We start from the raw sequence: 57,671 nt of genomic DNA on the forward strand, positions 1-57,671 counted from the left end.
GACAATATCGAACAGCTACGACTTTCCTATGAATTGGCCACCATCAAGCTTGATGTAACACTGGAGCTGGCGCTTGATGAGCTGGTGCCGGGACCTGAGGACCAGTCGCTGTTGATGGCGCTGTTTACCGAGCTGGAATTCAAGACCTGGGTCAATGAGCTGAATAAAGCGGGCGTTGAAGTATCTGCCAGTGATCTGGCGGCCGTGCAGGAAGAGCTGGGCAGTACCCCGACGCCCGACAATGACAACGGGCTGGACGATGTTGAGCTTGAAACCGATGAACAGAACTATGAACTGATCAACGATGAGGCGAGTCTGAAGCGTTGTATCGATGCCATCAAAGCCGCAAAACAGACCGCGGTGGGTTTGCTCGCCACCGATGAGCATTACATGCTGGCGCAGGTAATCGGGCTGGCATTCAGTTGGCAGCCCGGACAGGCAGTTTATATCCCGCTGGCTCACGACAGTCTTGATGCGCCGTCAACACTGGATCGCCGTGCGACATTAACACTGCTCAAGCCCATTCTGGAGGATCCGCTGGTACGCAAGGTCGCACACGACACCAAGCGCATGAGTCATATACTGCAGAATCACGACATTCAGGTTGGGCGTTGGCACTTCGACACCCACCTCGCCTCCTATGTCATCAACTCCGTTGCGAGCAATCACAGCATAGAAGATGTGAGCGCTTACTATCTTCACAGGCGACTGGAATCCAGGGAGTCGCTGACAGGCAGTGGTCGCAATAAACTGATGCTGAGTCAGTCTGATCCAGCCGCGGCCATGGCCTGGCTGGCGCCTCAGACCGACGCTGTGCTGCGTTTAAGCCACCTGCTTAATGTTCAACTAAAAAAAACCGGTGAACTTGACGGGCTCTATGGTTATTACGAGCTGGCGCTGGCGCCGGTACTGCAACGCATGGAGCGTCACGGCATCGCTGTCGATCCGGAACTGCTGCACAAACAGTCACAGACCCTGACAAGCCGGCTGGGAGAAATCGAAGAATCGGTTTATGCCCTGGCCGGTGAGACCTTCAATCTGGGATCGCCCAAGCAGCTTCAGGTTATTCTTTACGAAAAAATGCAGCTGCCTGTGCTGAAGAAAACGCCGAAGGGGCAACCGTCGACAGCCGAGCCCATATTGCAGGAACTGGCGCTGGAATATGAGCTGCCCAGCATGATCATGGAGCATCGTGGCCTGAGCAAACTCAAATCCACCTACACCGACAAGCTGCCGGCACAGCTCAATCGCACGACTCAGCGCATCCACTCCTCATTCCAACAGGCGGTGGCAGCCACCGGCCGTTTGTCGTCAACAGAACCCAACCTGCAGAACATCCCCATTCGCAGCGTCGAAGGGCGAAAGATCCGCCAGGCCTTTGTTGCGGCTAGTGGTTATAAGCTGGTAGCAGCAGATTACTCACAGGTTGAGCTGAGAATCATGGCGCATCTGTCGCAGGACAATGGATTGCTCAGTGCCTTTGCCAACGCTCAGGATGTGCACAAAGCGACGGCGGCGGAGGTGTTTGGGGTGGCGCTTGAGGACGTGTCCGGCGAACAGCGTCGCCGCGCCAAAGCCATCAATTTTGGTCTGATCTACGGTATGTCAGCATTTGGGCTGGCCAAGCAACTCGGTATTGAGCGTCACGATGCCCAGCACTACGTCGACCGTTATTTCGAAAAGTATCCGGGGGTACTGGAATACATGGAGCGCACGCGCGAACTGGCAGAGTCGCAAGGCTACATTGAAACGCTGTTCGGACGTCGGCTGTATCTGCCCGACATCAAGGCAGGCAACGGCATGCTGCGTAAAGCGGCGCAGCGCACCGCGATCAATGCGCCGATGCAGGGCACCGCTGCGGACATCATCAAACAGGCCATGGTTGATATCGACCATTGGCTGGGCACCGGCGTACTGGATGCGCGGCTGATATTGCAGGTGCACGATGAGCTGGTGTTTGAAGTTGCCGAAGCCGATGTTGATCTTCTCAGTGACGGAGTTCGTTTCCGCATGGCCACCGCAGCGGCGCTGGATGTGCCCTTAGTTGTCGACGTCGGCGTCGGGGACAGCTGGGGCGAGGCTCACTGAAGGCTGCTCGCCCAGCCAGCCATCAAGGCGCTGGGCGAGGATATCAACGCCGTGGCGCTTGAGCGATGAAAACGCCTGCGCGCTGGCATCAGGCATGTCTTCCAGCGCCTGACGCGCTTTGCCCAGCGCCTCCTGCACGCCGCCACGCTTGAGTTTGTCAGCCTTGGTCAGCAGGATGTGCAACGGCAGCTGACGTTTGCGTGCCCAATCGATCATCATCAGGTCAAAGTCCTTGAACACGTGCCGGATGTCTGTCACCAGCACCAGGCCACTGAGCGCATCGCGCTTGTTCAGATACTGTTCAAGATGCACCTGCCAGTCGTTCTTTACCGACAGCGGCACTTTGGCGTAACCGTAGCCGGGCAGATCGACCAGATAGCGGCTCTCATCAACGGCAAAATAATTGATCAACTGGGTACGCCCCGGCGTTTTACTGGTTCGTGCCAGCTGGCCATTGCGTGTCAGGGTGTTGATAGCGCTGGATTTGCCAGCATTGGAGCGACCGGCAAAGGCTACCTCGCTGAGGCTGTCGGGCGGACAATCGCGCAGTTTGGCGGCGCTGATGACAAATTTGGCGGCTTGATAGTTCATGGGCGGCATTCTACCGGAGCGTGATAGCGATAAGCCAGCACTTATGCAGTCGCTCAGGCTTGCGTTACAACGCCGCAAGTCGTGACTATTGCGGGATTTCCGACGAGGATCCGGGGAATTGGGCAGGCTGGTTGCGGGTGACTAATGTGGTCGCCAGCGCCTACACATCGCGGGCAGCTGTGGTATACTCCTCGGTCGCTGCGGTCTGTCAAAACTGACGCGCGTGCATGCTAAACGTTTTCAAAACCGTTCAGGAACTACTCAGGAACTACGATTATCCATGAAAAGACTATTTATCTCCCTGGCGACAATTCTCATGGCAGTTACCAGCGTAGCTGCGACTGCCCAAGGTGATGCTGCTGCAGGTGAAGGCAAGGTGAATGTCTGCGCCGCGTGTCACGGTGCCGACGGTAACAGTGAACTTGGCAGTAACCCGAAACTGGCGGGCCAGGGTGAGCGCTACCTGCTCAAGCAATTGCGTGACATCAAGTCAGGTGCCCGGGAAGTGGCCTTGATGACGGGCCTGCTCGACAACATGAATGATCAGGACCTGATGGATATATCTGCATTTTATGCAGATCAGGAAACCACGCTGGAAGGCGCTGATCCCGAACTGGTCCCCCTCGGTGAGCAGATTTACCGCGCCGGCATTTCAGATCTCGGCGTTGCCGCCTGTTCTGCCTGCCATTCGCCGACCGGCAGTGGTGTAGCACAGGCAGGTTTCCCGGCACTGAGTGGTCAGCATGCCCAGTATATTGAAGAGCAAATGAAAGCATTTCGCTCTGGTGCCCGCGACAATGACGGCGATGCCGCGCCCATGCGCATTGTCGCCGAGCGCCTGACTGACGCTGAAATCGAAGCGCTGGCCAGCTACGTTTCCGGCCTGAACTGATTCCGGATTAGTGACGGGTCTGGACGCCGTTCAGCAATTATTCAGCCGCCGGGCGGTCTACTGACTAGCACAATCAATTGGCACAATACGCAATGTGGAGTAACAACATGATCAAGCAAGTAGTCAAACTGGGCGCCGCAGCGCTGTTGAGCGCCCTGGCCGTTTCTGCCTGGGCGCAGCCATCGCTGTATGTAGCGGGCACGCACTATGAGGAATTGCCGGCGCCGGTCCGCACCAATGATGCCGACAGGATCGAAGTGCTTGAAGTGTTCTGGTATGGCTGCGGTCACTGCTTCCGGTTTCAGCCGCTGGTTGACGACTGGGCCGCCAATGCCCCTGATGACGTTGACTATCAGCGCTACCCGGCGATCTGGAATGAACTGATGAAAGTTCACGCACAGGCGTACTACACCGCAGAGGCCCTTGATGCCGTTGAAGCCGTTCATGAGCCGATATTCAATGCCATCAACCTGCAGGGTAACCGCTTGCAGAACGAGCAACAGCTGGCCACCCTGTTCACGGACCATGGTGTTGACGAAGACGCATTCTCCCGTGCATTCAATTCCTTTCCGGTACGAACCAAAGTGAATCAGGCTGAAAGCCGGATGCAGGACTACCAGATCCGTAGCACACCCAACGTCATCGTTAATGGCAAGTATCTGGTAACCACCAATGAGGCGGTACGTACGCAACAGGATATGCTGTCGATCGTCGACTTCCTGGTTGCGCAGGAACGCGCCGCGCTTTGACGCAGTGCCGGCCGTCTTGCTGCGGTCAATAATAAGGCGCTGAAACAAGCGTCAGGGTACGGGCCTATGGTTCACCGGAAGCAGGAAGGCGAAGAAGCGCTGCGCTGGAAACGGAAGTTCCTGGACGCACTGGAAGAGCATGAGCAGCGCGAAAAATCATTCAGCAACCGGATACGCTTGTTACGTCGGGGTCTGCTCGGGGTAAGTCTGGCAGGTGATGGCAACGACCCTGTGCTGGACAAGCAGCTCACACAATTGCGCAGTTCGCTGCGCAATGATGATCGTGAAACCGGCCTGGAAATCCTGCTGGAACAAATCGAAAAATCCATTATCCGACTGGACACGGAAAAGAATGCCAGCACCTGGGCTTTGCAGCAGGCATTCGAGAGCAGTATCAAAGAGCTTGAGCAAGTCCCACTGCCCGCCTCCTCGCGCCGGCAAATAAAAAAATTCAATCGCGGCCTGTCCTCGCGGCTGGAAGACCCACAGCAACACGCCGGTTTGATTCGCCAGTTCATCGAGCTGCTCAGCGAATCAGTGCAGACTCTCAAAACCCAGGAACAGCAGGCCACCCAGCAGGGCCCGGCCCAAACCAGCACTGACAATGCAGCCAATACCTCGAGCACCGGCCTTTGGCAACGCCTGTTTGGTCGCCCCGATACCGCACCCTCAGCTAAACAAGAGCCCTCAGCGCATGGAGAGCCCTCAGCGAATAGAGAGCCCTCAGCGCGACAAGAGCCATCAGCCGATAAAGAGCCCTCAGCGCGACAAGAGCCTTCAGCGCATGGAGAGCCCTCAGCCAATAAAGAGCCCTCAGCGGACACAGCGCCGCCCCTCGTCACCGAAACAGATGTTATCTCCGGCGAGCTCATGGATCGCGATGATGCTCCCTCCGCCCCCAGGTCTCATGATCACAGATCGTCACCGCTGCAGCAGGAACCCGCGTCATACGCAGAATCGTATACCGAGGTCGCCGACGAAAGCGATGCGGTAAACGACACCAGGTTGAGTGGCCGCGCCACCGATCTGCAGGACAGCGCGGTGCGCGAGCAACAGGCCAGACTCGAGCCTGATGACGAAGCAGGCATAGAGGGCGAGCTGATCCGTGACCGATCCGGCCTCGCCGAACCCGCTTTCTCTTTTATCGCGGGTCATGTCGAACCTTTACTGCTCAGAATTCTCGAATCCATCAATATTACGGGTGAATCCGTTGAGCTGGCGGATAGCATCCGGCGTCACATTCTCAAGGGTCTGAACTGGTACGATTTTGTTGCGGTACTGGAAGAAATTCTTCAGATCCTGCGTAGCGCAGCCGATGACCAGCGTATTGATTTCCAGGATTTCCTGGCGGAGGTCAATGAGAGTCTGGCGCAGGTACAGTCCTTTGTTGATAGTTCGCGCCAGTATGCTGATCAAAGTGCAGCTACCGATGCGGCGCTTGATGCAAAAATGCGAGAGCAGATCAGCGGCATCAGCAACGCTGTAGCCGATGCGGGCGTTGATCTGGATTCATTAAAAGTCAGTGTACAGTCTCAAATCGGCAGCATTATCAGCTCATTGGACAACTTCAAATCCCAGCGCCAACAGCAAAGCAATGATATGAGTCAGGAGATGGGCGCGCTGATCGAGCGCATCAGTGCACTTGAAACCGAATCCCGGGAATTGCGTCAGCACCTGTCTCAACAACAGGAAAAAGCACAAACGGATACCTTGACCGACCTGCCCAACCGCGAAGCCTATAACCACAGACTTGACACTATCCTCGGTGAATGGCGTGAAGGTGCCAGCCACGAAAGGCGGGACGACGATCGAGCATTGTGCCTGGCCGTCGCCGATGTCGACAGTTTCAAGCATATCAATGATACCTATGGCCATCTCGCCGGTGATAAAGTACTTAAAATTATCAGTAAGGAAATGTTATCCAGATTGCGCGAAAAAGACTTTATTGCCCGCTACGGCGGCGAAGAGTTTGTTATCATCATGCCGGATACACGGCCCGCGGACGCGGAGCACGCGTTGAACAAGGTTCGTGAGGCGATTGCCAAGATCCCCTTTCATTTCAAGGAACAGCAGTTACGAATCACCGTCTCGTTTGGTGTCACCGATGCCCTTCATGATGACTTCCCGGAGACACTGTTCGAGCGCGCTGATCGCGCACTTTATCAGGCCAAGAAGGATGGACGTAATCTGGTGCGGCGCCACCGCCATGAGGATTGAGGCTCGGCATGTGCACGATACAAACTTTTTTAAGGTGGCAAACGTCACAGGAAGCTCACGCAGTCAGAAGCGACAGTAGCGACAAGAAACAATAACAGGGATTACACCATGGGTTTGAGCGACATCGGCGAACAGGTCGGCCAATGGCTGGCCACGGCAGGGCGTTCGCTGAACACGACCGATCCGGGCGTCGCTCTGCTGCGCCGCACTAACACCGTGCTGATGGTATTTGACGATAACCTGTACCACCTGGACAGCGGGCGTAGCTGCAGAATCCCTGACAGTGCCGTCGGCACCCGTGATGAGAGCAGTGGCGGGAGTATTGACGGAAGATCTGACAATGGTGCAGCTGACGCATCGTCACTGGCCATGCGTCTGGCCACTGCTGCGGCAAGCCTGCTGGCAGATGGCGGTGACGGCGAGCACATATCCGGGATTTCCGCGACAAACAGTACAGCCAGCAGCTTCACACAAAATACCCTGTTGTTATTGCCACCGGCAGATTTTCTGGCAACACCTGTCAATCTGCCCGGTGTTGCTGCTGCTGCCATTCGCCCGGCATTGCGGCTGCAGGCTGACAGTCTGGTGCCGGGTTACGATGATGCCCTCAGCGTGGCAGTCAGCACCATCGACGCAGGCAGTAAAACGGCCGACGACGCCCAGTCCCAAACCCAATCCCAAACCCAGGCCCACATGGCGTTCTGGCTACCAACGGCAACGCTCAATGCATTGCATCGGGCATTCGCTGATCAATCACTGTTTCTTACTGCGGTTATGCCGCGCACCATGTTGATTGCCGGTCAGCAGGACATGGTGATGATCGACGACCAGGATGCCCGCAACCAATCAGTATTGCTGTTTCGCGATGGGGTATGCCAGCAGTGCCTGCAGACCAGCAAGACGGATCTGGCGATTCCGGCTTTCCACGATCAGTGGCAGGCTGAAACGGCAGTGCTGACCGCATCAGCGCCCGAGGCCATGACGTTGCACAGCGCGGACGATTATCGACAGGCCATGGGGGCGCAACAACTTCGCAGCAATGCGCTGCCGACAACAGCAACCGCTTACGCCATCGTGCCAGATGCCGCCCTGGCCGCACGTCATCAGTTCGACAAGGGCAAACGTTTGTGGCGGGTGGCGGCCGTGATTGCCGCCCTCACCGTGCTCAGCTCTATCCCGTTTCTGATCCAGACGTTGCAGCTACGTAGCCTGAACAATACTCTGGCTGAACAACAACAACGCACGGCGCCGGCGCGTGCCGACCAGCAGGCGGTACGTGACTTCGAATCACGCTGGGGAGTATTGACCGAGTACCCTGCCCAGGATGTGCCTGCGATGTTGCTGGCCCTGCAAGCCGAAGTGAGCCCCAATGTGCTGACCTCGCTGGAACTGGAGGAAGGTTATATCAGCATTGAAGGCGAGAGTAACGATCCGCAGGGGCTGTTGCAGCAACTGGAACAGAACCCGATGTTCACAGAAGTGGACTTTGCCCGTGCCACCAATAACAACCGATTCTACATTGACCTGCGCCTGACCACGGTCAATTTTCCTGCCTATCAGGAATGGTATTTCCCGGAGGAACAATAATGTTGTCGGGGCTGCGTTCACTGACACCACGGGAAAAAAATATTCTGCGCCTGGCCCTGGTGTTGGCATTGATCATTGCGCTGTCTAACGGTTTGCCGGTGGTGCGAGATGTTTACAGCGAGCGGGCACAAGCCATTGAAAGCCTGCGCCTGGAAATAGATCGAGAGCAGCGGCTGTTGAACGATACTGACTTGTGGCAACAGCGTCGCCAGGAAATCGATCAGCAATTGCAGAATCTGGAAGCGCGATTGTTTACCGGTAATGCCAATACGACAGGGTCTCTGCCGACAGTACCGGTGCTGGCTGCCAACATCCAGCGCCTGGTCAGGCAGATCGCACAGGACACCGGTATCACCATCACCTCCACCAGCCTGGCTGAGTCGATGGAGGCCGACGGCTGGTTGCTGGTTGAGCAGACACTTGCTTTCAATCTGGATAACCAGAGCAACACGCTGGATTTTCTCGCTCGACTGGACGCATCCGAACCCTGGCTGGCCGTGAATTATTTCAGCATGAGCAGAGGGCGAAACATGTTCAGTGGTGAAATTACCGTTGTCGGTTTCAGTCGCGAAACCCAACCCAACACGGCGGGAGACTGAGTCATGTCCAATATCATCAGTCTGCCGATCTTTACCCAGTTGCTCGAACCCGCGGGCATTGCGCCAGCGCAGGATTTTGTCAACAGCCATGAACTCGTCTGCGAGACTCTGCCGGATAGCCAGTTACGCGCGCGCATCCGATTCGTCATGCACAATGCCGGCCCCGGCAATAACGAGATAAACGTACGTTTTCGACCGGCTGGCACTGATGAAGTCAGGCGGTTGACCAAACACTGGCGGGCAGAATTGTCACCGACAATTGATGCTGACGGCACCGACGATGTGTTTGTTTCCGGTTTTGAAGACGATGAGGAACTTAAAGACCTTGCTTCTGAAGCGCCCATTATCCGACTGGTCAATCACCTGTTTGCGCGTGCCCTGGATCTGAATGCCAGCGACATACACTTTGAGCCCAATGAAGAACATCTGGATGTGCGCTGTCGTGTTGATGGCATCATGCACCGAATCGAAAGACTGCCGGTACGAATCACAACGGCCGTGGCATCGCGTCTGAAACTGATGGCGCGCATGGACATCGGTGAAAAGCGATTGCCACAGGATGGTCGTATAGACTTCCGCACCGGCGGCAAACAACTGGACATGCGAGTATCGACATTGCCTGGCGTGCACGGGGAGTCCATTGTGTTGCGAATCCTGGATCGCGGCGATACCGCAGTCAGTCTGCAGCAACTGGGCATGCCGGATAATATTTTGGGCAGCTATCAAAGTCTGATCAACCAGCCTCACGGTATGATTCTGATTACCGGCCCTACCGGCAGCGGTAAAACCACCACCCTGTACGCGACGCTGGAAAAAATAAACAGCCAGAAAAGCAAAATCATTACCGTTGAAGATCCCGTGGAATACCAGCTGGAAGGCATTACCCAGATTCAGGCCAATGCCGCAATCGGATTGTCTTTCGCTGCGGGGCTGCGCTCGATCGTGCGGCAGGACCCCGACGTTATCATGGTCGGGGAAATCCGTGACCATGAAACTGCCGAGATCGCCATTGAGTCGGCGCTGACCGGGCACCTGGTTTTCTCTACCCTGCACACCAACGATGCCGCTGGTGCCATCACCCGGTTACAGGACATGGGGGTTGAAGGTTATCTGATCAGTTCCAGCATGTTGTGTGTTCAGGCGCAGCGTCTGGTGCGTCGCATCTGTACCGACTGTGGCGAGCCACACACGATTACCCCTGACGAAGAGCAGGTACTGCAGATTCGCGCGCAGGACTATCCTCAGGTGCGTCGCGGCAAGGGTTGTGATCGTTGTGGTGAAACCGGTTACCGGGGCCGGATTGGTCTGTATGAACTGCTGGTCATGTCGGATGCGATTCGTCACAAAATTGCCAGCGGCGCGGATGCCAACATCATCCGCAGCCAGGCGATCAGGGAAGGCATGAAAACGTTGCGCGAGGATGCACTGGAAAAACTCGCAGCGGGCCTCACTACGCCGGAAGAAGTGGTGCGCGTGACTCGGGCCGGAGCAGCGTCATGAGTCTGGCTCAGTTCAACTATCAGGCCTATGATGTCAGCGGCAAGATTCAGCGCGGGCACATTTCTGCAGATTCGGAACGTGAAGTTGTTAAACTGCTGAAGAACCGGCAACTGATTCCGGTGAAAATCAGTCCGGCCAGTCAGAGCGAAAAACGGGTACGCACCGGTAAAAAAATCAGGCCGCGCGATCTGCTCGATTTCACCACCGGCCTGCGCACTCTGGTGGACGCCCGGGTGCCATTGGACAAGGCGCTGCGTTTGCTGGAAGGAATCACCGAGTCCAGCGCGATGCGGGAACTGGTTGTGACCATGCGCCGGGATGTCAAAGAAGGCAAGAGTCTGGCAGAAGCCATGGAAACCCGGCCGGACGTATTCTCACGTATGTATATCAATATCGTCCGTGCTGGCGAGGAAGGCGGCATTCTGCACCAATTGCTGCCAGACCTGGCTGAGTTTCTGGAAACCAGTGCCAACAATCGACAGGCCATTGTCTCTGCCATGGTTTACCCGATTGTGTTGTTGGTTACCGGTGTCATCTCCGTGTTTCTGTTGCTGGTGTTTGTGATTCCACAGTTCGCCATCATGTTTCAGGATGCCGGCACCGATGTGCCTGCGTCCGCGGCTTTTCTGCTTGCCCTGAGCGAAGGCGTTCAGCAATACGGCTACCTGTTTGTGCTGATGATTGCGGGGCTGGTGTTCTGGTGGCGATGGCAGGACCGGCAGGCCGCGACTAAACTGCGCAAAGATGCATTTTTGTTACGCACGCCACTGCTCGGCCAGTTGCTGTTATATCGCGACTGTGCCGTTTTTGCCCGCACGCTGGGTGCGTTGCTGGGCGCAGGCATACCCTTGATCCGGGCGCTGAGAGTTGCGCGTGAAGTGGTCAGCAATACCGAATTGGTGCGTTTGCTGGCGCGCGTTGAGGAAGATGTACGAGGGGGCGCCGGACTTGGCGTGTCACTGGAAAAAGCCGGAGTATTTCCGACGCTGTTGCATCAGCTGGTCGCGGTCGGTGAAGAATCCGGTCGCACCGGCAGCATCTTGCTGAAAACGGCAGAGACTTTCGACCAGAGCGTAAAGAATCAGATGGCCAGCCTGGTATCTGCCTTGCAGCCCGGGCTCATCCTGCTGCTGGGCATTGCCGTGGGCGGTATCACCATTACCATGTTGTCGGCCGTGTTCAGCATGAACGCGGTACAATTTTAATGCCAGAAAAGTATCGTCGACAAAACAGTGTCGACCTTTACGGGGAGTACGGAACGTGAAAGGAAACATCAGGCCAATCGCCTTGCTCGGGTTTGCAGTCGCGCTGTCATCCTGCGCGTCCATGCAAACAGGTAGCGGCAGCCAGGCTGGTCGTAGTACGCCGCCCTCAAGTGTGGCGGAATCGACCGCTGTGCCATCGGCCACCCGACCTGCCTCTGAGGACATGTCTGCCCGCCAGATGGCCGAAGCCGCCGACAGCGCGGAGCGGCAGGCGTTGATTGCCGAGATCAATCGTGACGGTGTCCGGGTCAGTTCTGACGGCTACCGTGAAACGGTGCCGTCACCGATCGAGGCACCGGCTCAGGATGTCGTGGAACTGAATTATGAGCAGGCCGACCTGCGTGATGTGTTGACCGAGCTTGCCGATGCGCTTGACATTACCATGATCATTGATCCCACCATCTCGGATCTGGTCAGTATACGCACCGCTGCCAATCGACCACTGGCTTATGAAGATATCTGGCCCCTGGTGCGATTGCTGACACGCCAGAACGGTGTCCTGCTTGAACGTGAGAATGACATCTACTACGCCACCAAGGGCGATTCCAATCTGCCAGTGGAAGTCACCACACCTGACAATCTGCAGCGCGGTACCGCCAACTACGTCATGCAGATAACACCACTGACCTACATTTCTGTTGAATCCGCACTTGAGCTGCTCACGCCGCTGGTGACTCCTGATGGTACCGTCACCCGCATCTCCAACAGCAACACATTGGCGGTGTCTGCCAGTCGCGGACAACTGTCTCGTGTCAATGAGTTGCTGGACCTGATTGACGACGATCCGTTCATGAATCAGGGCATCCAGCTTTATCCATTGAGCAATGCCAGCGCCGCTGATGTAGCGCAGGAGCTGCAGGATATTTTGCAGCTTATCGAAGGTGGTTCGCCTGCATTCCAGGTGCAGGCACTGGAGCGTGTCAATTCCCTGCTGGTGACGGCACCTGCCACTCGCGGTTTCGACGAAATCAGCCGCTGGATACGCATTCTCGACGCTGACCGTCAGGAGCAGGCAGAACAATTGTTTCAATACCGGGTCAAGAATCTGAATGCCACGGAGCTGGCGGAAACCCTGACCGAAGTGTTCCGGCGGGAAGATGACAACGACACCGTTCCCGGCAATGAGGATGACGACGATGACTCACGCGATGAGCGCGAAGCTTTCTTCGAATTCAACGAGAACGGTGAACCAGTCGCACGCCAGCCTGCCAGTTCAAATACGCTGGTGACCTCGGTTGCCGTGTCTGCCAATTTGCGCGTCACCATCGTTGCCGACGATGCCACCAATACTCTGTTGATTCGCAGTAATCCGCGCGACTACCGGCAGTTGCTGGCCATCATCAATCAGCTGGATAGTGCGCCATTGCAGGTCATGCTTAACGCTGTCATCGCGCAGGTGGTGCTGACTGACGACACGTCTTTCGGTGTCGACTGGTCTCGGGTGCTGGAGTCTGCTGACAGCACGACACGACTGGGAACCAGTTTTCTGCCAGCCGGTGCCGATGGTCAGTCCGGGCTCGGAGGACTGTTGTTCAACCGGGCTTTCCTTGATGGCGCTGCCCGTGTCGAAGCAACACTGGAGGCAATCGCGGTTAACAATGATGTGAGGCTACTGGCGCGTCCGTCGCTGACCGTGGTCAACAACATGGAAGGTCAGATTCGTATCGGTGCCGAAGTTCCGGTGCGCCTTGGCGGAACCACCACGACAGTTGGCACGACTGAAAATATTCAATACCGCGATACCGGTATTGAGCTTAACATCACGCCCCGCATCAATGATGAGGGTGTCGTAAATCTGGTCATACGTCAGGCGCTGTCATCAGTGTCGGAAAATTCCGGTGTTCTTGGCAATCCGATATTCGAGAATCAGGAAATTGAAACCACGGTTGTGGTCAGGGATGGCGAAAATATCGTGCTGGGTGGGTTGATCCAGAACAGCAACGACAACCTGAATACCGGTGTTCCGGTTCTCAATCGGGTGCCTGGACTGGGCCGTCTGTTCAGCTACCAGCGCGATAACAACGAGCGTCGCGAACTGTTTATTGTGATCCGGCCAGAGATTATTAACGTTAATGAGCAGAACAATGCCAGCTATCGGGAGATCCTGAACCGATTCGAGCTGGCGGCAGAAGTGCTCTCCGAAGACTATTAAGAAGATGAGGATTTGCCAATGAAGTCAGCCAGATCTATCACTAACAGCGCCATGCGCAATCGTGGTTTTACCATCATAGAGTTGCTTATTGTCATGGCCATTCTGGGCATGTTGGCGGTCATGGTGGCGCCCAACCTGTTCAATCAGGCCGACAGTGCCCGTCGTGATGCCGTGTTGTCACAAATTTCGTCACTGGGCAGTGCGCTCGACGCTTACCGTCTGGACATTGGGCAGTACCCCGATTCACTGGACGGCCTGGTGCGTGATACCAGCAGCCGTTCAACGTGGAATGGTCCCTATATTCGCGGCTCGTTGCCAGTAGACCCCTGGGGCAATGCATATCAGTACGAATCAAACGGTCGTGACTATTCATTGATGTCTTATGGCGCCGACGGCCGCGATGGTGGCGAGGGCAATGACGCAGATATCAGCATTTGACAGGATGCCCTGGACGCGCGGGCTCCCTGCGCGTCAATGTGGTTTTACGCTGCTGGAGCTGCTGTTGGTGCTGGGCATACTGGGAATGGCGGCCACGCTGATCGGACCCGGACTGGCATCGCTGAACTCACCCGGATTTACTGCGCAGGTGCGCGAAGCGACCGGCCTGCTGAATTATGCACGGCGCATGGCTGTGGTCCAGGGAACGCCGGCTGCTATAGAAATGCAGGGCACGGGCGGTGACACTGGCGATCGCGACAACGTTGACGACTCCAGGCAGCAGGCGGACATTGTCGGTCGCTGGACAGGGGACAACATCGTTCTCAATTATCGGGACAGTGCCGGGCAGGACGCGCCGCCAGATGAGCGCTTGCAAATTACATTCTTTCCGGAAGGTGGCAGTACCGGGGGCGAACTGATCCTGCAACAGGACGGCCGTCAACTGACCATCAGTGTGGATCCATTCTCCGGTCGGGTACAGGTGCTGGATGAAGAATAGACCTGGCGCCATTATCCGTAACAGAGGCTTTACTTTGCTAGAGGTCATGGTTGCGCTCACCATCACCAGCCTGGTGCTGGGCGCCCTGTTCAGTCTGGCGGCCGGCAGCAAACAGCTGGCAGTGCGCACTCAATCGACCTTACAGGACACCATGGCCGCACGGGCTCAGATCAATTCTTCATTGTTGGACAACGAGTACCGAGAACTGGAACCGATTATCGGGAATACCCGGTTCCAGACCGAGTCCGGTGACATACTGCCTGATGTATTGCGTCGCACCGCTCCGATGAATGACCTGTTGCAGACTTTCCGGATTGTTGACGAAGACACCGATGAAGTCATAAACGGCGTGCGCTGGATACGCCTGGAGTTACCGCAATGACAGCGCCGACTCTTTCAAGTTTCTGCGAGCGATCCCCTGCTTTTGCTCTCCCCGCTCCTCCGCCCGCTCATGGCGGTTATTGCGGAATAAAATCATCACGTGGTTTCACCCTGCTCGAAATCATGATTGCATTGTCGCTGACCGCAATGTTGCTGACCATGCTGACTGCGGGCATGTATGGGGTGATCCGTGACTGGGACAATAACGCGGAAGGGCTGGAAAATTCGCTGGACGAAACCGTGGCGCTTTTGCAGCTGGAGCGCGCACTGCAGGGAGCATTCCCGCACAGCTTTCGCGACCCTGACACGCTGGCCCGGCAGGTGTTTTTTGTTGGTGAGCCGGATTCACTGAGTTGGGTCTCGACAGTATCACCGCAACGAGCTCCCGGGCTGACCGCCTGGCGGCTGTATGATGAACCAGGTACCGGCGTGTTTCTACAGCTTGCACCGGCACTGAGTGACAACCCGCTGCAACGACTGGAGGATGCAGAACCACGTCTGTTGCTGGCCGACTACTCACTGGAATTTAATTACCTGTTTGAAGACCTGGAGTTTGCAAGGCGCTGGCGTGACACCTGGGACGGGGGTGAGTTGCTGGCCCTGCCCATGGCCGTGCACATTGTTCTGCAACCAACGGCACGCAATGCACGCAATGACGAGCTGGATATCGTCGCATCGGTCAGAGCCGTGGAACATCGAAACCTGACGCCCAATACAGGATTGTTGCAATGAGTGCGCAGCTATCAAGTGTCCGGCCATTGCCGGCCCGGCAGCGCGGCGCGGTCATGATTATGGTGTTGTGGACCGCCGTGGTCATGACCATTCTGGTGACGGTGCTGGCGGCAAATGTGCGATTGTCAGCGACCACGGCTTTCTACAACAAGGCCGGCAATGAGGATTACGCAGCCGTGATGGCTGCCATGCACAAGGCTGAAATGGAGCTGATGATGGAGCGCATGCCAGTGCCAGTGGGCCAGGAACTGACGCTGAATGATGACGGTGAATTCCGTATTCCGGCCTATCGCTTTAATGGTCAGCCGCTGACACTGAATTACGCGGCAGACGACAACATGGTGGTTCGTATTTACGATCATGCTGGCAAAATCAACCTCAACCGTATCGAACGCACAAGGCTGCAGCTGATCGTCGAAAAAAAGCTGGGTGAAGGGTTCGATCCGCGTCAGGTACAGGAACTGCTGGCCGCGTGGGACGACTGGACCGACCTGAATACCCTGCTCACTCCCGGGGGCGCCGAAGACGACTATTATGAATCCCTGGACCCGCCCTACACCGCGCGCAATGTGCCAGAACTGGACTCAGTGGAAGAGATACGCTTGATCCGCGGTTTTGATGAACTGTTTGCTGACGTTGATCTGGAGGCGGCGTTCACAATCTATGGGACCGGCAATGCCGTCAACCCGAATCTGGCGACCCGGGAAGCACTGTTGTTGTTGCCTGGGCTGGACGAAGAACTGGTAGAAGAAATTATTGCTCATCGTGAGCAAACCGACTTTCGTGTGATGCGTGAAGTCGGTGAAATCGTGCCACTGGAAGAAATGGTGGAACTCTCCCCCTGGCTGGGTTTCAACACCTCGAGTTTTTATTCAGTGTATGCCTACCCGGCCCGTGCTCAGTCTGCCAGTCAGGCAATGACAGATGATGGTAACTATAACAGCGCCTCACTGGCGGATGATCCGGTGCAGCAGGCGTACATGCAGGTCATGGAAGTGCGCTCGGCTAACAATCGAGCGCGTGTCTATCAGGTCAATCCTTATGCGCAGTTGCCGGACACTCGCCGCGCCCAGATCGACGATTAGTGCGAGCCGGGCGTGACTGCATCAGTCGCGCTGCATGCTCCAGGAGGACCGCATGACCAGCGTACCCCAACCCTTGCCCGGGTTGACGTTGATCTCTTTGCTGAGTCGGGTTTCGTACCACAGCAATCCACTGGCATCGGCGGCGCCACTGAGCACGTGAAATTTGCCGACCCGCATGGCCATGGCTTCTACCCGCACCTGCACGGTGATCTTTTCACCTTTGCGGAACGGACCGTGTTCGACTTCCGGCCGGTCGATGGCCAGATAGGATGACATCACTTCTTCCAGATCTTTCATCAAAGCGAAACCAAAATAGCAGGTCACATCGTCGTTAAGTATTTCCGCCTGCAGTTCCATGACAAAGTCCTGCAGAGGATCAATACTGTCGATTAGCTCACCGTCGACATTGCGCACCAGCGTCTGCAGAATTCGGCAGTCTTTCACCGCATCCGGTGTTTCTGCCTGATGGCTGTTGGCCTGCGCTTCGCCCTGAGTATAAACGCGTCGACTGTTACAGTGATCTTCATAGCGCGCGACGATCTCGTCGCTTTTACCGATCTCCCGGATTTTGCCCTGCTCCAGCCAGATGGCAGTGTCGCACAATTCCTGGACGTGATACATCGAGTGACTGCAGAACACCATGGTCTTGTTCTGGGCACGGAACTCGTTCATGCGCTGCACACATTTTTTCTGGAACGCAATGTCACCTACTGACAGTGCTTCGTCAATGACCAGTACATCCGGTCTCACCATGGTGGCGATGGAAAATGCCAGGCGCACATACATGCCTGAGGAATAGGTTTTAACAGGTCGGTCGATAAAATCGCGCAATTCGGAAAATTCAATGATGTCGTTTTCCATGGCATCAATGTCATCGTCGGGTACACCCAGCAGACTGGCATTAAGATGGATATTGCGCCGACCAGTGAACTCGGGATGAAAGCCCGCGCCCAGTTCCAGCAATGCTGCCACCTGACCGCGAATGGCGATCTGTCCGCCGCTGGGTTCCAGCGTGCCGACCAGCAACTTCATCAGTGTGGACTTGCCGGCTCCGTTGTCGCCGACAATACCCAGGCTCTTGCCTTCCAGGACGTCAAAGGAAATATCCTGCAAGACGTGAAACATACGATGGCGCGGCTGGCGCAACAACAGTTCCAGCAGTCGGTCCTGGGGCCGATCGTAGATGCGAAATTCCTTGTGCACGTTTGCCACTGAAATACTATGCATTACAACACATCCCCGAACGCGTGCTTGATGCGCATGAATAACCAGCCGCCAAGCAGAAAACTGACCACCGAAGCCAGCACCATGACCTGGAAGTGTGGCACGGAAAAGTCGCCCAGCAGAATGATTTCACGATAGAACTGCACAAAACTGTGCATGGGGTTAAGCATCATGAACGGGCGCAGGTTCTCCGGCAGCAGTGACAATGGATAAATAATCGGGGTCAGGAAAAACCAGGCGGTCAGCAGCAAGGTCACCATCTGCTGAATATCACGCAGAAACACACAAAAGGCTGACAGAATCGCAACCAGTCCCATGGTAAACAGGAACTGCAGCCCCAGTGCCACCGGCAGCCAGAGCCACATCAAATCAAAATAACCTTGAGTAGCCAGATACACCAGAAACACAAATATGGCGATACCGTGTACCAGATAGGGCACCAGCGTGCCCACCATGGGAATCAACTGCACCGGAAACATGACTTTGGTAATCAGCGGCGCCTTTTCCAGCAATAGACCACTGGCCCGTCCCATGGCGTCGGCAAAGGCAAACCAGGGCAGGTAGCCGATCATCAGGAAGATCACAAACGAGACATCGCCAAAGTTCTCCGGCAACGGAGCCCGGAAAACCACACTGAAGACAAAGGAATAAATGCTGATATTGACGATGGGGGTGACAAACAGCCACAGGAATCCCCCCAGTGACCCGGCAAACTGGCCGCTGAACTCCTGTCGGACAAACTGGTGGAACAGCCGGAAGTGACGAACCGGAGACAGCACCCACTGACGCATTAGACTAAAAAACATAAAAACCCTGACAATTCCGGACACGGGACAAGACCCGTGCGGCGAGATCGCGAATTTAATCACAAATAGCCGCTCAATCGCCAGAAAACGCTAAAAAAAACCGCTAAAACCGCCTACAATTCGCGGCATGAATCCAGAACATGTGCTCGTACCCTATCAATGTGCCGATCTGCCTTCCGGACCCTGGCTGATATTCGCGCCGCATGCCGATGATGAAACCTTTGGTATGGGAGGCGCCCTGCGACTGGCTGCTGACCAAGGCATTGACACCCATGTCGTTGTCCTGACCGACGGCGCGCTGGGTGGCGACAGCGTTGATGCGGCGCAGACGGCGGCGCTGGTGCAGACCCGACAGCAGGAGCTCGGCGCAGCCTGTACGCTGCTGGGTGTCAGCCAGAATGACACCTGGGATCAACCCGATCGTGGACTGGACTTGGCACCAGCATTGATCGAACGAATTACCACCGCCATCGCTGATACCGGGGCCGGCACGGTGTTTTTCCCTGGCGCACTTGAGCTGCATCCCGACCACCGGATGACGGCACAGCTGGTGTGGCTGGCCGCACAACAGCTCCAGCGTCGCGCCTGGCGAGGCCCGCTGCCTCAGTTCTGGTCGTATGAGATCAGCGTGCAGAGCCCGGTCAACCGCCTGGTCGATATCACCCCGGTACTGGCCACCAAACAAGAAGCGATGGCGGTATACGCCAGCCAGAATTCGCAGAATAACTACCCCGAGCTGATTCTGGCGCTGAACACGGCACGCACCTTCTCGCTGCCGGCATCCGTGAGCCACGCTGAAGCCTTCTATCACTATTCAGATGCGGAGCTGGGCGGCAGTTTACACGCCGCCACGCAGGCTGCGGTGGCACGCTACTTTGCTGTACCGGAAACTAAAGTTTAAGATGATGCGTCTAAAGCCTTACCAGGACAAAAAAACCATCCTCATCGGGGAGCAGCCATGAGCGTCACAACAGCCATGAGCGACAAAACAGCCATGAGCGAAAAAGCAGCCATGAGCGCGGAGACAGCCGTGAGCACAATGGCAGCCATGAGTAACGCCAACACAACAACCCTTATCAACTGGCGCCACCGCGCTGGACGCATAATGGCCACGGCGGCAGCTGCGCTGCTGGCGCTGAGCATGGCGGCTTCCGTACAGTCTCAGGAAGAGCCCGGGCAACAAGCCGAAGACCAGGCCGGCGCCCAGGTACAGAACAACGCACGCGAGCTGTCGCTGTTTGAGCCCGTCGAACAGACTGCCACCAGTAACCAGCCGCAGACATCCGGTCCGCGCAATCCGGTGGCGACACCCGGCAGCGGTCCACAATTCGCGCTGGTCGGTACTTCCCGATTTGGCGATCGTTACCGTGTCAGTGTGCGGACCAGCGGCGGTGAGGTTATCACTGTTGATGCCGGTAGTGGCGGCAGCGCTGCCATACCCGGCTATCCGGGTTACAGGGTGACTCAGGTCGCTTCGCGCCACGTGCTGCTGGAGCAGCCGGCCAGCACACCCTGCTTTGCGTTCAGCGATCAGGGGGTCAGCTGCGAAGGTGCTAACGTCGCCCGGCTGGCACTGGCCACTGCCGAAGCAGTAGCGCCACCACAGGAACCGGCCAGGCGCCGCGATCGAGGCGCCGAAACGCAGGAAGGGCAGGATGACAGCAGCAGCGAACAGGGTGCCGAAGAACGCCCGGAGAACCCCTTTGCGGCGGCCCTGCGTGCTGCGCGTGAACGTGATGAGCCCGATGCGGCTGCCAGTCGTGCCGAAGAGCAGCGCTTCCGGCCCAGGCGTATTGATCCGGACGATGTGCCCGAAGGTTTTCGTTTGATCCGCACGCCCTTCGGCGACCGGGTAGTCCCTCTCTAATATGTCAGGGCAACTCACGGTATCGCTGGTGGTCTACGGGTTTGATGAGGCTGTGCTCAGCGATACGCTGCTGTCTTTGTGTCATGCGGTCAACGTCGCTCAGGACGAGAAGGTCCTTGGCGCCGTCAACATCAACGTGGTCGACAACGCGGACCATGCTGCCGCACTGGAGCCCCTGCTCCGCCGTTGTAGCGAAATGTCCAGCGACACCGTCGGATTTGACATCATCTCCGGTCACGGCAATATCGGTTATGGTCAGGCGCACAATCTGGTGATTCATGGTACCGACAGTGAGTACCATCTGATTCTGAATCCGGATGTGATAGTCGACCCCAGGGCGCTTTCTGAAGGCATCCGCTACCTGCAACAGACACCCGCCGTGGTGGCGCTCTCTCCCGCCATCGCTGACGGCAAGGGTGCTTCCGAATCCGGCTGCAAACGCTACCCCAGTGTACTGGATTTTGTTTTGCGCGGTTTTGCCCCGGCCTGGCTCAGACAGCGCTTCCGCACACGCCTGCAACATTACGAGATGCGCGACCTGAGCGCAGATGTGGCCTGCACCGACATTCCCATCATCAGTGGTTGTTTTATGTTGTTTCGTCACCCGGTGCTGCGTCAGCTCGGGGGCTTCGATTCGCGCTACTTTCTGTATTTTGAAGATTTTGATCTGTCCATCCGTGCCCGTGAACTGGGGGCGTTGGGTTTTCTGCCGCAGATGAAGATTACGCATCTGGGCGGCAACAGCGCCAGAAAAGGCCTGCGTCATATCCTCATGTTCGGTCGTTCTGCTTTCCGGTTTTTTTCCGGTCACGGCTGGCGCTGGATATGAGCGCAGCTAACCGTTCGGGTGCAGATAATCAACCAGGTGTGCTGGTGACCGGCGCCAGCGGCTTTGTCGGCCGATACCTGCTTCGCCGGCTACAGTCCGAGCCGGTAACGGTGAGCACCCTGCAGCGCCCCCGGCATGACCTGTTGCAGCCTGCCTCGCTCGCTGAGCTGTGCCAGGGCGTTGACACGGTTTATCACCTGGCCGCCTATGCCCATGTTAATCAGGCGCAGATCAAGACGCTGTATGCCACCAACGTTGATGGCACCATAAATTTGCTCAGTGCCGCCGTGGCTGCAGGGGTCAGACGGCTGGTGTATGTCAGCAGCATTCTGGCGGATCCAGCGTTTGATCAGCCACGAACGGCCTATGGCGAAGCCAAGCAGCGCGCCGAGTCGCTGCTGCAGGCCGCGCACCAGGCCGGTGACATTGAGGTAGTGATCGTACGCCCGGTCAATGTCTACGGGGTCGGCATGAAAGGTAACCTGATGACCCTGCTGCGCCTGCTGCGCAAGGGCGTGATGCCGCCGTTGCCGCGTTTTACCCAGCCGTTCTCGCTGATCGGTGTCGAGGATCTTTGCCAGGCACTGGTACTGGCGGCACAGTGTTCTGTCGGTGACAATGCGCCGATATATGCACTGACCGACGGCGAGCACTATGACATCAAGTCACTGGAGCAGGCCATGCGGACAGCGCTGGGCCGGTCGCAGCCCGCCTGGGCCACACCCAAAGCGGTGTTTTACCTGGGCGCGTTAACACTGGAAATCGCCGGACGACTGCTGCCCATCAACAATTCACCGGGCTTGCGCAGTTACCATGCTCTGGCGCGCAATTATGCGGTCGACGACACGGCAAGCCAGCGCGATCTGGGCTATAATCCGCGTTCGACTTTCTACTGCACATTGCCTGCCATCATTTCGGCCATGGAGGCCGGTAGCGCCGGCGCGGACACCAGCGACACAGATAACACTCAGTAAACGGGCATCTAGTAACAACGGATAATCAGTAAACAGACAGGACGCAAATGGAGCAGACAGCAGCACGACCTTCGGGCAACAAAACCACTAAAGGCATCATTCTCGCCGGTGGCACGGGCACCCGCCTGCACCCCATGACCATATCCGTCAGCAAACAGCTGATGCCGGTGTACGACAAACCCATGATTTATTACCCGCTGAGCACACTGATGCAAGCGGGTATCCGCGACATCCTGATCATCACCACGCCAGCCGATCTGCCGTTATATCGGCATCTATTGGGTGACGGCAGTAAGTGGGGCATCAACCTGCAGTACGCCGAGCAACCCAGCCCTGACGGTCTGGCGCAGGCCTTCCTGATAGGTGAGGAGTTTATTGGCAACGACAGCGTCTGTCTGATACTCGGCGACAATATTTTCTACGGTAACTCACTGGAAGAGAAACTGCAGAACGCCATGATGCAGGAGCGCGGCGCCACCGTGTTTGCCTACTATGTCAACGATCCGGAGCGTTATGGGGTGGTGTCGCTGGACGAAAACAACACCGCCATTGATCTGGAAGAAAAACCGGCACAGCCTAAATCCAACTACGCAGTCACCGGCCTGTATCTGTACGACAATGATGTCATCGACATAGCCAAGTCAATCAAGCCTTCACCGCGTGGCGAGCTCGAAATCACCGACGTCAACAAGACCTACCTGGAGCGAGGCGCACTGCAGGTCGAGTTGTTCAGCCGTGGCACTGCCTGGCTGGATACCGGCACCGTGCAGTCGTTGCTGGACGCGGCCAATTTTATTCGGGTACTGGAGGAAAGGCAGGGACTTAAAATCGCCTGCCCGGAAGAGATTGCCTTCGCCAACGGTTATATCAACGCCGATGAGTTGCGAGCACTGGCAGCGCCGCTGGCGAAGAACGGTTATGGTCAGTACCTGCTGCGGCTGATCAAGCACTAAACGTTTTTATTTACCTGTCAGAGTTAGCCGGAGCCTGAGCCCGATATGAAAATTACTCCTACTGCGATTCCCGATGTCCTGTTGCTCGAACCGACAGTGCACGGTGATCACCGTGGTTTCTTTATGGAAACATTCCGCCAATCGCTGTTTGATGAAAACGTGCCAGGTACCTCTTTTGTACAGGACAATCACAGTAAATCCGCACAGGGCATTCTGCGGGGCCTGCATTACCAGTTGAACCAGCCTCAGGGGAAACTGGTTCGCGTAGTGGCTGGTGAGATTTATGATGTGGCAGTGGATATGCGTCAGGGTTCGGCGACGTTCGGACAAAGCGTGGGCGCCCTGCTGTCCGCAGACAATCATCAACAGTTGTGGGTGCCGCCGGGTTTCGCGCATGGCTTCTATGTTATCAGCGAGAGTGCGGAAATGGTCTACAAATGCTCTGACTATTATGCGCCGGGTGATGAATTCAGTCTGTTATGGAACGACCCCGCGCTAAAAATCGACTGGCCACTGGTTGCCGGTTTACCTGAACCGGTATTGTCCGACAAGGATCGACAGGGGCTGCTGTTGCGTGACGCACCGGTGTTCGACGCTGCAACAACAAGGCCCTCAACATGAGTCAGAAAATTGTACTGCTGGGCGCCAACGGCCAGTTAGGTCAGACGCTGCAACAACATTTTAAATCACTGGATCATGAACTGATTGCGCTGACGCGCGACACGCTGGATATAAGTGACGAAACTGCACTGCGTAACACACTGGGTGAACTGGCGCCGGATGTCATCATCAATGCCGCCGCCTATACGGCGGTTGACCAGGCTGAAACTGACGACCTCGATGCACGTGCCGCTAACGCTGCTGGCCCTAAAAATCTGGCGCGCTGGGCAAAGGAACAGGACATCTGGTTGCTGCATGTATCAACGGATTTTGTATTCAGCGGGCGCAATCATCGCCCCTACACGCCGGACGACCAGACTGACCCGTTGAGTATCTATGGTCGCACCAAGCTCGAAGGTGAACTGCATGTGCGTTATCTGGCGCGCGACAACAGCCTGGTGCTGAGAACCTCGTGGGTGTATTCGCAATACGGGCGCAATTTTCTCAACACCATGCTGCGTCTGATGACGGAAAAAGACAGCCTTAATGTGGTGGACGATCAGATCGGCACACCGTCATCAACGCTGGGGCTGGCGCGTTGCATCGCCGCTGCAGTAGAAAAGCGCCCGATAGGTATTCTGCACTGGACCGATGCCGGTGTTGCCAGCTGGTATGATTTTGCAGTGGCAATACAGGACGAGGCGATCAGCCAGGGCCTGTTGAGTCGGGCCATCCCGATCAATCCGATTCCGACCTCCGCCTATCCGACCCCGGCCCGCAGACCGTCGTACAGTGTGCTGGACAAGGCGCAGACGATCGCTGCGCTGGAGTGTCATCCGCAGCACTGGAGACGTGAGCTGGGTCACGTAATTGCACAATTAAAAAAATAAATGGTGTTGCCGACAATAAAACGGCGACACTGCAGGTCCTGTCATTTGTAATTGCTGGCATCCTGTTGGCTATTTTAGGCTATTGGCATTTTTGATTTATTGCCAGTTCCGGGAAGGGAGCGACCGTATGACCTTGATAAAACAGTGTGCCCTGGGTCTTATCCTGCTGACTGCGTCATCGGGGTTGATGGCCACCACCGTCGCGCAATTGTCCTTTGACGACGTCGTAGCGAACGCCGAACTGGTATTTGAAGGCCGTGTGCTTACCGTGGAAGCGCGCGAAACCGGCCCGCGCAGCATCCACACCTTTGTTGAGTTTGAAGTGCTGGACGTACTCAAAGGTGAATACACCGAACAACGTATTGAACTCAGCTATCTTGGCGGGCGCGTTGGCAGCCGACAGCTTGAAGTCAGTGAAATGCAGGTGCCCGCGGTTGGAGAAACCGGCGTCTATTTTATTGAATCACTGAGTGCAGATCAGCTTCACCCCCTTGTCGGCTGGTCTCAGGGACACTACCTGATTGTGCGCGACAGCAATGGGCGTTCCCATGTACAGAGCGCCGGGCAGCAACCGATTCGCGCAGTCACCATTGCGCCGTTCGCGGCAGCACAGACATTGAATGACGATGGTGTTGCCAGTGGCGTCCACATTCAGGCCATTGCCGACGAAAGCTCAGCCATGAGCGCCGATGGCTTCAAGGCGCTGGTGCGTGATCGCGTGCAGGAGTTGGCGCCATGAAGAACATCCGGTTTGCACTGGCGCTATTCCAATCCCCGCGGGTGCTATCTACACGGGTTCTATCTCCACTCATCATAGCCGCCACCCTGTTTGGCAGTGCTGCTCAGGCATTTGATATCAGTGCCAACGGCAACAAATGGCCGGGCGCGCAGACACTTATTTTTACTGGCATGCCGGGCACGTCCCGCAGCGGTGTGCCATGGTCGCTGGCGCTGCAACGCGCGGCCGCAGAATGGACTGACAACACACGCTTTACATTTGAAAGCAGTCCGTTATATCGGGACCCCTGCGCTGGTTCCGGTCCCGGCAATCCGCCGGATATTCTTAATGGTATAGATTTTCGATCCACCGTATGTGGCAACAGCTTTAATGCCTCGACACTTGCGGTTACGGTTTTTTTCACCGAGTTCAATATCCTGGGCACCGCCGATCTGGTTGAAGCTGATATCATTTTTAACCAGAACCTGAATTTTGATGTCTACGACGGCCCGCAGCGACCGGGAAGCAACAGCACACGTGAGTACGATTTTCAGCGTATTGCCCTGCACGAGCTGGGGCATGTCATAGGCTTGGGTCACGACGACACCCAACGGGCAATTATGTCATCCACTATTGGCAATCTTTTTCGCCTGCAACCTGATGACATCGCCGGTGCTGATACCCTGTACGCTGGCATAGAAAATTGTGACTACCGTGCAGCGCGTTTTGGCTGGGTATATGGCGAGCTGGGAGGTGGCGACTGCCGCGTCCAGCAACTGCTCAGCGGCGGCACCGATGACAGTTTTATTGATGTTTATACCCTGGATCTGACTCAGGACCTGCGCGTTACCGTTGACATGGTCACAGACGGCCAGCTGGACAGTGTCCTGTTCATTGGCAACAGCAATCTGGGTGCGCTGCGCGTTGATGAAGACAGTGCCGGCAACTGCAATCCGCGTCTGACGACCAACCTGCCCGCGGGCAGACACACCATCCTGGTCAATACTTATAGCAACGGCATAACGCCCCCGTGCGGCAATACCAATACCGGCAGTTATCGAATGTCCGTGGTATTGCAGAGCGCTGATCTGCTCACGTTGAGCGGACAGCAAAGTTTTCAGGGCGGCGTTGCGGATGCAAATTTTTTTGGTGGCGTGACCACCAATGGTGGGCAGAGTTTTACCAACCGTGTGTCTTCGAGTCAGGCTTTTGATGTGCGCGGTCGAATTGAAATAGACCCGGCGCATCAGGGACAGCCAGGTTTTCTTGCCGTCGCGCTGATTACACCGCAAGGCGAGATTCTGGTGAAGAATACGCTGGGCGAACTGGTCGGCTATCAGCCAGAGGTACAGCCTGTCCCTGTCAGCGAACGCAAAGTGCTCAGCGCTGTGGAGCAGATAGACATACTGAGCCAGTTCCGGGCGGCAGACAATGGCATCAGTGAAATCGACGTGGATTTTTTCATCGGTTACGGCGTCGACAGCAACCCGGGCGAACTCTATTATAACGGGCAGCCCATAAACGTACTGATCGAATGACAGATGATTGAGAAGCAATGGCTGCCCCGATAACGCTTCTCAACAGTCAGTAGTTTTTGCTGCGGCTGTCGTTAGTCGTTTTCTGGTGCTTCCAGGCTGACACTGATATCGACAAGGTCGCCAGCGGTCAGCGTGCCGGAGTCTCGGCGCAGATACAGGCCCAGCTTGATGTGTTCGTAACGAATGGCCTGCAGGTCGCGTTCGGCCAGAAATTCATCCCGCACCGCATCCAGTACATCAACGCTGGTGACCGTGCCCAGTTCAAAGCCACGCTGTCGGGCACGGCTGGCAACACGCCGGGCTTCCAGCAGTTTCTCGGCAGCAGCGATCTGCTGTTCCGTTGATTGCAGGCGCAGATAAGCCAGTCGTGTGCGTTCACTGACGTCCAGATGCAACTGCCGTAACTCATTCTGCGCGATGCTCTGCATGCTGCGTGCTTCACTGACTGCCGCGCGATTGCTGCCGCCAGCAAACAACGGAATGGTGACGTCAATAGCCAGATATCCAGTATCAGTGCGTCTGTCGAGTGGATTATTGTCAAAGCCCAGGTTGGACTGTTGTTGTTGCGCGATCAGGCTCACTCTTGGCATATAGGCGCCACGGCGCTCAGATACCCGACGTTCAGCTGCTTTCACGGCGTACTCACGTGCCAGGATCATGTGGTTGTCTTCGCGTGCCCGCGCGACCCAGTCCATGACAGTGCCTTCGATCTCCGGAAGCTGCGCATCATCACCCAGGGTATACAAATCTCCGACAGCCAGGCCAGATGCGGAATGCAACGCTTCACGAGCCAGTGTTACCTCGGTAGCCAGGTTCAGTCGTTCGGCTTCCACCGCCGCCAGTCGTGCCTGCGCGTCGTACAGATCGGTAATCTGAACCATCTGCATATCATGCATGCGTTCAATCTGTTGCATCTGGTTCTGCGTCGCTTCCAGCTCACTGTCGATTGAACGCAGAGCGTCTTCTGCCTGCAGCACCTCAAAATACATTTCGGCGATTTCTGTCAGCAGCGCTGACAGCTCGGCGAAGTATTCTGCTTCGTACTGCTCCTCTTCCATGGACGTAGAACGGCGGCGGGCAAACGCCGCCCAGTCAAAAAGCACCTGTCGCAACTGCAGGGAATAACGCTCACCCCGGTACTCACTCGTGCTATCGATCGTTTCCTGTTTGTTCTCGGATACATTGGCGGTGGCGTTGACCTGCGGCAGTAATTGTCCCGTAGCCGCGCGTTTACGTGCGGTGCCGATACTGCGACGCGCCTCGGCCACCTGAATTCTGGGGCTGTACTCCATCGCGGCCATGAAAAAGTCTTCCAGCGTGCTTCCCGATCCGCTTTCCTGCATGGCAGCGGTCGCAGCTGCTTCAGCGGCGAGCGCCTCGTTTTGCTGCGTGGCATCGGCGGCATGACCTGCTGGAGCGTACAACAGCGTCGCCAGGACCGCGCCGCTCAACAACCGGTGCAAAGAGCCGGACAAATTGTTATGTGTATTATTCCACTTCATACGCATCAGTCTTCCCTGAAGCTTCGCGCTATCGCGTTTGTGAAAGGCTTCATCAGGTACTGGAGAAATGTTCGTGACCCAGTGACAATAAACACTTCTGCTGGCATGCCTGGCACCAGCGCCAGATCGCCCAGATTCGCACGACCTTCTGGCGTGACTTCAAGTCGAGCGGTGTAATACGAGGCGCCGGTATTTTCATTAGTGAAAGCGTCAGCCGAGACATTGGTGACAACGCCAAAAATATTGGGTACGGAACTGCTGAATGAGGAAAAGCGAATGGCGGCTTCCTGCCCTACCGCAACCCGATCGATATCTGTGGGCGACACCCGGGCTTCCACAATCAGTTCGTCAGACTGAGGTACGATGTCGGCTATGCGGCTACCTGGGCCAATGACCCCCCCTTCGGTATGCACCTGAAGCCCATTGACCACGCCTGCGACCGGTGCCGTGATGACGGTGCGGCTGACAATATCACGCAGTGCGTTGCGACGCTCAGTAATATCGCGAACTTCGGTCTGCACTTCACTGAGCTGGGTTGCCACTTCATTCTGAAACCTGCGTTCAGCCTGAATGATTTCCAGGCGGGTTTCGCCAATCTGCATTTCGGTTGAGGAAATGCTGGCTGTGATGTCTGCTGCTTCACCCCGCAGAATAGCAGCGTTACGCTCCAGTTCACGCAGGCGATTCTTGTCAGAGAAGCCTTCCTCCAGCAACGCCCGAACATCGTTCAACTCCTGCGCAAAAGACTCAGCGAGGTCTTCTTTGCTCTCGCGTTGGGCGCGCAGACCCTGCAGCCGTGACTGTAATTGTTCAATGCGCTGCTGCAGCACATCAATGCTGCCTTCCAGCTGATTCTTGCGAGTGCGGAAGATCTGCTCCTGCGATGCCATCTCAACCAGGGCATTGCTTTCCAGCGATGATAAAGCTACCGGGAACTGTACCTCGTCCAGACCATCACGTTCAGCGATCAGACGTGCTTCCAGTGCCGTCTGCGCAACAAACTGGGCGTTGGCCATTTGCAGTTGCGCCAGCTGCTGGGTTTCGTTCAGCACCAGTAAGGGCTCACCAGCGTCTACCACGTCGCCATTGCGTACCAGTATCTGCTGCACAATGCCGCCTTCCAGGTGTTGTACCACCTGTCGGTTAGAGCGCACGATCACCGTGCCGGGCGCGTTAGCAGCACCGTCAATGGGCGCCACTGCGGCCCAAACGCCAAAGACACCAAAGACCAGGAAAAAAATCAGCAGGCCAACTCGTTTTGGCGATTCCATACTGGTTATCACATCCGGGTCTGCCGTATTCTGTCTGCTGTTATCTGCCACAATCGGTTTCCGTTTAAGTTTGTCGAATAAATAAAAAAACTTTTTACGCTATCATTGCCAGTGCTCAGGGGCGTTTTCCGGTCAAGCTGGCCAACACCTCATCGGTAGGACCAAAGCTGACGGCCTGGCCGTCTTTCATGACCAGCAGTTTATCCATGCCCTGTAGCACCATGGTGCGGTGGGTAATCACAATAACGGTTGCGCCCTGTTCCTTGATGCGTTGCAGGGCCTGAACCAGTTCACGCTCGCCGGCATCATCGAGATTGGAATTGGGCTCGTCCAGTACCAGCAGACGAGGGTTGCCATACACCGCGCGTGCCAGACCGATGCGTTGTCGCTGGCCGCCGGAAAGCGTCCCGCTGGCACCACCAATAACCGTGTCATAACCCTCGGGCAAACGCAGAATCATGTCATGCACACCGGCCATGCGCGCCGCGGTTACAATTTTTTCCGGATCTGCTTCGCCAAAGCGGCAGATGTTGTCGGAGATGGTGCCATCAAACAGTTCGATATCCTGGGGCAGGTATCCCACATACGGGCCCAGTTCACCCCGGTCCCAGGCGGACATGTCGGCACCGTCCAGGCGGACCTTGCCGTTCAACGTTGGCCAGATGCCGAGAACGGCGCGCGCCAGCGTAGATTTGCCGGACGCGCTCGGGCCAACAATGCCCAGTGCTTCCCCGGCCGGCAGTTGCAGCGACACACCTTTGACAACGGCGGTGCGTGTGCCCGGCGGTGCCACCATGACCTGCTCCAGCAGCAGGTGTCCCTCAGGTACGGGCAGGCTCATGTGTTCTTTGTCGGCCGGGATATTCTCCAGTAGCTGACCCAGGCGCTCGTACTGAGCGCGCGCCACTGAGAAGCCTCGCCAGCTGCCGACGAGAAGATCGATGGGCGCCAGCGCACGACCCAGCAACAGGGAGCCGGCAATCATCATGCCCGGTGAAATTTCCTGCTGCAGTGCCAACAGGGCGCCCAGACCCAGAATCAGGGACTGGGTGGTGATACGGAACGTTTTTGACACACTGGTCAGAATGCCGGCGGCCCGGCTGGCTTCGGTCTGCAGGCCCAGCACTTCATCGGACAGTTTCTCCTGCTCACGGCGGATGTCAGTGGTCATGCCCATGGCTGCAATCACTTCCGAGTTGCGCAGACTGCCGGCAACCTGACCGCCAACATGGTTGGCTTTGGCGTTGGCATCTTTCAATCGTTTGGTGGTGACTTTGTCGTTGGCCCAGGCCAGAAGTACCATGACAATACCGGCAATAATGGCTACAACACCGAACCAGAAATGAAACAGAAACATGATGGCAACATAGATCGGGAACCAGGGGGCATCAAAAAAAGCAAACAATCCGTTGCCGGTCATAAACTGGCGCAGGCCGGACAGGTCATTCAAAGGTTGTGCCGAGGCGCCGTTGCCAGAGAGCAGTGCATTTTTGAAGGTTGCATTAAAAACCCGCTCACGCAATTTCAGTTCAATCTTGTTACTGGCGCTGGTGAGAATCATCGAGCGTACCCACTCGAAGCCGCCCATCGCCATGGTCAGACACACCATCAGTATCGTCAACATGAGCAAAGTGGAATAACTGCCGCTTGCGATCACGCGGTCGTATACCTGCAGCATGTAGATGATCGGCGTCAGCATCAGAATATTGACGGCAGCGCTGAACAGGCCTGCGTACAGAAAATACCGACGCACGGATTTCATGGCATCGAACAGTTCGGGATAGGTCACTGAGCTCTTGGGTTTATTCATTGTGTTTTAGTCATTCATCCGTGCTTGCGTGTGGAAAACAGCCAGGCAGTCTGTCGAATTAAGTGGGCCGGCCATCAAGCGATGAGCTGTATGTTGGGGGTAGCCGGCCGGGTTTCAACCCCGGAGGCCACGTCCGGTCCGCAATGCGGCGGATTATAACCGTGAAAGGGGCTATTTACTAACCTGCGCCTGCGGCCAAAGTTTTACAGTTCTTCAGCGCCTTCCGCCAGTTGCTTGAGCGCGCTGGTGTCTGTCACCAGTAACGTTGCCGGACCGTCGCGCTTGACGATCTGCCGGGTTTGCAGAATCTGGAACACACGGCTGACAGATTCCCGGCTCAGGCTCAGCATGATGGCAATTTCCATGTGTGTGGGCGGGTTCAGGATGGCAGTATCCTGCAGTGATTCCTGAGCCTTCTTCGGCACCAGCATCCAAAGCTGGCAACACACCCGCTGACTGATATTGGGCAGGCCCAGCAGCGAGCGTTGACGGGTCATCTGACGAACACGGGCAGCGAGTCGTTCGCCCAGCATGTTCAGCAGAATGGGCGCCTGCAGTGATACCTCACGCAGGCTGTCCATGGGGATAAACACGGCGACAGCGGCGGTCAGCGCAATCACAAATTCAGGCTGCGGGCCGTGATCAAACATGCCCAGTTCGCCGCAAAAATCCCCAGGTTCCACGAAATACAGCCCCACTTCGCGACCATCTATCGTAAAATCAACCCCCTGCAGCCGACCTTCGAATAAAAAACACACACATTCCTCACGCACACCGGCATTGAGCACCACGGCACGGCGGGCAAACTTGCGCACACTGGAATGTTGCGCAAGAAGGGTCAGGGTGGCTTGTGGCAGCGGCTTCAGACCAGGAAAAGTGCCCAGAAGCTCCGGCGTGACCTGCATGTGGCTGTCTCTGTTGTCGGGCCGTGTGATCGACGCAAACCGTTATGTGGCGGGCGTTTTTGGCAATGTCCGCATTATAGTAAGTTGCTGCCGAATAGCAAACAGGGCAGAAACTGCGAGAATATTTAGTGGAACTTAGGGTCGGTGTGACGGCAATCACTCGCCACGCCGGTCTATTGAGGTAGGCTTACATTCACGCTTGGACAGGACTGACCTGATGACACAGAAACCGATTAAATCAAGCCTTTATAACGCTTTGATGACAACGCTGCTAGTGGCAATGCCTCTGGTCGGTGAATCCGTGGCTGTCGCCCAAGAGTCGGCGCCGTTAGTCATAGAGTCCTCACAGCCTGCGGTGGGTGAAGTCAGTCTGGTGCTGGGCAAAGCCTGGCTGATCTCTGGCAGCCGTCAGCAGGCGGTTGCGCCGGGTACGGAAATTCACGCCACTGATCGCATTGTCACAGAAGCCAACGGCCACGTGCACATTCGTTTTGTTGATCAGGCGCTGGTCAGTGTGCGCCCGGACAGCCGTCTGGAAATCGTACAGTATGACTATAACGCCGACCAGCCGACCAATTCCGCCATCAAACTGAATCTGGAAGAAGGTATCACCCGGTCCATCTCCGGCCACGGTGCCAGTTCCGCCCGCGACCGCTTTCGCCTGAATACGCCCATTGCCGCCATCGGTGTGCGGGGTACAGATTTTGTGGTCAGTGCTACGCCGCGTGCGGTGCGGGCACTGGTCAACGAGGGTGTCATCGTGATGGCGCCCTTCTCCAGTGATTGCAGCGCCGACAGTTTTGGTCCCTGTCTGGTCAATGCCGTGGAACTGACTGACAGCTCCCTGCAGGTAATTGAAATGGAGGGCAGCAGCACCGCGCCTCGCCTGTTGCCAGCAGTAGTTGAACGTGGTCCCGGCATGATGGAAGAAGAAGTGCAGGTTGCCATGAATGACGCGCAGGGCAATGCCGATGACAAAAATGCCGGCACCGGCATCTATCTGGAAAATGTTACCTCGCAGCGTGTCAAAGACGAAGCCGCCAATGTTACGCAAACCAAACCGCCCAGACCGGAACCTCCGACACCACAACTGGTCGATTTTACGCCCGACACAGCCATTGCCGGTACCGAACTGGCTGAGCGCAATCTGATCTGGGGTCGCTATGCTAACGTTGACGTAGCCCAGGAGCGCATTACTGTGCCAAGGCAGGAGGCGCTCGAAGGCCGCGATATTACGATTCCTGGCGGCTCTGACTACCTGCTGTTCCGCGATGGCAACGGCGTCACCCGGGTCGACAGTGGTCTGGGTGCAATCAGTTTTGACCTGGCCAGCGCGCAGGCATTTTATCACTCTGATAGCGGCGTGGCGGCGATGGCCGTCAGGGGTGGATCACTGGATATCAATTTTGACAGCAATCGTTTCTCCACCGGGCTTGACCTGAACCATGGCCTGACCGGCGATGTTCAGTTCAACGCCGGTGGCCAGATCACGAGTGCTGGTTTTTTCCACACCCGCTCCGACACCGAGCGACTGGCGGGCGCCGTTAGCCTGGACGGCAAGGAAGCCGGCTATTTCTTCGAAAAGCAGCTTGAAAACGGAAATATTCAAGGCCTTACATTGTGGGATAGCCGTTGATCATGTCCCACCGCCTGTCCCGAATTGCCCAACTGCTCAACCCGGTAGCACTCGCGCTGCGATTGCTGCCTGCGCGTGGCCGCCTGTTAATGTTGGCGCTGGCCGCCGTGATCAGCGTGGTTGTGCTGACACTGTTTGGCAATAGCCTGGAAATACTGGAAGAGCGTCTGGGCGCACAGGGCTGGTTGCTGTCGGCGGATGATACGCCGGAAGAGCGTATTACCATTATTGCTATCGATGAAGCCAGTCTGGCTGAGATCGGCGCCTGGCCCTGGTCGCGCAGTGACATGGCCAGACTGGTTAGCGCACTGACTGATGCTGGTGTGCAATTGCAGTTGCACGATATTTCCTACCCGGAAGCGCGTGACGGCGATGCTGAACTGATCGCTGCACTGGAGGCTTCGCGTGGCGCTGTGTTGGCGCAGGCGCCGGTATTGGCAACCAATGGCCAGCAGGAACAGAATGTCCGCGCCGGAACCATGACCTTTCCGCTGGCCGGACTGGACTGCGCTGCCGCAACCAACAGCACCAACAGCTTTGTTGCACCACACGCTGGCTTTGGCGCGATTGCCAAAGGGCACATTGCCACCATCGTCTCGGGCGATGGCGGCATCCGCAAAATACCGGCCTTTGTTTGTGTTGATGGCCAACCATACCCTGCACTGGCGATAAGTTCGCTGCTGCAGGCCATTAATGCTCCCAGCTGGTCAGTCAGCCTGAGCCAAGGTAGCGGCCTGTTCGGCCCCGAGCAGGTATTGCGACTGGATGCTTATCCAGGCTTGAATATTCCGCTGGATGCCGATGGCAATCTGCGTATCTCCTACAAGGACCTGCCGCAAAATTTCCGCGCGGTGTCGGCTGCTGATGTCATCAACGGCAACATCGAGCCCGGCATGTTGGAAAACGGCATGGTTCTGGTTGGCGGTACTGCATTTGGCATGGGTGATATCGTACCCACACCTTATAACGGTGCCACGCCTGGGGTCGAACTGCATGCCCGTCTGCTCGGCAGTCTGCTCGATACCACGATGCCCTACACGCCGCGCGGTGCCGACTGGCTGTTAGCACTGCTGGCGTTGGTTTTTGCCGGCATCACCCTGTTGCTGGCCAGTGCCCGAGAGCACATTGCGGCTTACGGCCTGCCGGTTGCCGCGCTGTTGATGCCGGTGCTGGCCCTGTCGCTGCACTGGCAACTACTGGCGGCCTTCGAAATCTGGTTGGGCTGGCTGTTCCCGGCGCTGTTCGGTCTGCTGGCTGCTGCATCATTGTTGCTGCTCGAACAAAGCCGGGTACGGGCTGAACGCACACGTGTCTATGGCAATCTCAACAGCTATCTGCCCAGCGATATTGCCCGTGAAATTGCCTTCAGTCTGCCCACGTCGGCGATCAACGCCAGACGCTGTGATGTCACCCTGCTCAGCGCGGACCTGCGCAATTTCTCCGCCTTTGGTGAGGCACGGCCTCCGGAAGAGTCTGCCGCGCTGTTGCATTTCTTTTTTGTCAAAGCCGCTGCCATCGTCGAGCAAAATGGTGGCCGCATTCAGGAATTCAAAGGCGACAGCCTGCTGGCCGTGTGGGATGGTCAAAACGCTGATGCTGCCCGCTGCGCGCTGGCAGCCGGGCAGCAGATGCAGGTTATTGTTGACCGCGACATGCCACAGAACCCGCCCGCCGGGCTGGAGCCACTGGCGCTGGGTATCGGCATTGAGCAGGGTCCTGCGCTGGTTGGATCCATAGGGCCGGCGCATCGTCGTACTCATACCTTATTGGGCGACACCGTCACCATCACCCTGCGCATTCAGGAAATGACTGCAGAACTGGCGCAGCCGATTCTGTTGGGTGAATGCGTTGCGCGTCAGCTGAGCGATCTGAAACCTGAATCACAGGGCAGCTACCTGCTAACTGGCCTGCGCATTCCGCATACCCTGTTTGCACCGGCTTACGATGTCGCACAATCAGACACACCGCGCCGCAATGCGCGCGCCGAACAGCTGAACCTGAAAATTTTGTCCGGCGGCAAGGGCAGTTAAGGTTTTCTGCCCGGCTCTTTTGCGACCGGTTTCTTTGACGCCGACTCTCCCGCAACTCAGCTGTCTGCAAACGGCGTCACGTTTCTCTCTCCTGCTATTGCTTAGCTGCAGGCGATTCAAGATAATTGCCCGCATGCCATTCAGCGCCCTGCCCAACAACAAAAATGCAGCACCTTCCAGTTTCCGGCAACGCGCTGGCGCAGGGTCTGTCCTCCAGGTAGCACTCTTTGCTGTGACCCTGTGCGCTTCCATGTCTGCTGGAGCCCAGGACAGACCTGACGCGCTTGTGGCCCAGACCTGCCCTGATCTGTCGCCGTTGATACAACAAAACCCGCAAATATCTGAAGACTGGATGCGCATTCAGGGGCAGCTTGAGCCACTTCTGTCCCGTTGTCTGCAAAGCACAGAATACTTTGCCTTGCGAGGTGCCGCACAACTGAACACCGGTCGTCTGGACCGGGCGCTGGAATCACTGGAGCGTGCGCTGTTATTGAACCCCGATAATGGTGGTGCCCAGGTTGACTATGCGCAGGCCTTGTACCTGCAGGGACAGCTGTTCTCGGCCATCGACCTGAACCGGCAATTGTTGGCGCGTAACGATCTGCCCCCAGGCCTGCAACCGTTGTTGCAGGACCGTGAGCGCGTCTGGCGCGGCATGACCCGGCAGACCAGCGTGCAGGCCGACATGCTGGTTGGTTATGACAATAACCTCAATGGCGCGCCAGAGCCCGGTCAGATTACCCTGACTCTGTCAGGTGAACCGGTGGTATTACCGCTTAACCCTGAGTTCCGACCACAAAGCGGCCCCTACCTGAACCTGCGCGTCGGCGGCCGTTACCGCCAACTGGCGCCAGAGCATCAACATAATGTGCTGGTCGAGTTACGCGGGCGGGTCAGCGAGGATCAGGCCTCAGATCTGCTGCAGCTGGATACCCGCTATGCCTTTATCAAGCCAGGCAATGAGCGTAGCTGGCAGGTCAGTACCGGCATGAGTCATTTGTTGTTTGGTGGCAGCCCGCTGTATACCGCAACCGAGGCCGGGGGCCGTTATATGCCCGACGCCCGTCTGGGCGCGTGTCGGCCCCAGGTCAGTGCTACAGCGCAGTATCAGTTGTTCCATGGTCAGAGCCGGTTGAATGCGTTCGAAAGCAGAGCCGGAGTCGGGCTCACCTGTGCCCTGTCAACCTCGTTGGGGGCGCAACAGGTGGTTGCCGATATCAGCGCGCTCAACAACAGTCCTGTGCGCAGCGGACGCCCCGGTGGCAGTCGTCAGGGCTGGCAACTTAATGTGGACTGGCAATGGCAGTTGCCACGCGGGGTCTTGCTGACTCAAGTCAATCATACTGAAACCGCTGACAAACGTGGTTATAGTGCCATTCTGGCCGACGGTGCCAGGCGCGATATCAAGCGCAGCTACGTGCTGTTCCAGTATCGCCAGCCATTGTCCCGGACTCGTCCCGACACCAGCCTGTTGTTCAATGTCTACCACCAGAAGCAGCGCAGTAATCTGGAGCTGTTCCGCAGTAGCGACAGCACCGTGGAAATTGGCATTAGTCATCGATTCTGAAAACCAGCCTTGTTGTCCAGCCAATGCCACCAGGCGGGCCCACGCTATCTATGGGTGACACCGATTTATTTTGCATTATTTGAGTAATAATAGTCGTTTACACGCCAAAGCTAAGACTTTTGTTGTGTCTAAGCTTGTCATTGATGTGGCTTCGGCGTATTATCGCGGGGCTTGTCCGCTTGTGGCACACTTTTGAGTGCGTTTCCTGAGTGGCCCAAGTGAGAGTTTGTCAGGCGTTGCGGGTAATGTTCTTTGATGTGATTGAGGTCACAGGGAAGAATGCTTGCCTCGTATATCCTTGGCACAGCCGATATGCGGTCATTTGCTGTTTAGGCATGTCACAATCGGATAAAACAATTTGGAATTAATCCTTAAGGAGTTACAACAGATGGCGACACAAGAAACTCGCGCAGAACTGATCACCCTTGTAGTAGCAATGTTTGACGCTGCTCCAGGTGTTGCAGTTCTCTCTGACCTGACATTCGCTTCCGACGCTGGCGTCAGCAACGCAGGAATCGCTGCAAGCCTGGCTAACAGTGCTGAATTCAAGAGCCTTTTCCCAGTTCTCCAGACAAACGCAGAGTTTGTTAACGAGTTCGTTGACCAGATGGTTGGCACGCTGGTAACAGAAGCAGAAAAGACAACTGTCAAAACTGCTCTGACTGCAGAAATGAACGCTGGCGCAACGCGCGTTGACGTGGTTCTGACTGCCATTGCTGCGCTGAAAGCAATCCCGACAACTGACGCCGTATGGGGCAACGCTTCTGCTGCCTTCGCAAACAAAGTTGAAGTTGCCACGTTCCACACCGTTTCACAGGAACAGCCTTCTACTAACCTGGCAGACCTGCAAAACGCTCTGGCAGGTGTGACTAACACAGCAGCCAGCGTAACAGCAGCTAAAGCGGCTATCGACGATGCAGAAACTGTTGGTCAAACTCTCAACCTGACCACCGGTGTAGACGCTCTGTCTGGCGGCGCGAAGAACGACACATTCGTAGCCCTGATTGATGACAACACTGCATCAGCCAACACACTGGGCGCTGCTGACGTGCTGAATGGCGGTGCAGGTACCGACCGTCTGAACATTCTGATCGATTCCAGTGCTGCTGCAGTTGCTTTGCCTGCTGCCAACATCACTAACATCGAAAACATCTTTGCCCGTAACGTGTCTGGCCAGACGTTCACACTGGATTCAACTCGCATCACTGGTGAAAGCCAGATCTGGGCTGACCGTTCAACTTCACAGGTAGACATCACTGGTATTGCTGCTGGCACCACGCTGGGTATCAAAGGCGACGGTTCTTCTACCAACGCTGCTGTTAACGCAACGTATGCTACGTCGGTTACTTCCGGCGCGGTAGCTATTGATGGCGACACCACGGGTGGCGCGGTTGCAATCACTGCTGCGGCAATGACTTCAATGACAATTGCCTCTACTGGTGGCACCAACGTTCTGGGTTCTCTGGCAACAGGCGCAGCCCTGAAAACGTTGACTATCGACGCGACGACAGGTCTGGACGTAGGTGCAAGCCTGACTGGCATGGTGGCTGACTCCACGATCACTGTAACCGGTGCCGGTGCAGTTGACCTCGGTACTGCTGCACAAGAAGCAAATGTTGACGTAATTGACGCTTCAGGCAACGCCGGCGGCATCACTGTTCACCTGGACGACGAAGTCACTGACAAGTTCACTGGTTCGTCAGGCGCTGATACTGTTCAGGCTGGTAGCACTGCATTCACTGCGACCTCTACTGGTTTCATCAAGGGCGGCGCTGGTACTGACATTCTGTACCTGGACAACGCAACTGTTGTAGGCACGTTGGCATCAGGCAACAAAATCAGCGAGTTTGAGACCGTACGTGTTAACCCCGGTCTGACTGTTGATCTGGACAACCTGGCAACCAACAACACCATCACTGCTGTGCAGGCGTTGAACCTTGCTAACGGTGCGGTTACGTTCAGCAACCTGAGCGCTGCTGCTGCGGGTGCTGTTACACTGATCGACGTTGCTGCTGGTGAATTCACCAACGTAACACTGGGTGTTAAGGGTGCGAGCACGGTAGGTCAGCTGGACACCGTTAAAGTAACGCTGTTCGGTTCTGCTACAACCAGCCTGATCGACGTTGACAACTTTGTTATCGCTGACGTTGAAACGCTGGATCTTGCTGTATTTACAGCAGGCGCCAACGTGGTTAGTGCGTTGACTCACCAGGACTGGAGCAAACTGAACATCAGTGGTACAGGTCCGTTGACTCTGACATCTGCTGCGTCTGTAGCAAACGTTAACACTGCCATTGACGCGTCATCTGCTTCAGGTGCATTGACTCTGAACTTCGCAGCAAGTACCACTAACGGTATTTCCATCACCGGTGGTACTGGTATGGACACCCTCACGGGTACCAACCAGAACGACATCATCAAAGGTGGTGCTGGTAATGACACCATCACTGGTGGTGACGGCGCTGACACCCTGACGGGTGGCGACGGTGTTGATCAGTTCGCATTTGCTGCTGGCGCTAGCGCCGGTGCCAACGGTGCAGCGGTTGCTGACGTGATCACTGACTTCGTAGCTGGTACTGACAATCTGCAGTTCACTGGTGTAGCGGATGTTGTTTCTGGTCAGCAGACAGCTGTTCAGACTGCTGTTACAGCTCTGGCTGCTGGTTCAACTGACGGTGCGATTGCTGAAGCAATGGCAACCGCCAACACCACTAACCTGGGTGTGTCGTTTGCAGTGTTTGGTGGCAACACTTACGTGCTGTTCGAAACCACTGGTGCTAACAACACCTTCACCGAAGCAGCTGATGTGTTCATCAAGCTGACAGGTGTTACTACCCTGCCGACTTTTGCTGCCGACGTTGTAGCGTAAGTCTTTCCATAACCAGAGACCTGCCTTCGGGCAGGGCTCTGAGGTGGAATACAAAAAGCCCTGTCTCTTTTACGAGAGGCAGGGTTTTTTTATGACAATACAATTCACGACAGCGGCATGCTGTCATCCCGTCCAGGAACAACAGGTTCAGCTGTGCAGGTATGCATCAAACGGGTTAACATCAACAAATACAGTTTAAACAGACAAATTCAGGAGACGTTATGAGTTCATGGGTCGCGGTATCGCGCACTGAGCACGCAAACAGTCACTGGCGCGCCCGCAAGGGTTATGAACATGCCGCCGATCACCAGGTGTTACCGATTCTGTTCACCGAGCTGGCAAAGCTTGTGCCCCATTACGTGCTGGGTTTTATAAAACGTGAAGACGATTCATTTCAGGCCGTGGCACTGGTCGGCCTCGGTGGTCCCCGTAACGTTTATGTCACGTCGGATTCGCTCTGGTTGTGCGATTATGTGCCCGCCGCCATCCGGGGATATCCATTTTCGTTCCAGTACGATCCTGAGGGCAAAGCCGTTCTCTGTGTCCGTGAGGATCATCTGTCTGACGATAAAGACCTTCCGCGCATTTTCACAGACGATGGCAAACTGGACCAACTGGCAGCCGAGACGCTGGATTTTATCAACAAATGTGAAGGCAGCCGCATACAGACCGACAAGGCAACAGCCGACCTTGCTGCTGCCGGCGTGATTGAGTCCTGGCCGATTTCCATCGGGCGCGGAGAGGGCCAGGAACCTCTGAAAATCAGTGGCCTTCATCGCATCAATGAAGAGGCGCTCAACAAACTGGAGGCGGAACCGTTCGCGCAAATGAGAATGTCGGGCGCCTTGCCGCTAGCTTATGCGCAGTTGTTATCAATGGCACAAATGGCGCAATTGACCAACCGTGCCGAATACCTGGCCAAGGCCAAACAGGGGACTGCGGACGCTGACCTGAGTGGACTGTTCAGCAACGAAGACTCCGGTTCGCTGAACTTCGACGCTTTCGAAACATTGAACGACAACACGGAAAGCAAATGAGCAACAAAGCCGGCGACACCAGCTACCCTGTCAGCAAGCAGTTCAACATGCACTTCAGCCCTTATGAAGACAGGCTGATTGTGCGTGCCCAGCGCAGCGATGGCAGCGATGTCTATATGCTGCTGACACGGCGCATGGTGATGCTGATACTGCAGCAGATGCTGGCAAAATTGCCGGAGCTGACCGGCCTTGAAAAAACGCCGGCGGTATATTGGCAGGAAGTATTGCAGATGGCGCATCAGGAGGCGATGGAGGCGAAAGCCTCGGCTGACAAGGTGCTGGCAGACAAGGCGTTGACAGAGGAGAAAGACCAGAAGCAGGCGCCCGGCGCGGACGAAGCTCAACCCGCGACACAGGACACAAACGCTGAGCCAGAGTCGGCGTCCCCGGCAGCGGAGAATCTGTACCTGGCCACTGAACTGATGGTGCAAACCGGTGAAGAGCGACTAACCCTGGCGTTTAAAGGCCTGCCCATGCCCGAGGCGATGGTTGAGCCCAGTCCTTATCTGCCCATTTTTGCCATACCGCTGGAAGTTGATAATGTGCACCAGTTGATAGAGCTGCTGATCAACAAGTGTCAGCAAGCGCAATGGCATCTGCCGTTGGAATTGCCGTGGATCGACGCCCCAAATGAGGGCGAAGGCAACAAAAAGTATTCGCTGCGTCAGCATTAAAACCAGCTGTCAGTGTAATAGCCCATCCTGCGCGGACGGTGTATAATGGGTCCGTTTCTGAATTACCGCACCCCGTCGAAAGTATTCTGCAGTAAAGGGTGTCTAGTAACAGAGTCTAGTCTTTTCCAAGCCAGGAGTTAAAGAATGTTGAGCAACGGTTTTAAATCCCGTGTAGTTAAACTCGGCCTGTTGGTTCTGAGCATCGGCATTGCCGGCTCTGTCTGGGCCCAGTCCACCCGCGATCAGCAGATCGCCGAGCGCCTGCAACCTGCCGGCTCTGTATGTCTGGCTGGTGAAGATTGCGCCTCAGGTGGTGCCACCGTGGCGGCGAGTGCAGCCAACGCGGTATTCAGTGCTGAAGCCACCTATGATCAGTATTGTGCAATGTGCCACAACACGGGCATGGCGGGTGCACCCGAGCGCAGCAATGCCGCCCATTGGGACACTCGCATTGCTGATGCCGGCCTGGACACACTGGTTACCAACGCCATCAACGGCATTAACGCGATGCCGCCACGTGGCATGTGTGCAACCTGTTCGGATGACCAGATCGCTGAGTTGGTCGATTATCTGTCGGGCAACGAGTAGCAAATGCTGCCTGTTAATCTGCAGTTAAGCTTGACTGGCAGATAATGGTTTTAAAACCGCAGTACTTTTATAATGCGCGACGTGAGGGATATTAACGTGAAATTGAAGAACCTTGTAAAAACCGGTGTTGCTCTGTCAGGCCTGATCCTGGCGTCTGTTGTGTCTGTAGGCGGTGTATCGGCGGATCAGCCGTCCATGACACTGGCGCAGGTTTCAGAAGATTTCAGCGCTGAGCGCACTTATCAGCAAAGCTGTGCGGCTTGCCATAACAGTGGTGCTGCCGGTGCGCCAAAATTTGGCAACGCTGACGACTGGTCAGCACGTGCTGAAAAAGGCAAAGAAACACTGTACGAAAGCACCATCAATGGTTACAACAACATCATGCCGCCAAAAGGCATGTGTTTTACCTGCTCTGATGACGAGCTGAAAGCAGTGGTTGATTACATCCTGGCTGAAAGCGTCGAGTAATCAGACGCTGATGTCAAAAAAGGGCGCTTAGGCGCCCTTTTTTATTTCAATATTCCAACATTCCAACAGACAGCTGAAGAACGTAATTGGATAGTAAGGGGACGGAGGTTAGCTTTGCTACGCAAATCCCTCCGTCCCCTTACTATCCGCAGTCCCCTATATCTGTCATCCGCCAAGTAGTTCACGCAACCCCGCCAGCGCATCCAGCCCTTTCTGTTTCTTCTGTTCCGGCGTACTGTCCCCACGCCCTTCCCACTGCAGGTTATCCTGCGGCAGCTCTTCCAGAAAGCGGCTGGGGGTGCAGCTGATCACTTCGCCAAACAGTTTGCGTTTCTTTGTCAGCGTGAACACCAGGCCGCGCTGGGCCCGTGTTATGCCGACGTAAGCCAGTCGACGTTCCTCTTCGATATCGTCGTTCTCGATGCTGTTGCGGTGTGGCAGCAGTTCTTCTTCCATGCCCATGATGAATACCCAGGGAAACTCCAGGCCTTTGGCGGCGTGCAAGGTCATCAGTTGCACCTGGTTTTCCACGGCATCGTCCTCCTGTCGCTCGAGCAGGTCGCGCAGGATCAGTTTATTAATGGCCGCTTCGATATTATCGGCTTCGCTGAGTGCATCACTGTCTGAGTTTTCGGCAGCGCTGCGCAGACTTTTGGCCAGCGACTCCACCAGCATCTGAATATTGCCGATGGAGCGCTCGGCGGCATTGGGGGTGGCGCTATTCTGGTGCAGCCAGCCTTCATAATCGATGTCGCTGATCATCTCGCGGATGGCCTTGATCGGATCGTTTTGCTGGCAGTTGCGGGCCACGCCCTGCAGCCAGTGGCTGAAGCGTCGCAGTTTGTCAATCTGGGGTGGTGGCATCGTCTGTTCCAGCCCGATCTCGTCACAGGCGGCCATCAGGCTGACGCCCCGCTCATTGGCGTAGGTGCCCAGGGTCTCCAGTATCGAGGGACCAATCTTGCGACGTGGTGTGTTGATGATGCGCAGAAAGGCATTGTCATCGTCGGCGTTTATCAGCAGCCGAAGGTAGGCCATGATGTCCTTGATCTCGGCGCGTGAGAAAAAGGAGGTGCCGCCGCTCAGCTGGTAGGGAATCTGATGCGCCTGCAATTTAATTTCCAGCAACCGGGCCTGATGGTTACCACGGTACAACACGGCAAAGTCACCGAACTTGAGCTGCTTGTGCACGCACAGGCTCAGGATTTCGGTGCAGATACGCTCGGCTTCGGTGTCCTGGTCAGACACAGCCAGTACTCGCATGGGTTCGCCCAGGCCGAGTTCACTCCACAGGCTTTTGTCGTAGATGTGCGGGTTGTTGGCGATCAGGGTATTGGCGGCCTGCAGAATGATATTACTGGAGCGGTAATTCTGCTCCAGTTTGATGACTTTCAGGTTGGGGTAATCGCTTTGTAACTCCAGCATGTTCTCTGGCCGCGCGCCGCGCCAGGCATAGATGGACTGATCGTCGTCACCGACCACGGTCAAGCCGTTGCGTGGACCGACCAGTAGCTTTACCAGCAGGTACTGACTGGTGTTGGTGTCCTGGTACTCATCGACCAATAAATAGTGCACACGGTTCTGCCAGCGTTCGAGCACGGCGGGTTTGTCCTGAAACAGCGTGGCGGGTATCAGGATCAGGTCGTCGAAGTCGACCGCATTAAACGCGCGCAGGTGGCGCTGGTATTCCTCGTAAACGCGGGCGGCAAATACCGTCTCCGGGTCTTGCGCGCCGGCCAGTGCCTGCGGTGGCAGCAGCAGGTCATTTTTCCAGTCGGAGATCTGGTTCTGGATTGTGCGCAGACGGGCTTCGTCGACTTCCTGCTCCTTCAGCATCAGACTTTTTAACAGCGCCAGCGCATCCTGGCTGTCAAAGATGGAAAACCCGCTTTTCAGGCCGACATGCCTGAGTTCGTGCCGTATAATGGTGAGGCCCAGGTGATGGAAGGTGGCGATGGTCAGTCCTCGCGGACTGGCACCTTCAGCATTGCTGCGCAGCAATCGTCCAACACGCTCTTTCATCTCGCGCGCGGCTTTATTGGTAAAGGTGACGGCCACGATTTTATGGGCCGCGATGCCGCACTGATTGATCAGATAGGATATTTTTTGTGTAATAACACTGGTTTTGCCACTGCCTGCGCCTGCCAGCACGAGCAGAGGCGAACCGATATATCGGACGGCTTCTTTCTGTCGGGGATTGAGTTTGTTCACAAGCGGGACTTTTTCCTGAGCAAGGGCGCTGAGTCATGGCGGTGCAACGGCCGCGTAGTATACCTTAAGCAGACAGCGACAACCCAGACGCCCACTACGAGCTAGAATAAATGCCGGATCAGATAAAAACGTGATGAATTCACAGCGGAAGTTGATAAATGTGAGCTGTATCACCCTTATTTTTGAAAGTTTATGCGTAACTGGCCGATAGCAGAAATTGGAGTAGTCCCTTGAGGGATAGTATGACGCAAAATCGGGAGCTGCGCAGTGCGTATATTGTTAATTTCTGAGCAGGACGGTGACCACAGTCTGGTCGAGCGCCTGCTGCACGGCATCACGGATATTCCCAGCGAGCTGGTGAGTTGCCCGATAGATCCGCGTGCGTTGGCAGAGCGTGATCTTGGCCGCTACCACCTGCTGCTGTGGGGCATGGTGTCCGATGTACAGATTGCTGCACGCCTGCTGATTGAATTCAACCGCCAGCAGATCACGCTGCCGCTGATGGTATTGACCGACAAGGTTGCCAACAGTAGCAATCGGCAGCAGACCTCGCTTAATGACTTTGATGTAATGTCCCGCGACTCCCTGAGTGTGCCACTGATGCGCAGTGCCCTGATGCATTTTGGTGCCCGGCGTCAGGCGTCGGGATCAATGCCGGCGCGCGTACCGGATCCGTTGACGGGTTTGAGCAACCGACAGCACCTGCGCGAACAACTGGCGACCGTCCTGGCGGATAAAGCCGAAGCGGCCTGTGTCGCCTTGTTACTGATTGATGTCGATCAGTTCAAGAAAGTAAATGTCTCCTACGGGCAGGGTGCCGGTGATGCACTCATACAGCTGATAGCCGAGCGCATTCAGTCCTGCCTGGCGCCAACACAGCGATTGGCACGAATCGGTGGCAATGAGTTTGCAGTGGTTTTCCAGAATACAGTGGGTTCGATAGATGCCGAGGCAACCCTGCGCACAGATGCTATTTTGCAGGCCATGAACAAACCGTTTCCGCTGGCCCGGCATGCGGTGAAAATGCATGTCAGTCTGGGTCTGGCAATCAAGGATGCCGGCATCATGACCGTCGATAACCTGTTTGCGCACGCGGACATGGCAATGCGCGTGGCCAAGCTGGACAAAGGCAATACCTGCAAGCTGTATACCCGTGATATGACCGATTCGGCGCAGCACGAGCTTAAACTGGAGTCGGAGATCCGGCGCAGCCTGCGCAAAGAAGATTTTGTCCTGCATTTTCAGCCACGCATTGATATCTGTCGCGATCGCATCATTGGTGTCGAGGCGCTGGTGCGGTGGCAGCACCCGGTGCGGGGCCTGTTACCGCCGGGAGAATTTATCCGGGTGGCGGAGGAAAGTGGGTTGATCGTGCCGATGGGGTACTGGATTATCCATGCTGCGTGCAAGTACCTGAATGAGTTATCGTCCAAAGGGTACGATCATATCCAGATAGCGGTGAACGTGGCGTTCAAGCAGTTTCAGGACAGCAATTTTGTCCGCACCGTGGCCAACATCATTCGCAAGCATAATATCGAGCCGGGCAGACTGGAATTCGAACTGACGGAAACCACAATGATGGTTGAGGGCAGCGCTGTAGACCAGAGTCTGCGCCAGCTTAGTGAACTGGGCATTGCGATTTCGCTGGATGATTTTGGTACCGGTTATTCGTCATTTGCGCATATTCAGCGTCTGCCGATCTCGGCCTTGAAGATAGACCGCTCCTTTGTCAGCGGTGTACAGAAAAATCTGGACGACGCCACCATCGTCAAAGCCATGATTAACCTGGCTCATAGCCTGAACATGGAAGTGATTGCCGAGGGCGCAGAAACGGTTGAGCAGGTCGATTTCCTGCGTGAACATGAGTGTGACCAGGTGCAGGGTTATTATTTCAGCCGTCCCATCAGTTACGACGATTTTCTTGTGTTGCTGGCGATGGAGCGCGAACGTGGTTTTGAGTCCGTTCTAGCCGCTGCCACATAAGCCGTCTGCTGTTCCTCCAGATTCTACCTCCTGTTTTTTTGTGCAATTCCTCCCGTGCTGAACTACAACACCTGACAGGGTGTTAATTAATCGTCCGTGTCTGGACCCCTCATCGTGTCTACAGGGAACCGATTCGAATAAAGCAGTCATCAGGGAGGATGAGTGTGTCGCTGGCAGTGGTATATACCCGCGCCAATCAGGGCGTTGATTCGCCCTTGGTGACGGTGGAAACGCATCTGTCGAACGGGCTGCCGGCCTTGTCGATGGTGGGTCTGCCGGAAACCGCGGTCAGGGAAAGCCGGGAGCGGGTGCGCAGTGCCATCCTGAACGCAGGGCTGGAGTTCCCGGCGCGGCGCATCACCATTAACATGGCACCGGCCGGCGTGCCCAAAAGCGGTGGTCGTTATGATCTGGCCATTGCCCTGAGTATTCTGGCGGCATCCGAACAACTCCCAAAAGCAAAACTGGCGACCACAGAGGTTCTGGGTGAACTGGCCCTGGCAGGTGATGTTCGCGGCGTGCAGGGTGTGCTGCCGGCAGTGATCGCGGCACGCGATGCCGGGCGCAGTCTGATGGTGCCAGCTGCCAATACCGATGAGGCCACGCTGGTCGTCGGTGCCACCACCTTCGCTGTGACAACCCTGCAGCAAGCCTGCCAGCATTTTGTTGACCAGCCTCTGGACGAATTGGTGCATTCGCGCAATACAGCGCAAGCTGACGCCTGCCCGTCACCCGTCGACATGGCCGATATTCGGGGCCAGCACCTGGCCAAACGGGCGCTGCTGATTGCGGCGGCGGGTGCGCACAATATGCTGATGGTGGGCCCGCCCGGCACCGGCAAAACGCTGCTGGCCAATACTCTGCCCGGTTTGCTGCCGACGCTGAGCGAGGCCCACGCGCTGGCGTCCGCCTCCATCCGGTCGGTGGCAGGGCAACCTCTGAATGCCGGGCAATGGGCGGTACCGCCCTTTCGTGCGCCTCATCATAGTGCCAGTGGTGTCGCCATGGTGGGCGGCGGGCGTCATCTGACTCCCGGTGAGGTGACGCTGGCGCATGCCGGCGTGCTGTTCCTGGACGAACTGACGGAGTTCAAGCGCCATGTGCTGGAATGTCTGCGTGAGCCGCTGGAGTCGGGTACGGTCACTATCGCCCGGGCCGATTATCGGGTGACATTTCCGGCCCGCTTTCAATTGATTGCAGCGATGAACCCATGTCCGTGTGGTTATCATGGTGACAGTCAGGGTCAGTGCCGTTGCACACCCGAACGAATTGCGCGGTACCTGGAAAAAATTTCAGGGCCTTTGCTGGACCGGATTGATCTGCATGTGGAGGTGCCACGGCTGGACTATCGTGAGCTGATGGGATCGGAACCAGTTGACGATCTGGCGTCAGGCAGCGCTGCATTGCGCGAACGGGTGGTGTCAGCGCGTGAACGCCAGCTTGTGCGGGCAGGTGTGCTGAACAGCAGACTGACAGCTGCGCAGCTGGAGTCGGTGTGTGCTCTGAACAAGGACAGCGATGCCCTGTTGCAGCAGATTGTTGAGCGCCTGCGCTTGTCTGCCCGCGCCTGTCATCGGCTGATCAAGCTGGCGCGCACCATCGCCGATCTGGAATCGAGCCCGGACATCTGTCCAAAGCATCTGGCGGAAGCCGCAAGCTATCGGGGTATCAGCGCCTTAAGTGTGCTTCCAGCGCTATAACAGCCTGTTCCAGTTCGTCAAGGCGCTCCTCGGCACGTTGCAGTGCCCGGGTCTGCGCTTCAAACTCTTCGCGTGTCAGCAGATCCATTTTGGACAGAGACTGTTTTACCGCGCCCCGGACGGTTTCCCTGACTTCTTCCCCGGCAGCACTGACCTGCGGTAGCACCTTGCTGATCTGTTCGCTGAGTTCGTCGATGATTGAGCGTCTGGTCATGGTTTTGCCCTCCTGTATCCCCAGTATATCACTTGCCTGCCAAAGGTATTTAAGGGGACGGAGCTAAGATTTACTGTGAGATTAAGGGGACGGAGGGATTTGCACAGCAAATCTAACCTCCGTCCCCTTAATCGCACCGGCCCTTAATTCCGCAGCAAACATCCGTGCCATTGTGGTGCGATCAAAAAACACGGCGCACCATCATGGTGCGTCATTTGTTTGATCTTACCGCCATATAGCGTACTGACCACCGTTTAAATGCGTATCTATCTGAATTAAAAGCGGATATTCAATATGGCACGGGCCATGCATAGTGACTGTCAGGTGTATCTGCACTGAATAGGCGGCGCAGGTATTAACAAGTAAGGAGCGACATATGAAGTTAGTAACGGCGATTATCAAGCCTTTCAAGCTGGACGATGCCCGCGAGGCACTGTCCGAGATTGGCGTGCAGGGTATTACGGTGACCGAAGTTAAAGGGTTCGGCCGTCAGAAAGGCCACACCGAGCTGTACCGTGGCGCAGAGTACGTGGTGGATTTCCTTCCGAAAGTAAAGATTGAAGTAGCCATCGGAGACGATTTGCTGGATCAGACACTTGAGGCCATCACCAAGGCAGCCAACACAGGCAAGATCGGTGACGGGAAAATCTTTGTTGCGGACCTGACTCAGGTAATCCGTATCCGAACTGGTGAAACTGGAGAAGCAGCTGTTTAAAAGCTGACTAAGCTCTCAAGCGGAGGAAATAACGGTGGAAAACCAAATTTTTGAACTGCAGTATGCAATGGACACCTTCTACTTTCTGGTGTGTGGTGCACTGGTAATGTGGATGGCGGCTGGCTTCTCGATGTTGGAAGCGGGTCTGGTCCGATCAAAGAATACAACTGAAATTCTGACCAAAAACGTCGCACTGTTTGCGGTCTCCTGCACCATGTATCTGGTGTGCGGCTACGCCATCATGTACGGCGGCGGCTACTTCCTGTCCGGTATCGCCGGCGGCGATACGCTGGTTGCAGACGCGCTGGCGGCCTCGGCTGAAGCCGGTTTTGATGGCGGCTCTGTTTATTCAGGCGCATCTGACTTCTTCTTCCAGGTTGTCTTTGTAGCAACAGCCATGTCTATCGTGTCAGGTGCAGTTGCTGAGCGTATGAAGCTCTGGGCCTTCCTGGCATTCGCAGTTGTCATGACTGGCTTTATCTATCCGATGGAAGGTGCGTGGACCTGGGGCGGCGCGTCTGTCTTCGGTATGTTCACACTGGGCGACCTAGGTTTCTCTGACTTCGCTGGTTCCGGTATTGTTCACATGGCAGGTGCTGCAGCAGCCCTGGCTGGTGTGCTTCTGCTGGGTGCCCGTAAAGGCAAATACGCCGCTGATGGCACGGCCCGCGCTATTCCGGGTGCCAACCTGCCGCTGGCAACACTGGGCATGTTCATCCTGTGGATGGGCTGGTTCGGTTTCAACGGCGGTTCGGTTCTGAAGCTGGGTGACATTGCGAACGCGAATGCGGTAGCGATGGTGTTCCTGAACACTAACGCAGCAGCCTCCGGCGGTCTGATCGCAGCATTGATCACTGCACGCCTGCTGTTCGGCAAAGCCGATCTGACCATGGCACTGAACGGTGCATTGGCAGGTCTGGTAGCGATCACTGCTGAGCCTTCAACACCAACAGCACTTGAAGCCACTCTGTTCGGCGGCCTGGGCGGTATCCTGGTTGTGTTCAGCATCGTCTTTCTGGACAAGATCAAGATCGACGATCCGGTCGGTGCTATCTCTGTGCACGGTACCTGTGGTCTGCTGGGTCTGTTACTGGTACCGATCACTAACGACGGTTCAAGCTTCTCCGGTCAGATCATTGGTGCCCTGACCATCTTCATCTGGGTATTCGTGACCAGCTTCATTGTCTGGATGGTACTGAAAGCAGTACTGGGTATCCGGGTCTCTGAAGAAGAGGAAGACCAGGGTGTGGATATCTCTGAGTGTGGCCTGGAAGCCTACCCGGAATTCACCAAGTAAGATCTCCCCGAGAGTACGCTCTCAACAAAAAAGCCGGACTCATTTGAGTCCGGCTTTTTTTGTCTGGAGAAAGTATGGGGACGAGAAAGTATGGGGACGGAGGGAATACTTTTTGTGCAGTTGATCAAAAAGTATTCCCTCCGTCCCCATACTTTCTAGAAGTCACCCCACTGAAGCTGCAACGCTGTCAGTGCAACGACCGGCGCCGTTTCAGTGCGCAGTACACGAGGGCCGAGTCTGACGGTGGTAAAACCGGCAGCAATGGCAAGGGCTTTTTCAGTGTCACTGGTGCCGCCTTCGGGGCCTACCAACAGACAAACAGCATCGGGCGCTGTGCCAGTAAAACCAGCCGTGCCGGTGTGGTCGAGCAGAAAGCCCTGACCGGCGGGAACGGCCGCAACCCAGTCCGCCAACGGAACCGGGCCATGAATGACCGGTACGCTGCAACGGCCACACTGCTCGCTGGCACTGATCGCCACTTTCTGCCAGTGCGCGGCGCGTTTGTCGGCACGTTCGTGACTGAGTTTTACTTCACTGAAGTCAGTGAACAGTGGCGTGATGTCGGTAACGCCAAGTTCAGTTGCTTTCTGAATGGCATAATCCATGCGCTCACCACGCGACAGGCCCAGACCCAGATGCACAGGCAAGGCCGAGTCAGGTGTACAATCGCGTGATTCGATCAGAAGGAGCCGGACGTCACGTTTACTGACCGATGTTACCTCGGCCAGAAACTCGCCATTGACTGCATTAAACAGCAGGCACTGCTGGCCGGGTTTTACCCGCAGTACCTTGCCGAGATAATGCGCCTGATCGCCTTCCAGCACCAGCTCGGTGTCGGCGACCAGCGCCTGATCTGTGTGAAATCGGGACAATCGCATCGCACCCTCCGCAGTGAACCGGCGTTAGCGCAAATTCAGCTGTTGCCAGATCTGCCGCACCGGATCGGTCTGATTCATACTGTAGAAATGCAGGCCAGGGGCGCCGCCCGCCAACAGGTCTTCGCAGAGGCTCTGCACCACTTCGATGCCGAACTCACGAATGCTGTCACTGTCATCGCCATAGGACTGCAATCGTTGACGCATCCAACGCGGAATTTCCGCGCCACAGCTGTTACTGAAACGCTGCAGGTTGGTGAAGTTGGTGATGGGCATTATGCCGGGCACAATCGGAATATCGATGCCGGCTTTGGCGCAACTGTCCAGAAAATAGAAGTACGCATCCTGATTATAAAAGTACTGCGTAATGGCGCTGTTGGCACCGGCTTCGACCTTGCGCTTAAAAAACTCAATGTCACTGTCGTAACTGTCCGACTGTGGATGAATCTCCGGATAACAGGCCACTTCAATATGAAAGTGATCACCGGTGGTTTCGCGCACAAATTCGATCAGCTCGTTGGCGTAATAATACTGTGATGCGGTCCCGGTGCCCGAGGGAATATCTCCGCGCAGCGCAACCAGGCGATTGATGCCCAGTGCCTGGTAGCTTTCCAGCAGCGCCAGGATTTCATCACGCGTGGAGCCACCAAACGAAAGGTGCGGCGCCACATCCGAGCCGGTCTCGTTGATGCGAGTCACTGTCTGCCGTGTGCCGTCCTTGGTTGAACCGCCGGCGCCGTAGGTCACTGAAAAGAAATCAGGCCGAAGCGCGGCAAGCTCGCTGTGCACAACTTTCAGCTTCTCGACACCCACCTCGGTGCGAGGCGGGAAAAATTCGAAGCTGAAGCGCGCGTCTGTATTCACGATTTCCATATGATGCTCTCTTGCTGGTAACGGCTGACTGTCGCGAGGACAGTCAGCGTCAACACTTCAATCCGGATCAGTACTTGTACGATTCGGGTTTGAAAGGGCCTTCTGCTTTTACATGGATGTACTTGGCCTGAGTTGCTGTCAGTTTGGTCAGCACGCCGCCAAAACCGCCTACCATCAATGCCGCCACTTCTTCGTCCAGCTTCTTGGGCAGAACTTCAACACGCAGCATCTGTTTCTTCTCGTCAGCCGAGCGTGATGCAAACGCCTGCTTGAAGACGTGAATCTGCGCAATCACCTGGTTGGCAAAGGATCCATCCATGATGCGTGACGGGTGCCCGGTGGCATTGCCCAGGTTTACCAGACGGCCTTCAGACAACAGAATCAGGTAGTTCTCTGGATTCTTGTCGGCGTCAGCACGGAATACCTGGTGAACCTGCGGTTTGACTTCAACCCACTTCCAGCTCTTGCGCATGTAAGCAGTATCAATTTCGTTGTCGAAGTGACCGATGTTACAGATCACCGCGCCATTTTTGACCGCTTGCAACATATTTTTGTCGCACACATCAATGTTACCCGTCGTGGTGACAATCAGGTCGGTGTTGCTCAGCAGGGCGGTATCGATATCTTCCAGGCGGCCAGTGTTGTTGCCGTCCTTATAAGGAGAAACAATTTCGAAACCGTCCATGCAGGCCTGCATGGCGCAAATCGGATCGATTTCGCTGATTTTCACGATCATGCCTTCCTGGCGCAGGCTCTGTGCTGAACCTTTGCCGACGTCACCGTAACCCACGACCAGTGCTTTCTTGCCAGACAGCAGCATGTCAGTGCCGCGCTTGATGGCATCGTTCAGGCTGTGGCGACAGCCGTACTTGTTATCGTTCTTGGATTTGGTGACGGAATCGTTAACATTTATCGCCGGCACTTTCAGTGTGCCCTCTTCCAGCATTTCCAGCAGACGGTGCACGCCAGTGGTGGTTTCTTCCGTGATGCCGTGGATCTTCTCCAGCATGGCCGGGTATTTGTTGTGAACCATGCCGGTCAGGTCGCCGCCGTCATCCAGCAACATGTTGGCGTCCCAGGCAGTACCGTCTTTCAGGATGGTCTGCTCAATACACCATTCGCCTTCTTCTTCGGTCTGGCCTTTCCATGCATACACAGCAATGCCCTTGGCAGCAATATAGGCCGCGGCGTGATCCTGTGTAGAAAAGATGTTGCACGAAGACCAGCGCACTTCGGCGCCCAGCTCAACCAGAGTTTCGATCAGCACGGCGGTCTGAATGGTCATGTGAATACAGCCGATGATTTTAGCACCTGCCAGTGGCTGTTCGGTTTTGTAGCGTTCGCGCAGTGCCATCAGCGCTGGCATTTCGGCTTGCGCCAGTACAACTTCTTTGCGGCCATACTCGGCCAGATTGATATCAGCGACTTTATAATCGGTGGTGCTCATAAATTTACCTTTAACTATTAAATGTGGTTGTCCGTGCTTTTGGCCTGTACTCAGGGTCTGTACTTGTCTACAGCCAGCTTACAGACCTGCCGCTGCGCGCAGAGCGTCGGCTTTGTCAGTTTTCTCCCAGGTAAAGGCAGCGTCTTCGCGGCCAAAGTGGCCATAGGCCGCCGTCGGGAAATAAATCGGACGAATCAGGTCGAGCATCTTGATCAGGCCTTTAGGGCGCAATTCAAAATGTTCGCGGACCAGTTCAACAATGCGGTCATGGCTGATGCGGCCGGTGCCAAAGGTTTCCACGCTGATCGATGTCGGCTCGGCAACACCGATGGCGTAGGACACCTGGATCTCACAACGATCGGCGATGCCAGCGGCAACAATGTTCTTGGCCACATAACGGGCAGCGTACGCGGCTGAACGGTCAACTTTAGACGGGTCCTTGCCTGAAAAGGCACCGCCGCCATGCCGGGCCATGCCGCCATAGGTATCAACAATGATTTTGCGACCGGTCAGACCGCAGTCACCAAAAGGTCCACCGATAACAAAGCGGCCGGTTGGATTGATGAAGTATTTGGTGTTGGCATCCAGCCACTCTGCCGGCAGTACCGGTTTGATGATTTCTTCCATCACGGCTTCCTGCAGATCCTTCTGGCTGATGTCGTCATCGTGCTGGGTGGACAGCACCACGGCATCAATACCCACTGGTTTGCCGTCCTGATAGCGGAACGTGATCTGGCTCTTGGCGTCCGGACGCAGCCATGGCAGTGTGCCATTTTTGCGCACTTCCGCCTGGCGCTTGACCAATCGGTGTGAATAGGTAATTGGCGCGGGCATCAGCACATCTGTTTCATTGCTGGCATAACCGAACATCAGGCCCTGGTCGCCGGCACCCTGTTCATGTTCCTGGGTTTCATCAACGCCCATGGCGATGTCCGGGGATTGTTTGCCGATGGCGTTGAGCACGGCACAGGAATGGCCGTCGAAACCTTTGTCGGAATGATCGTAGCCGATGTCGATGACGACTTTGCGGGCGATGTCTTCCAGATCCACATAGGCTTCAGTGGTGACTTCACCCGCCACCACGACCATGCCGGTTTTGACCAGGGTTTCGCAGGCAACGCGGGCGTGTGGATCCTGTTGCAACAGGTTGTCCAGTACGGCGTCGGAGATCTGGTCGGCGATTTTATCCGGATGCCCTTCGGACACGGACTCGGAAGTAAATAAGCTGGTTGTCATGCTTAAGGTCCTTTTTCTGTTGTCAGTAGTTTCTGTTGTCAGTTGTTTCAGTTAATGTCAGTGGTTGAATCTGTTCGGGTAAATACACGCATCTGGACCTGAAACCCGTTTCGCAGTCCCAGGTAAACGCGCTGGCCACTGGTCAGGCCGGCATCATCCGCCCAGGCATCGAGGTCCTGTTCGGTGAAACCAAGCCAAAGATCGCCGCAGGACTCGCGCACCCAGTCCTGGTCGTGATGGCTCAGGTCGATCAGCAGCAGACTGCCGCCAGAACGCAACAGCTGTGCGCAATCTTCAAAGGTCTCCCGCGGTGACGGAATATGGTGCAACACCATGTTGTAGATCAGCAGGTCGAAGACCAGATTCTGTGCCAGTGCGGCTCGGGTATCGCCGTGAATGAACTCGACCGGGTGGTCAGTGTCGTCAGCGCCAAGTCGCTGTGTCAGCGCGCTGCGAGCCCGGTTTAGCATTTCCATGGAGTTGTCCAGTGCGGTCAGGCGATGGAAGCGCGAGGTCAGTTCGCTGAGCAATGGGCTTTCGCCCGGTCCGACTTCCAGCACGTCGGCCTGCTTTGGCAATTTCAGGTCATCCAGCAGGTCATGCAGGGTGTCGCGGTAATTGGCATACTCGGCGACCAGTTCCTGTTTCTCCAGAAAGCGTTCTGCATGGCGTTCAAAGAACAGCAGCGACTGCTCGGAACGCTCATCATGTATCTGTTGTACACCGCGCGCCAGCTCGCCGCGTAAGGTCAGCTGGTCCAGTGCGGCAAATGCAGACTGTTTGACTGCCAGCTGCGGGTCGTCTGTCAGCAACAGGGCGCGACGGTAAAAAATGCTGTTACCCTCGCGCCGGGTTGATACCAGACCGGCCTGGGCCAGGATCTTGAGATGGTGGCTTAGGGCCGATTGACGCACGCTGACGATGCGGCACAGTTCCAGAACGCCAAACGATTCTGTGCGCAGCAGGCGCAGGATATCCAGCCGCAACGGGTCAGCCAGAGCCTTGAACACACGGGTCAACGCATCAGTGCAGTTGGCAGACGCGAGTCGTGTATTAATGTCGATTGTTTGCGGATTGGCACTCATAGGCGGCGAACTATACCAGCTTTACCATCTATATCAAAATATTTTGATAGAGAGTTGAAAGATGGCGTGGGTGGGACGCGTTGGCGAAATTGGCAGCGAGCCCGGAGCATAATCTGGCAATGACAAGCATCGGAATTTCTGTATTACTCTTCACAAATAACGATATAAAGTCTAATATCAATTTAAATAGTCAGATATAAAGAATTACATGGAATAGTTATAACTCTCTATATATGACGATATAAATGCATAAAACCAGTTAATTCTTTATATACGATGACATATCCATGGATAACAATTCCCTGACCATCACGTCGGCCCTGTCTGACGATGCCATCCTGTCTGAGTTGGGCCAGCGCCTGAGCCGCTACCGTATAGATGCTGGACTGACTCAATTGGCGCTGGCGGAAAAGGCCGGCATCTCCAAGAGCACACTGGAACGAATTGAGGCTGGCGCAGCATCGCAGTTACCCAACCTGATCCGGGTGTTGCGGGCGTTGGACA

General features: G+C 56.0%; 50 protein-coding genes (2 of these 50 running past the window's edge). 36 read left to right on the forward strand and 14 right to left on the reverse strand.

The window, feature by feature from the left end:
• Positions 1-2,088, forward strand: partial view of a DNA polymerase I gene (gene polA, locus PHACT_RS09345; RefSeq protein WP_070117269.1) — the 3' portion only. It extends 684 nt beyond the left edge of the window; 2,088 of the gene's 2,772 nt are visible here — the last part of the coding sequence; its start codon lies beyond the left edge, outside the window; the stop codon is at positions 2,086-2,088.
• Here polA and yihA read toward each other — a convergent pair.
• Positions 2,041-2,679: a ribosome biogenesis GTP-binding protein YihA/YsxC gene (gene yihA, locus PHACT_RS09350; RefSeq protein ID WP_317622258.1), complete on the reverse strand. Its 639-nt coding sequence runs from the start codon at positions 2,677-2,679 to the stop codon at positions 2,041-2,043. The genes polA and yihA overlap by 48 nt on opposite strands.
• A gap of 280 nt (positions 2,680-2,959) precedes the next feature.
• Between yihA and PHACT_RS09355 the strand changes: the two genes are divergently transcribed.
• The 13 genes from PHACT_RS09355 to PHACT_RS09415 all read left to right on the forward strand — a co-directional run bounded on the left by PHACT_RS09355 (position 2,960) and on the right by PHACT_RS09415 (position 16,775).
• Entirely contained in the window at positions 2,960-3,571 is a 612-nt protein-coding gene (locus tag PHACT_RS09355; RefSeq protein ID WP_070117273.1) for a c-type cytochrome, read from the forward strand.
• 107 nt (positions 3,572-3,678) lie between these two features.
• On the forward strand, positions 3,679-4,320 hold the full coding sequence (locus PHACT_RS09360; RefSeq protein WP_070117275.1) for a thiol:disulfide interchange protein DsbA/DsbL: 642 nt from the start codon (positions 3,679-3,681) through the stop codon (positions 4,318-4,320).
• A 66-nt stretch (positions 4,321-4,386) separates the two neighbouring features.
• Positions 4,387-6,537 (forward strand): diguanylate cyclase, encoded by a 2,151-nt coding sequence (locus tag PHACT_RS09365; RefSeq protein WP_070117277.1) that lies wholly within the window; start codon positions 4,387-4,389, stop codon positions 6,535-6,537.
• Positions 6,538-6,645: 108 nt separating this feature from the next.
• Positions 6,646-8,124 (forward strand): DUF1772 domain-containing protein, encoded by a 1,479-nt coding sequence (locus tag PHACT_RS09370; RefSeq protein WP_070117279.1) that lies wholly within the window; start codon positions 6,646-6,648, stop codon positions 8,122-8,124.
• Positions 8,124-8,723: a GspMb/PilO family protein gene (locus PHACT_RS09375; protein ID WP_070117281.1), complete on the forward strand. Its 600-nt coding sequence runs from the start codon at positions 8,124-8,126 to the stop codon at positions 8,721-8,723. The genes PHACT_RS09370 and PHACT_RS09375 overlap by 1 nt, the downstream gene beginning before the upstream one ends.
• Before the next feature lie 3 nt (positions 8,724-8,726).
• Entirely contained in the window at positions 8,727-10,223 is a 1,497-nt protein-coding gene (locus tag PHACT_RS09380; protein ID WP_070117283.1) for a GspE/PulE family protein, read from the forward strand.
• Complete coding sequence (locus tag PHACT_RS09385; RefSeq protein ID WP_070117285.1) at positions 10,220-11,428, forward strand: type II secretion system F family protein; 1,209 nt, start codon at positions 10,220-10,222, stop codon at positions 11,426-11,428. The genes PHACT_RS09380 and PHACT_RS09385 overlap by 4 nt, the downstream gene beginning before the upstream one ends.
• A gap of 55 nt (positions 11,429-11,483) precedes the next feature.
• A complete protein-coding gene (gene gspD, locus PHACT_RS09390) occupies positions 11,484-13,640 on the forward strand; it encodes a type II secretion system secretin GspD (protein WP_139141493.1) in 2,157 nt (718 codons plus the stop codon).
• Positions 13,641-13,658: 18 nt separating this feature from the next.
• Positions 13,659-14,078 (forward strand): type II secretion system major pseudopilin GspG, encoded by a 420-nt coding sequence (gspG, locus tag PHACT_RS09395; RefSeq protein WP_070117289.1) that lies wholly within the window; start codon positions 13,659-13,661, stop codon positions 14,076-14,078.
• Complete coding sequence (locus PHACT_RS09400) at positions 14,056-14,577, forward strand: GspH/FimT family pseudopilin (RefSeq protein WP_169819433.1); 522 nt, start codon at positions 14,056-14,058, stop codon at positions 14,575-14,577. Before gspG ends, PHACT_RS09400 begins: the two co-directional genes overlap by 23 nt.
• A complete protein-coding gene (locus PHACT_RS09405; RefSeq protein ID WP_083264481.1) occupies positions 14,567-14,959 on the forward strand; it encodes a type II secretion system protein in 393 nt (130 codons plus the stop codon). The genes PHACT_RS09400 and PHACT_RS09405 overlap by 11 nt, the downstream gene beginning before the upstream one ends.
• Positions 14,956-15,690, forward strand: coding sequence for a PulJ/GspJ family protein (locus tag PHACT_RS09410; RefSeq protein ID WP_083264482.1), 735 nt, complete (start codon positions 14,956-14,958; stop codon positions 15,688-15,690). Before PHACT_RS09405 ends, PHACT_RS09410 begins: the two co-directional genes overlap by 4 nt.
• Positions 15,687-16,775 (forward strand): type II secretion system minor pseudopilin, encoded by a 1,089-nt coding sequence (locus PHACT_RS09415; protein WP_070117294.1) that lies wholly within the window; start codon positions 15,687-15,689, stop codon positions 16,773-16,775. The genes PHACT_RS09410 and PHACT_RS09415 overlap by 4 nt, the downstream gene beginning before the upstream one ends.
• A gap of 21 nt (positions 16,776-16,796) precedes the next feature.
• On the opposite strand, the gene PHACT_RS09420 is transcribed toward PHACT_RS09415, so the two are convergent.
• Together PHACT_RS09420 and PHACT_RS09425 are read right to left on the reverse strand one after the other, a co-directional pair.
• On the reverse strand, positions 16,797-18,002 hold the full coding sequence (locus PHACT_RS09420; protein WP_070117296.1) for an ABC transporter ATP-binding protein: 1,206 nt from the start codon (positions 18,000-18,002) through the stop codon (positions 16,797-16,799).
• Entirely contained in the window at positions 18,002-18,805 is an 804-nt protein-coding gene (locus PHACT_RS09425; protein WP_083264483.1) for an ABC transporter permease, read from the reverse strand. Before PHACT_RS09425 ends, PHACT_RS09420 begins: the two co-directional genes overlap by 1 nt.
• A 127-nt stretch (positions 18,806-18,932) precedes the next feature.
• Between PHACT_RS09425 and PHACT_RS09430 the strand changes: the two genes are divergently transcribed.
• The 9 genes from PHACT_RS09430 to PHACT_RS09470 all read left to right on the forward strand — a co-directional run bounded on the left by PHACT_RS09430 (position 18,933) and on the right by PHACT_RS09470 (position 27,174).
• Entirely contained in the window at positions 18,933-19,706 is a 774-nt protein-coding gene (locus tag PHACT_RS09430; protein ID WP_070117299.1) for a PIG-L deacetylase family protein, read from the forward strand.
• 57 nt (positions 19,707-19,763) lie between these two features.
• Complete coding sequence (locus PHACT_RS09435) at positions 19,764-20,672, forward strand: hypothetical protein (RefSeq protein WP_070117301.1); 909 nt, start codon at positions 19,764-19,766, stop codon at positions 20,670-20,672.
• 1 nt (position 20,673) lies between these two features.
• Positions 20,674-21,501: a glycosyltransferase gene (locus PHACT_RS09440; RefSeq protein ID WP_070117303.1), complete on the forward strand. Its 828-nt coding sequence runs from the start codon at positions 20,674-20,676 to the stop codon at positions 21,499-21,501.
• Positions 21,498-22,475, forward strand: a complete 978-nt coding sequence (locus PHACT_RS09445; RefSeq protein WP_070117305.1) for an NAD-dependent epimerase/dehydratase family protein — start codon at positions 21,498-21,500, stop codon at positions 22,473-22,475. Before PHACT_RS09440 ends, PHACT_RS09445 begins: the two co-directional genes overlap by 4 nt.
• A 47-nt stretch (positions 22,476-22,522) precedes the next feature.
• Positions 22,523-23,428, forward strand: a complete 906-nt coding sequence (gene rfbA, locus PHACT_RS09450; RefSeq protein WP_070117307.1) for a glucose-1-phosphate thymidylyltransferase RfbA — start codon at positions 22,523-22,525, stop codon at positions 23,426-23,428.
• A gap of 45 nt (positions 23,429-23,473) precedes the next feature.
• Positions 23,474-24,049: a dTDP-4-dehydrorhamnose 3,5-epimerase gene (gene rfbC / locus PHACT_RS09455; RefSeq protein ID WP_070117309.1), complete on the forward strand. Its 576-nt coding sequence runs from the start codon at positions 23,474-23,476 to the stop codon at positions 24,047-24,049.
• On the forward strand, positions 24,046-24,918 hold the full coding sequence (gene rfbD, locus PHACT_RS09460) for a dTDP-4-dehydrorhamnose reductase (RefSeq protein WP_070117311.1): 873 nt from the start codon (positions 24,046-24,048) through the stop codon (positions 24,916-24,918). Before rfbC ends, rfbD begins: the two co-directional genes overlap by 4 nt.
• A gap of 127 nt (positions 24,919-25,045) precedes the next feature.
• Entirely contained in the window at positions 25,046-25,657 is a 612-nt protein-coding gene (locus tag PHACT_RS09465) for a hypothetical protein (protein ID WP_070117312.1), read from the forward strand.
• Entirely contained in the window at positions 25,654-27,174 is a 1,521-nt protein-coding gene (locus PHACT_RS09470; RefSeq protein ID WP_070117314.1) for a matrixin family metalloprotease, read from the forward strand. The genes PHACT_RS09465 and PHACT_RS09470 overlap by 4 nt, the downstream gene beginning before the upstream one ends.
• Before the next feature lie 71 nt (positions 27,175-27,245).
• Here the strand turns inward: PHACT_RS09470 and PHACT_RS09475 are convergent, their stop codons facing one another.
• The 4 genes from PHACT_RS09475 to PHACT_RS09490 form a co-directional block, all read right to left on the reverse strand.
• Entirely contained in the window at positions 27,246-28,676 is a 1,431-nt protein-coding gene (locus PHACT_RS09475) for a TolC family protein (protein WP_169819434.1), read from the reverse strand.
• 5 nt (positions 28,677-28,681) lie between these two features.
• Positions 28,682-29,998, reverse strand: a complete 1,317-nt coding sequence (locus tag PHACT_RS09480; protein ID WP_083264484.1) for an HlyD family type I secretion periplasmic adaptor subunit — start codon at positions 29,996-29,998, stop codon at positions 28,682-28,684.
• Between the two features lie 64 nt (positions 29,999-30,062).
• Positions 30,063-31,757 (reverse strand): type I secretion system permease/ATPase, encoded by a 1,695-nt coding sequence (locus PHACT_RS09485; protein WP_070117318.1) that lies wholly within the window; start codon positions 31,755-31,757, stop codon positions 30,063-30,065.
• Between the two features lie 203 nt (positions 31,758-31,960).
• Positions 31,961-32,662: a Crp/Fnr family transcriptional regulator gene (locus PHACT_RS09490; protein WP_070117320.1), complete on the reverse strand. Its 702-nt coding sequence runs from the start codon at positions 32,660-32,662 to the stop codon at positions 31,961-31,963.
• A gap of 217 nt (positions 32,663-32,879) precedes the next feature.
• On the opposite strand from PHACT_RS09490, the gene PHACT_RS09495 reads away from it, so the two are divergent.
• The 8 genes from PHACT_RS09495 (at position 32,880) to PHACT_RS09530 (ending at position 43,531) form a co-directional block, all read left to right on the forward strand.
• The gene (locus PHACT_RS09495; RefSeq protein WP_070117322.1) at positions 32,880-34,298 is read left to right on the forward strand and encodes a FecR family protein; all 1,419 of its coding nucleotides are present in this window, start codon (positions 32,880-32,882) and stop codon (positions 34,296-34,298) included.
• Positions 34,299-34,300: 2 nt separating this feature from the next.
• Positions 34,301-36,328, forward strand: a complete 2,028-nt coding sequence (locus tag PHACT_RS09500) for a CHASE2 domain-containing protein (protein ID WP_139141494.1) — start codon at positions 34,301-34,303, stop codon at positions 36,326-36,328.
• Between the two features lie 133 nt (positions 36,329-36,461).
• The gene (locus PHACT_RS09505) at positions 36,462-37,895 is read left to right on the forward strand and encodes a tetratricopeptide repeat protein (protein WP_070117326.1); all 1,434 of its coding nucleotides are present in this window, start codon (positions 36,462-36,464) and stop codon (positions 37,893-37,895) included.
• 388 nt (positions 37,896-38,283) lie between these two features.
• On the forward strand, positions 38,284-40,764 hold the full coding sequence (locus PHACT_RS09510; protein ID WP_070117328.1) for a beta strand repeat-containing protein: 2,481 nt from the start codon (positions 38,284-38,286) through the stop codon (positions 40,762-40,764).
• Between the two features lie 221 nt (positions 40,765-40,985).
• Entirely contained in the window at positions 40,986-41,801 is an 816-nt protein-coding gene (locus PHACT_RS09515) for a SapC family protein (RefSeq protein ID WP_070117330.1), read from the forward strand.
• Positions 41,798-42,475 carry a hypothetical protein gene (locus PHACT_RS09520; RefSeq protein ID WP_070117336.1) on the forward strand — a complete coding sequence of 226 codons (678 nt, stop codon included), beginning with the start codon at positions 41,798-41,800 and terminating at the stop codon, positions 42,473-42,475. Before PHACT_RS09515 ends, PHACT_RS09520 begins: the two co-directional genes overlap by 4 nt.
• A 144-nt stretch (positions 42,476-42,619) precedes the next feature.
• A complete protein-coding gene (locus tag PHACT_RS09525; protein WP_070117337.1) occupies positions 42,620-43,063 on the forward strand; it encodes a c-type cytochrome in 444 nt (147 codons plus the stop codon).
• A 96-nt stretch (positions 43,064-43,159) separates the two neighbouring features.
• Complete coding sequence (locus PHACT_RS09530) at positions 43,160-43,531, forward strand: c-type cytochrome (protein ID WP_245730672.1); 372 nt, start codon at positions 43,160-43,162, stop codon at positions 43,529-43,531.
• Between the two features lie 165 nt (positions 43,532-43,696).
• Here the strand turns inward: PHACT_RS09530 and rep are convergent, their stop codons facing one another.
• Positions 43,697-45,742, reverse strand: coding sequence for a DNA helicase Rep (gene rep, locus PHACT_RS09535; RefSeq protein WP_070117341.1), 2,046 nt, complete (start codon positions 45,740-45,742; stop codon positions 43,697-43,699).
• Positions 45,743-46,009: 267 nt separating this feature from the next.
• On the opposite strand from rep, the gene PHACT_RS09540 reads away from it, so the two are divergent.
• Both PHACT_RS09540 and PHACT_RS09545 read left to right on the forward strand, forming a co-directional pair.
• Positions 46,010-47,725 (forward strand): putative bifunctional diguanylate cyclase/phosphodiesterase, encoded by a 1,716-nt coding sequence (locus PHACT_RS09540; protein WP_070117343.1) that lies wholly within the window; start codon positions 46,010-46,012, stop codon positions 47,723-47,725.
• 164 nt (positions 47,726-47,889) lie between these two features.
• Entirely contained in the window at positions 47,890-49,425 is a 1,536-nt protein-coding gene (locus tag PHACT_RS09545; RefSeq protein WP_070118274.1) for a YifB family Mg chelatase-like AAA ATPase, read from the forward strand.
• Here PHACT_RS09545 and PHACT_RS09550 read toward each other — a convergent pair.
• Entirely contained in the window at positions 49,394-49,639 is a 246-nt protein-coding gene (locus tag PHACT_RS09550; protein ID WP_070117345.1) for an accessory factor UbiK family protein, read from the reverse strand. The two genes, PHACT_RS09545 and PHACT_RS09550, sit on opposite strands and share 32 nt — an antisense overlap.
• Before the next feature lie 376 nt (positions 49,640-50,015).
• Between PHACT_RS09550 and glnK the strand changes: the two genes are divergently transcribed.
• Entirely contained in the window at positions 50,016-50,354 is a 339-nt protein-coding gene (glnK, locus tag PHACT_RS09555) for a P-II family nitrogen regulator (RefSeq protein WP_070117347.1), read from the forward strand.
• Positions 50,355-50,421: 67 nt separating this feature from the next.
• On the forward strand, positions 50,422-51,651 hold the full coding sequence (locus PHACT_RS09560; RefSeq protein ID WP_070118275.1) for an ammonium transporter: 1,230 nt from the start codon (positions 50,422-50,424) through the stop codon (positions 51,649-51,651).
• Between the two features lie 155 nt (positions 51,652-51,806).
• Here the strand turns inward: PHACT_RS09560 and PHACT_RS09565 are convergent, their stop codons facing one another.
• From PHACT_RS09565 to PHACT_RS09585, 5 genes are all read right to left on the reverse strand, one after another.
• Positions 51,807-52,529, reverse strand: a complete 723-nt coding sequence (locus PHACT_RS09565) for a 16S rRNA (uracil(1498)-N(3))-methyltransferase (protein ID WP_070117349.1) — start codon at positions 52,527-52,529, stop codon at positions 51,807-51,809.
• 24 nt (positions 52,530-52,553) lie between these two features.
• Positions 52,554-53,390, reverse strand: coding sequence for a methylenetetrahydrofolate reductase [NAD(P)H] (gene metF, locus PHACT_RS09570; RefSeq protein WP_317622280.1), 837 nt, complete (start codon positions 53,388-53,390; stop codon positions 52,554-52,556).
• A 76-nt stretch (positions 53,391-53,466) separates the two neighbouring features.
• Complete coding sequence (gene ahcY / locus PHACT_RS09575) at positions 53,467-54,846, reverse strand: adenosylhomocysteinase (protein ID WP_070117352.1); 1,380 nt, start codon at positions 54,844-54,846, stop codon at positions 53,467-53,469.
• Between the two features lie 78 nt (positions 54,847-54,924).
• Positions 54,925-56,082 carry a methionine adenosyltransferase gene (gene metK, locus PHACT_RS09580; RefSeq protein ID WP_070117354.1) on the reverse strand — a complete coding sequence of 386 codons (1,158 nt, stop codon included), beginning with the start codon at positions 56,080-56,082 and terminating at the stop codon, positions 54,925-54,927.
• A 47-nt stretch (positions 56,083-56,129) separates the two neighbouring features.
• A complete protein-coding gene (locus PHACT_RS09585; RefSeq protein WP_070117356.1) occupies positions 56,130-57,167 on the reverse strand; it encodes an ArsR/SmtB family transcription factor in 1,038 nt (345 codons plus the stop codon).
• A 287-nt stretch (positions 57,168-57,454) separates the two neighbouring features.
• Here PHACT_RS09585 and PHACT_RS09590 point away from each other — a divergent pair, with 287 nt between their 5' ends.
• On the forward strand, positions 57,455-57,671 hold the 5' portion of the coding sequence (locus tag PHACT_RS09590; protein WP_070117358.1) for a helix-turn-helix domain-containing protein. It continues 191 nt past the right edge of the window; only the first 217 of its 408 coding nucleotides appear in the window; the start codon lies at positions 57,455-57,457; the stop codon falls past the right edge of the window.

The organism is Pseudohongiella acticola (assembly GCF_001758195.1).
Taxonomy (GTDB): domain Bacteria; phylum Pseudomonadota; class Gammaproteobacteria; order Pseudomonadales; family Pseudohongiellaceae; genus Pseudohongiella; species Pseudohongiella acticola.

Bases quoted from the DNA above. Each gene is read 5' to 3' on its own strand.
- yihA (WP_317622258.1), bottom strand. From the start codon at position 2,679: ATGAACTATCAAGCCGCCAAATTTGTCATCAGCGCCGCCAAACTGCGC.
- PHACT_RS09355 (WP_070117273.1), top strand. From the start codon at position 2,960: ATGAAAAGACTATTTATCTCCCTGGCGACAATTCTCATGGCAGTTACC.
- PHACT_RS09360 (WP_070117275.1), top strand. From the start codon at position 3,679: ATGATCAAGCAAGTAGTCAAACTGGGCGCCGCAGCGCTGTTGAGCGCC.
- PHACT_RS09365 (WP_070117277.1), top strand. From the start codon at position 4,387: ATGGTTCACCGGAAGCAGGAAGGCGAAGAAGCGCTGCGCTGGAAACGG.
- PHACT_RS09370 (WP_070117279.1), top strand. From the start codon at position 6,646: ATGGGTTTGAGCGACATCGGCGAACAGGTCGGCCAATGGCTGGCCACG.
- PHACT_RS09375 (WP_070117281.1), top strand. From the start codon at position 8,124: ATGTTGTCGGGGCTGCGTTCACTGACACCACGGGAAAAAAATATTCTG.
- PHACT_RS09380 (WP_070117283.1), top strand. From the start codon at position 8,727: ATGTCCAATATCATCAGTCTGCCGATCTTTACCCAGTTGCTCGAACCC.
- PHACT_RS09385 (WP_070117285.1), top strand. From the start codon at position 10,220: ATGAGTCTGGCTCAGTTCAACTATCAGGCCTATGATGTCAGCGGCAAG.
- gspG (WP_070117289.1), top strand. From the start codon at position 13,659: ATGAAGTCAGCCAGATCTATCACTAACAGCGCCATGCGCAATCGTGGT.
- PHACT_RS09400 (WP_169819433.1), top strand. From the start codon at position 14,056: ATGACGCAGATATCAGCATTTGACAGGATGCCCTGGACGCGCGGGCTC.
- PHACT_RS09405 (WP_083264481.1), top strand. From the start codon at position 14,567: ATGAAGAATAGACCTGGCGCCATTATCCGTAACAGAGGCTTTACTTTG.
- PHACT_RS09410 (WP_083264482.1), top strand. From the start codon at position 14,956: ATGACAGCGCCGACTCTTTCAAGTTTCTGCGAGCGATCCCCTGCTTTT.
- PHACT_RS09415 (WP_070117294.1), top strand. From the start codon at position 15,687: ATGAGTGCGCAGCTATCAAGTGTCCGGCCATTGCCGGCCCGGCAGCGC.
- PHACT_RS09420 (WP_070117296.1), bottom strand. From the start codon at position 18,002: ATGCATAGTATTTCAGTGGCAAACGTGCACAAGGAATTTCGCATCTAC.
- PHACT_RS09425 (WP_083264483.1), bottom strand. From the start codon at position 18,805: ATGTTTTTTAGTCTAATGCGTCAGTGGGTGCTGTCTCCGGTTCGTCAC.
- PHACT_RS09430 (WP_070117299.1), top strand. From the start codon at position 18,933: ATGAATCCAGAACATGTGCTCGTACCCTATCAATGTGCCGATCTGCCT.
- PHACT_RS09435 (WP_070117301.1), top strand. From the start codon at position 19,764: ATGAGCGTCACAACAGCCATGAGCGACAAAACAGCCATGAGCGAAAAA.
- PHACT_RS09440 (WP_070117303.1), top strand. From the start codon at position 20,674: ATGTCAGGGCAACTCACGGTATCGCTGGTGGTCTACGGGTTTGATGAG.
- PHACT_RS09445 (WP_070117305.1), top strand. From the start codon at position 21,498: ATGAGCGCAGCTAACCGTTCGGGTGCAGATAATCAACCAGGTGTGCTG.
- rfbA (WP_070117307.1), top strand. From the start codon at position 22,523: ATGGAGCAGACAGCAGCACGACCTTCGGGCAACAAAACCACTAAAGGC.
- rfbC (WP_070117309.1), top strand. From the start codon at position 23,474: ATGAAAATTACTCCTACTGCGATTCCCGATGTCCTGTTGCTCGAACCG.
- rfbD (WP_070117311.1), top strand. From the start codon at position 24,046: ATGAGTCAGAAAATTGTACTGCTGGGCGCCAACGGCCAGTTAGGTCAG.
- PHACT_RS09465 (WP_070117312.1), top strand. From the start codon at position 25,046: ATGACCTTGATAAAACAGTGTGCCCTGGGTCTTATCCTGCTGACTGCG.
- PHACT_RS09470 (WP_070117314.1), top strand. From the start codon at position 25,654: ATGAAGAACATCCGGTTTGCACTGGCGCTATTCCAATCCCCGCGGGTG.
- PHACT_RS09475 (WP_169819434.1), bottom strand. From the start codon at position 28,676: ATGAAGTGGAATAATACACATAACAATTTGTCCGGCTCTTTGCACCGG.
- PHACT_RS09485 (WP_070117318.1), bottom strand. From the start codon at position 31,757: ATGAATAAACCCAAGAGCTCAGTGACCTATCCCGAACTGTTCGATGCC.
- PHACT_RS09490 (WP_070117320.1), bottom strand. From the start codon at position 32,662: ATGCAGGTCACGCCGGAGCTTCTGGGCACTTTTCCTGGTCTGAAGCCG.
- PHACT_RS09495 (WP_070117322.1), top strand. From the start codon at position 32,880: ATGACACAGAAACCGATTAAATCAAGCCTTTATAACGCTTTGATGACA.
- PHACT_RS09500 (WP_139141494.1), top strand. From the start codon at position 34,301: ATGTCCCACCGCCTGTCCCGAATTGCCCAACTGCTCAACCCGGTAGCA.
- PHACT_RS09505 (WP_070117326.1), top strand. From the start codon at position 36,462: ATGCCATTCAGCGCCCTGCCCAACAACAAAAATGCAGCACCTTCCAGT.
- PHACT_RS09510 (WP_070117328.1), top strand. From the start codon at position 38,284: ATGGCGACACAAGAAACTCGCGCAGAACTGATCACCCTTGTAGTAGCA.
- PHACT_RS09515 (WP_070117330.1), top strand. From the start codon at position 40,986: ATGAGTTCATGGGTCGCGGTATCGCGCACTGAGCACGCAAACAGTCAC.
- PHACT_RS09520 (WP_070117336.1), top strand. From the start codon at position 41,798: ATGAGCAACAAAGCCGGCGACACCAGCTACCCTGTCAGCAAGCAGTTC.
- PHACT_RS09525 (WP_070117337.1), top strand. From the start codon at position 42,620: ATGTTGAGCAACGGTTTTAAATCCCGTGTAGTTAAACTCGGCCTGTTG.
- PHACT_RS09550 (WP_070117345.1), bottom strand. From the start codon at position 49,639: ATGACCAGACGCTCAATCATCGACGAACTCAGCGAACAGATCAGCAAG.
- glnK (WP_070117347.1), top strand. From the start codon at position 50,016: ATGAAGTTAGTAACGGCGATTATCAAGCCTTTCAAGCTGGACGATGCC.
- PHACT_RS09560 (WP_070118275.1), top strand. From the start codon at position 50,422: ATGGACACCTTCTACTTTCTGGTGTGTGGTGCACTGGTAATGTGGATG.
- PHACT_RS09565 (WP_070117349.1), bottom strand. From the start codon at position 52,529: ATGCGATTGTCCCGATTTCACACAGATCAGGCGCTGGTCGCCGACACC.
- ahcY (WP_070117352.1), bottom strand. From the start codon at position 54,846: ATGAGCACCACCGATTATAAAGTCGCTGATATCAATCTGGCCGAGTAT.
- metK (WP_070117354.1), bottom strand. From the start codon at position 56,082: ATGACAACCAGCTTATTTACTTCCGAGTCCGTGTCCGAAGGGCATCCG.
- PHACT_RS09585 (WP_070117356.1), bottom strand. From the start codon at position 57,167: ATGAGTGCCAATCCGCAAACAATCGACATTAATACACGACTCGCGTCT.